General features: G+C 64.0%; 52 protein-coding genes (1 of these 52 only partly in view). 25 read left to right on the top strand and 27 right to left on the bottom strand.

All coding sequences use genetic code 11. The features are described from left to right. Positions 1-1,928, bottom strand: partial view of an EAL domain-containing protein gene (locus tag ACG97_RS10730; RefSeq protein ID WP_238377316.1) — the 5' portion only. 1,231 nt of this gene lie to the left of the window's left edge; 1,928 of the gene's 3,159 nt are visible here — the first part of the coding sequence; it begins with the start codon at positions 1,926-1,928; the stop codon falls past the left edge of the window. Positions 1,929-2,188: 260 nt separating this feature from the next. On the opposite strand from ACG97_RS10730, the gene mfd reads away from it, so the two are divergent. From mfd to ACG97_RS10715, 3 genes are all read left to right on the top strand, one after another. Next, positions 2,189-5,590: a transcription-repair coupling factor gene (gene mfd, locus ACG97_RS10725; protein ID WP_047967353.1), complete on the top strand. Its 3,402-nt coding sequence runs from the start codon at positions 2,189-2,191 to the stop codon at positions 5,588-5,590. Positions 5,591-6,080: 490 nt separating this feature from the next. Beyond that, the gene (locus tag ACG97_RS10720) at positions 6,081-6,677 is read left to right on the top strand and encodes a YSC84-related protein (protein ID WP_047967382.1); all 597 of its coding nucleotides are present in this window, start codon (positions 6,081-6,083) and stop codon (positions 6,675-6,677) included. Positions 6,678-6,993: 316 nt separating this feature from the next. Beyond that, entirely contained in the window at positions 6,994-7,770 is a 777-nt protein-coding gene (locus tag ACG97_RS10715) for an EAL domain-containing protein (protein WP_047967352.1), read from the top strand. Positions 7,771-7,836: 66 nt separating this feature from the next. Here ACG97_RS10715 and ACG97_RS10710 read toward each other — a convergent pair whose 3' ends face one another. Further along, positions 7,837-8,583: an ABC transporter substrate-binding protein gene (locus ACG97_RS10710; protein WP_047967351.1), complete on the bottom strand. Its 747-nt coding sequence runs from the start codon at positions 8,581-8,583 to the stop codon at positions 7,837-7,839. A 284-nt stretch (positions 8,584-8,867) separates the two neighbouring features. Here ACG97_RS10710 and ACG97_RS10705 point away from each other — a divergent pair, with 284 nt between their 5' ends. Then, the gene (locus ACG97_RS10705) at positions 8,868-9,503 is read left to right on the top strand and encodes an ATP-dependent Clp protease proteolytic subunit (protein ID WP_047967350.1); all 636 of its coding nucleotides are present in this window, start codon (positions 8,868-8,870) and stop codon (positions 9,501-9,503) included. Positions 9,504-9,860: 357 nt separating this feature from the next. Here the strand turns inward: ACG97_RS10705 and ACG97_RS10700 are convergent, their stop codons facing one another. From ACG97_RS10700 to ACG97_RS10690, 3 genes are all read right to left on the bottom strand, one after another. Continuing rightward, positions 9,861-10,658, bottom strand: coding sequence for a CHAD domain-containing protein (locus ACG97_RS10700; protein WP_162199008.1), 798 nt, complete (start codon positions 10,656-10,658; stop codon positions 9,861-9,863). Positions 10,659-10,815: 157 nt separating this feature from the next. After that, positions 10,816-11,721, bottom strand: coding sequence for a hypothetical protein (locus ACG97_RS16950; RefSeq protein WP_053068142.1), 906 nt, complete (start codon positions 11,719-11,721; stop codon positions 10,816-10,818). 62 nt (positions 11,722-11,783) lie between these two features. After that, positions 11,784-12,662: a DMT family transporter gene (locus ACG97_RS10690; protein WP_047967348.1), complete on the bottom strand. Its 879-nt coding sequence runs from the start codon at positions 12,660-12,662 to the stop codon at positions 11,784-11,786. 184 nt (positions 12,663-12,846) lie between these two features. On the opposite strand from ACG97_RS10690, the gene ACG97_RS10685 reads away from it, so the two are divergent. Next, positions 12,847-13,764 (top strand): LysR family transcriptional regulator, encoded by a 918-nt coding sequence (locus tag ACG97_RS10685; RefSeq protein ID WP_047967347.1) that lies wholly within the window; start codon positions 12,847-12,849, stop codon positions 13,762-13,764. A gap of 72 nt (positions 13,765-13,836) precedes the next feature. Continuing rightward, positions 13,837-15,057: an FAD-dependent monooxygenase gene (locus tag ACG97_RS10680; protein WP_047967346.1), complete on the top strand. Its 1,221-nt coding sequence runs from the start codon at positions 13,837-13,839 to the stop codon at positions 15,055-15,057. Positions 15,058-15,177: 120 nt separating this feature from the next. Here ACG97_RS10680 and rpmG read toward each other — a convergent pair whose 3' ends face one another. Together rpmG and rpmB are read right to left on the bottom strand one after the other, a co-directional pair. Next, positions 15,178-15,333, bottom strand: coding sequence for a 50S ribosomal protein L33 (rpmG, locus tag ACG97_RS10675; protein WP_047967345.1), 156 nt, complete (start codon positions 15,331-15,333; stop codon positions 15,178-15,180). Between the two features lie 37 nt (positions 15,334-15,370). Then, on the bottom strand, positions 15,371-15,604 hold the full coding sequence (gene rpmB, locus ACG97_RS10670) for a 50S ribosomal protein L28 (RefSeq protein WP_047967344.1): 234 nt from the start codon (positions 15,602-15,604) through the stop codon (positions 15,371-15,373). 347 nt (positions 15,605-15,951) lie between these two features. On the opposite strand from rpmB, the gene ACG97_RS10665 reads away from it, so the two are divergent. The 5 genes from ACG97_RS10665 to ACG97_RS10645 all read left to right on the top strand — a co-directional run bounded on the left by ACG97_RS10665 (position 15,952) and on the right by ACG97_RS10645 (position 22,042). Then, positions 15,952-17,592 (top strand): CTP synthase, encoded by a 1,641-nt coding sequence (locus ACG97_RS10665; protein WP_047967343.1) that lies wholly within the window; start codon positions 15,952-15,954, stop codon positions 17,590-17,592. A gap of 62 nt (positions 17,593-17,654) precedes the next feature. Next, positions 17,655-18,506: a 3-deoxy-8-phosphooctulonate synthase gene (gene kdsA, locus ACG97_RS10660; protein ID WP_047967342.1), complete on the top strand. Its 852-nt coding sequence runs from the start codon at positions 17,655-17,657 to the stop codon at positions 18,504-18,506. An 86-nt stretch (positions 18,507-18,592) separates the two neighbouring features. Further along, on the top strand, positions 18,593-19,876 hold the full coding sequence (eno, locus tag ACG97_RS10655; protein ID WP_047967341.1) for a phosphopyruvate hydratase: 1,284 nt from the start codon (positions 18,593-18,595) through the stop codon (positions 19,874-19,876). Positions 19,877-19,879: 3 nt separating this feature from the next. Then, complete coding sequence (ftsB, locus tag ACG97_RS10650) at positions 19,880-20,173, top strand: cell division protein FtsB (protein WP_047967340.1); 294 nt, start codon at positions 19,880-19,882, stop codon at positions 20,171-20,173. Between the two features lie 75 nt (positions 20,174-20,248). Beyond that, positions 20,249-22,042, top strand: coding sequence for a GGDEF domain-containing protein (locus ACG97_RS10645; protein WP_047967339.1), 1,794 nt, complete (start codon positions 20,249-20,251; stop codon positions 22,040-22,042). A 133-nt stretch (positions 22,043-22,175) separates the two neighbouring features. Here the strand turns inward: ACG97_RS10645 and ACG97_RS10640 are convergent, their stop codons facing one another. Then, positions 22,176-23,054, bottom strand: coding sequence for a LysR family transcriptional regulator (locus ACG97_RS10640; RefSeq protein ID WP_047967380.1), 879 nt, complete (start codon positions 23,052-23,054; stop codon positions 22,176-22,178). Between the two features lie 176 nt (positions 23,055-23,230). Between ACG97_RS10640 and aceB the strand changes: the two genes are divergently transcribed. From aceB to ACG97_RS10595, 9 genes are all read left to right on the top strand, one after another. Continuing rightward, entirely contained in the window at positions 23,231-24,826 is a 1,596-nt protein-coding gene (aceB, locus tag ACG97_RS10635) for a malate synthase A (RefSeq protein ID WP_047967338.1), read from the top strand. Positions 24,827-25,048: 222 nt separating this feature from the next. Continuing rightward, the gene (locus ACG97_RS10630) at positions 25,049-26,014 is read left to right on the top strand and encodes an ABC transporter substrate-binding protein (protein WP_156168014.1); all 966 of its coding nucleotides are present in this window, start codon (positions 25,049-25,051) and stop codon (positions 26,012-26,014) included. A gap of 108 nt (positions 26,015-26,122) precedes the next feature. Next, complete coding sequence (locus ACG97_RS10625) at positions 26,123-27,022, top strand: ABC transporter permease (protein ID WP_047967336.1); 900 nt, start codon at positions 26,123-26,125, stop codon at positions 27,020-27,022. Continuing rightward, positions 27,022-27,816: an ABC transporter ATP-binding protein gene (locus ACG97_RS10620; protein ID WP_047967335.1), complete on the top strand. Its 795-nt coding sequence runs from the start codon at positions 27,022-27,024 to the stop codon at positions 27,814-27,816. Before ACG97_RS10625 ends, ACG97_RS10620 begins: the two co-directional genes overlap by 1 nt. 168 nt (positions 27,817-27,984) lie before the next feature. Next, on the top strand, positions 27,985-28,692 hold the full coding sequence (locus ACG97_RS10615) for an SIMPL domain-containing protein (protein ID WP_047967334.1): 708 nt from the start codon (positions 27,985-27,987) through the stop codon (positions 28,690-28,692). A 105-nt stretch (positions 28,693-28,797) separates the two neighbouring features. Further along, a complete protein-coding gene (locus ACG97_RS10610; RefSeq protein WP_047967333.1) occupies positions 28,798-29,406 on the top strand; it encodes a glutathione S-transferase in 609 nt (202 codons plus the stop codon). 95 nt (positions 29,407-29,501) lie between these two features. After that, positions 29,502-29,693 (top strand): hypothetical protein, encoded by a 192-nt coding sequence (locus tag ACG97_RS10605; protein WP_047967332.1) that lies wholly within the window; start codon positions 29,502-29,504, stop codon positions 29,691-29,693. Positions 29,694-30,014: 321 nt separating this feature from the next. Continuing rightward, complete coding sequence (infA, locus tag ACG97_RS10600) at positions 30,015-30,272, top strand: translation initiation factor IF-1 (RefSeq protein WP_047967331.1); 258 nt, start codon at positions 30,015-30,017, stop codon at positions 30,270-30,272. 25 nt (positions 30,273-30,297) lie between these two features. Continuing rightward, positions 30,298-30,480: a hypothetical protein gene (locus ACG97_RS10595; protein ID WP_047967330.1), complete on the top strand. Its 183-nt coding sequence runs from the start codon at positions 30,298-30,300 to the stop codon at positions 30,478-30,480. 136 nt (positions 30,481-30,616) lie between these two features. Here ACG97_RS10595 and htpG read toward each other — a convergent pair whose 3' ends face one another. The 9 genes from htpG to ACG97_RS10550 form a co-directional block, all read right to left on the bottom strand. After that, a complete protein-coding gene (gene htpG / locus ACG97_RS10590) occupies positions 30,617-32,521 on the bottom strand; it encodes a molecular chaperone HtpG (protein WP_047967329.1) in 1,905 nt (634 codons plus the stop codon). A gap of 146 nt (positions 32,522-32,667) precedes the next feature. Then, a complete protein-coding gene (ispH, locus tag ACG97_RS10585; RefSeq protein ID WP_047967328.1) occupies positions 32,668-33,618 on the bottom strand; it encodes a 4-hydroxy-3-methylbut-2-enyl diphosphate reductase in 951 nt (316 codons plus the stop codon). A gap of 56 nt (positions 33,619-33,674) precedes the next feature. Continuing rightward, complete coding sequence (lspA, locus tag ACG97_RS10580) at positions 33,675-34,214, bottom strand: signal peptidase II (protein WP_082133727.1); 540 nt, start codon at positions 34,212-34,214, stop codon at positions 33,675-33,677. Then, positions 34,183-36,963 carry an isoleucine--tRNA ligase gene (gene ileS, locus ACG97_RS10575; RefSeq protein WP_047967327.1) on the bottom strand — a complete coding sequence of 927 codons (2,781 nt, stop codon included), beginning with the start codon at positions 36,961-36,963 and terminating at the stop codon, positions 34,183-34,185. Before ileS ends, lspA begins: the two co-directional genes overlap by 32 nt. Further along, positions 36,960-37,895 (bottom strand): bifunctional riboflavin kinase/FAD synthetase, encoded by a 936-nt coding sequence (locus ACG97_RS10570; protein WP_047967326.1) that lies wholly within the window; start codon positions 37,893-37,895, stop codon positions 36,960-36,962. The genes ileS and ACG97_RS10570 overlap by 4 nt, the downstream gene beginning before the upstream one ends. 122 nt (positions 37,896-38,017) lie before the next feature. After that, the gene (locus ACG97_RS10565) at positions 38,018-38,656 is read right to left on the bottom strand and encodes an OmpA family protein (RefSeq protein WP_047967325.1); all 639 of its coding nucleotides are present in this window, start codon (positions 38,654-38,656) and stop codon (positions 38,018-38,020) included. Between the two features lie 237 nt (positions 38,657-38,893). Beyond that, a complete protein-coding gene (locus ACG97_RS10560) occupies positions 38,894-39,385 on the bottom strand; it encodes a DUF934 domain-containing protein (protein WP_047967324.1) in 492 nt (163 codons plus the stop codon). Further along, positions 39,369-41,027, bottom strand: coding sequence for a nitrite/sulfite reductase (locus ACG97_RS10555; protein ID WP_047967323.1), 1,659 nt, complete (start codon positions 41,025-41,027; stop codon positions 39,369-39,371). Before ACG97_RS10555 ends, ACG97_RS10560 begins: the two co-directional genes overlap by 17 nt. Before the next feature lie 50 nt (positions 41,028-41,077). After that, on the bottom strand, positions 41,078-41,785 hold the full coding sequence (locus ACG97_RS10550; RefSeq protein WP_047967322.1) for a phosphoadenylyl-sulfate reductase: 708 nt from the start codon (positions 41,783-41,785) through the stop codon (positions 41,078-41,080). Positions 41,786-41,898: 113 nt separating this feature from the next. Between ACG97_RS10550 and cysB the strand changes: the two genes are divergently transcribed. Continuing rightward, a complete protein-coding gene (gene cysB / locus ACG97_RS10545) occupies positions 41,899-42,837 on the top strand; it encodes an HTH-type transcriptional regulator CysB (protein ID WP_047967321.1) in 939 nt (312 codons plus the stop codon). Positions 42,838-42,924: 87 nt separating this feature from the next. On the opposite strand, the gene ACG97_RS10540 is transcribed toward cysB, so the two are convergent. Then, positions 42,925-44,076 (bottom strand): PLP-dependent aminotransferase family protein, encoded by a 1,152-nt coding sequence (locus ACG97_RS10540; RefSeq protein WP_047967320.1) that lies wholly within the window; start codon positions 44,074-44,076, stop codon positions 42,925-42,927. Between the two features lie 61 nt (positions 44,077-44,137). On the opposite strand from ACG97_RS10540, the gene ACG97_RS10535 reads away from it, so the two are divergent. Beyond that, on the top strand, positions 44,138-44,611 hold the full coding sequence (locus tag ACG97_RS10535) for a MarR family winged helix-turn-helix transcriptional regulator (protein WP_238377314.1): 474 nt from the start codon (positions 44,138-44,140) through the stop codon (positions 44,609-44,611). Positions 44,612-44,657: 46 nt separating this feature from the next. Here the strand turns inward: ACG97_RS10535 and greB are convergent, their stop codons facing one another. The 4 genes from greB to ACG97_RS10515 form a co-directional block, all read right to left on the bottom strand. Then, positions 44,658-45,215, bottom strand: a complete 558-nt coding sequence (gene greB / locus ACG97_RS10530; RefSeq protein WP_047967319.1) for a transcription elongation factor GreB — start codon at positions 45,213-45,215, stop codon at positions 44,658-44,660. Positions 45,216-45,281: 66 nt separating this feature from the next. Further along, positions 45,282-46,514 carry a pseudouridine synthase gene (locus tag ACG97_RS17850; protein WP_369793040.1) on the bottom strand — a complete coding sequence of 411 codons (1,233 nt, stop codon included), beginning with the start codon at positions 46,512-46,514 and terminating at the stop codon, positions 45,282-45,284. A gap of 197 nt (positions 46,515-46,711) precedes the next feature. Beyond that, complete coding sequence (gene scpB / locus ACG97_RS10520; RefSeq protein ID WP_047967318.1) at positions 46,712-47,335, bottom strand: SMC-Scp complex subunit ScpB; 624 nt, start codon at positions 47,333-47,335, stop codon at positions 46,712-46,714. Positions 47,336-47,412: 77 nt separating this feature from the next. Further along, positions 47,413-47,733, bottom strand: coding sequence for a YnfA family protein (locus tag ACG97_RS10515; RefSeq protein ID WP_047967317.1), 321 nt, complete (start codon positions 47,731-47,733; stop codon positions 47,413-47,415). A gap of 416 nt (positions 47,734-48,149) precedes the next feature. Here ACG97_RS10515 and ACG97_RS17270 point away from each other — a divergent pair, with 416 nt between their 5' ends. Further along, a complete protein-coding gene (locus tag ACG97_RS17270; protein ID WP_082133726.1) occupies positions 48,150-49,718 on the top strand; it encodes a DUF262 domain-containing protein in 1,569 nt (522 codons plus the stop codon). A gap of 118 nt (positions 49,719-49,836) precedes the next feature. Here the strand turns inward: ACG97_RS17270 and ACG97_RS10510 are convergent, their stop codons facing one another. The 3 genes from ACG97_RS10510 to ACG97_RS10500 all read right to left on the bottom strand — a co-directional run bounded on the left by ACG97_RS10510 (position 49,837) and on the right by ACG97_RS10500 (position 51,822). Beyond that, complete coding sequence (locus tag ACG97_RS10510; protein WP_082133725.1) at positions 49,837-50,661, bottom strand: ScpA family protein; 825 nt, start codon at positions 50,659-50,661, stop codon at positions 49,837-49,839. Between the two features lie 235 nt (positions 50,662-50,896). Continuing rightward, positions 50,897-51,343, bottom strand: a complete 447-nt coding sequence (locus ACG97_RS10505; RefSeq protein WP_047967316.1) for a GNAT family N-acetyltransferase — start codon at positions 51,341-51,343, stop codon at positions 50,897-50,899. After that, positions 51,340-51,822, bottom strand: coding sequence for an acyl-CoA thioesterase (locus ACG97_RS10500; protein WP_047967315.1), 483 nt, complete (start codon positions 51,820-51,822; stop codon positions 51,340-51,342). The genes ACG97_RS10505 and ACG97_RS10500 overlap by 4 nt, the downstream gene beginning before the upstream one ends. A 79-nt stretch (positions 51,823-51,901) precedes the next feature. On the opposite strand from ACG97_RS10500, the gene ACG97_RS10495 reads away from it, so the two are divergent. Then, entirely contained in the window at positions 51,902-53,674 is a 1,773-nt protein-coding gene (locus ACG97_RS10495) for an ABC transporter ATP-binding protein (RefSeq protein WP_047967314.1), read from the top strand. Between the two features lie 114 nt (positions 53,675-53,788). After that, positions 53,789-54,364 (top strand): putative metalloprotease CJM1_0395 family protein, encoded by a 576-nt coding sequence (locus ACG97_RS10490; RefSeq protein WP_053068141.1) that lies wholly within the window; start codon positions 53,789-53,791, stop codon positions 54,362-54,364. Here the strand turns inward: ACG97_RS10490 and ACG97_RS10485 are convergent. Further along, positions 54,348-54,809, bottom strand: coding sequence for an isoprenylcysteine carboxylmethyltransferase family protein (locus ACG97_RS10485; protein ID WP_047967313.1), 462 nt, complete (start codon positions 54,807-54,809; stop codon positions 54,348-54,350). The genes ACG97_RS10490 and ACG97_RS10485 overlap by 17 nt on opposite strands. Beyond that, positions 54,806-56,367 (bottom strand): heavy metal translocating P-type ATPase (locus ACG97_RS10480; RefSeq protein ID WP_047967312.1); only part of this gene is annotated, 1,562 nt, incomplete at its 5' end. The genes ACG97_RS10480 and ACG97_RS10485, both read right to left, overlap by 4 nt.

Genomic DNA, 56,367 nt, shown 5'->3' with positions numbered 1-56,367 from the left:
GGGCTGGCGATGGCGCTGTCCAGCGCCTCGATCAGCGCCGAGCGGTTCGGCAGCCGCGTCAGCGGGTCGTGGCTGGCGAGGAACTGCAGCCGGTCTTCCGCCTGCTTGCGGCCGGTGATGTCGGAGAACACGCCGACGTAGTGCGACAGCGCGCCGTGACCGTCGCGCACCGCGCTGATCGACAGCTCGGCGGTGTACGGCTCGCCGCACTTGCGGCGGTCGAACATCTCGCCCTTCCAGAAGCCCTGCTGGTTGAGGGCGTCGATCAGCGGCTTGTTGCGCTCGCGGTTGGCGGTTTTCAGCATGCGCGAGGTGCGGCCGATGGCCTCGTCGGACGCAAAGCCGGTGATGCGGGTAAAGGCCTTGTTGACCATCACCACCGCGCCGTCGCCGTCGGTGACCAGGATGCCTTCGGTGGCGTTGTCGAATACCGTTGCGGCCAACCTCAGCTCGGCGCTGGCCGCCACGCGCTCGGAAATGTCCATCACCACGCCGATGATCGCCTTCTTGCCCTGGTAGTCGAACAGCCGGCTGTGGATCTCGACATCGACGATGTCGCCGCTCTGGTGCAGCAGCCGCGTGGTGTAGTGCATCACCAGGATGTTCTCGCGCATGCGGCGGCGGATCTGCTGGCGGATGCGCTCGTCCTCGCCGGCCACCAGCACCGAGGTGATCGAGCGGCCGAGCAAGTCCTCCGCCGCGTAGCCGACCAGGTCGGACAGCTTGGGATTGACGTAGACCAGGGTGTCGCCCTGCACGATGTAGATGCCGATCAGCGACTGCTCCACCACCGCGCGGTATTTCTCCATCGCCTCGTGGCGCTGGCGCTCTTCTTCCTCGCGCTGGCTGATATCGACCGAGATGCTGCCGACGCCGGCCGGCAGGCCGTCGCTGTCGAACAGCGGGAACACGCTGGACAGCATCAGGTAGTGCTTGCCGCCGCTGCTGATGCGCTGCTCGAACTGGCGCGACTCCAGGCTGTGCATCACCTGCTGATCATGACTGTTGATGCGGGCCGCCTCGTCGGCGTCGAACACGTCGCGCGAGGTCTTGCCCTTGAAGTGCTCGGCCGGCAGGCCGAACAGGCGGGCAAAGTTGAGGTTCACCAGCAGGTAGCGGCCGTTGGTGTCCTTCAGCGTCATCAGGCTGGTGCTCTGGTTGAGCAGGGATTCGAACTGCGCGCGCACGTCGCGCAGCAGGCGTTCGCGGCGACGGTAGAGATCGCCCATCACCGCCACGCCGCACAGCAGGCCGGCGCACAGCGCCATGGTCAGCGCCGCCTGGGTGTCGTGCAGCACGGCCCAACCCGGCACACCGAGGCGCAAGGGCAGCGACAGCAGCAGCAATCCCAGCGCCAGCAGCCCGCTCTGGCCGACGCTGCCGTAGCGCGGCGCGGCGAACACCAGCAGCGGCAGCAACAGGATCAGGCTGTACAGCAGCTGCGGCTGGCCAAACGGCAACCACAGCAGCGCAAAGCCGCCGGCCATCAGCGCGCCCAGCCACAGCGTGCGCAGCTGCATCGCGCTGCTCGGCGCCGGCGTGAACAGCAGACCGCAGAACAGCAGCAGCGACAGCCACGCCAGCGCAAACCAGCCCAGCCACTGCAGCGGCGGCGCCATTGACGCCACTGCCAGCGGCAGCACGATCAACAGCGCCGGCAGACACAGGCGCAGCATCAGGCGCTCAATGCCGAAGGCGCTATACAGGCGGAAATGGCGCGGTGGCAGCACCTGGCGCAACACCAGCAGCGGCAGGCACAGCGTGGCGCTCCACAGCAGCGCCGGCAGCGGCGGCAACAGCCAAAACGCGGCGGCGGCGCCCAGCGCACACCAGGCCAGCCCGGCGCGCAGGCCGGCACTGCCGGCGCGCCACGCCAGCGCCCCGTGCGACAGGAACATCGCCGGCAACAAGGGCGCGGCCAACTGCACGGGCCACGCATAAATGCCGGCCACGAAAACGGCGAACGCCAGCAAGGCGTTCCGAGTCTGTCTCTCCACTGCTCCCCTACCCTTATCAGCTGATGGCGTATAGCCTGCCCGCCCGGCAAAGGGCCGGGAAAACAGTGTTTCCTGAGTGAAAACGTACGCGGGTAATGCCCCGGACTTTATTGATATTGATTGACCGTCTTGCGCGGCCCTCATCCGGTGGCGTTGCTATAATACCCGCCTCTTTGCGAATGTATAGCGATATGACCTCCTCTTTGCGATCGTGGCCCGCCAGCGGGCAAAGAACCCGGCTGACACGGCCGGCGGGCAGTGCCGACAGCGCGCTCATTGCTGCGCTGCCACATCCGGGACAGCCGGTTTTGATCCTCACCGCCAGCGCGCAGGACGCGCAGCGGCTGCAGGCCGAGCTGCCGTTCTTCCGCCCCGAGCTGCGCATTGCCCTGCTGCCGGACTGGGAAACGCTGCCCTACGACCACTTCTCGCCGCACAGCGACCTGGTGTCGGAACGGCTGGCCACGCTGTGGCAAATCCGCAATGGCGAGTGCGACGTGGTGATCGCGCCGGTGTCCACCGTCATCACCCGCCTGTCGCCGGTCAGCTTTTTGCTGTCGCGCACCTTCTGGCTGAAGCAGAAGCAGCGGCTGGACGTGGACAAGCTGCGCGCCGACCTGGTCACCGGCGGCTACCAGCACGTGTCGCAAGTGGTCGCCCCCGGCGAGTTTTCGCTGCGCGGCGGCCTGATCGACCTGTTCCCGATGGGCAGCGCGCTGCCGTACCGCATCGACCTGTTCGATGACGAGATCGACACCCTGAAGACCTTCGATCCGGACACCCAGCGCACGCTGTACCCGGTGCCGGAGATCCGCCTGCTGCCGGCGCGCGAGTACCCCACCGACGAGGCCGGCGTCACCGCCTTCCGCCAGCACTACCGCGAGAAGATGGAGGGCGACCCGAGCAAGAGCCGCATCTACAAGGATGTCTCCGCCAACCTGTGGCCGGCCGGCATCGAGTACTACCTGCCGCTGTTCTTCGAGCACAGCGCCACGCTGTTCGACTACCTCGGCACTGCGGCCAACGTGATCGTGCACGGCGACGTGCTGGCCGAGGCGGAAGGCTTCTGGCGCGACGCGCAGAGTCGCTACAACATGGCCGGCGGCAATCCGGAACGGCCGGTGCTGCCGCCGGGCGAGCTGTTCCTGCGCCCGGACGAGCTGATGGGGGCGCTGAAGCCCTACCCGCGCATCGAGCTGGCCAACGACGGCGAGCCGCTGGGCGACTACCTGCCGCTGCCCGATCTCGGCGTCGAGCGCCGCGCCGACAACCCGCTGGCCAAGCTCGACCTGTTCCTGCGCCGCTACGGCGGCCGGGTACTGATCGCCGCCGAGAGCCTCGGCCGCCGCGAGACGCTGTTCCAGTTCCTGCGCGACAACGGCATCCAGCCGCGGGCAGTGGACAGCTGGGCTGAATTCCTGACCGGTGACGACAAGCTGGCGCTGGCCGCCACGCCGCTGTTCTCCGGCTTTGAAATCGCTGCGGCCAACCTTGCCATCGTCACCGAGGCCGAGCTGTACCAGCACATCGCACGCAGCCACGGCAAGCGCCGCAAGAGCGCGGCCAGCTCCGACGCCATGCTGCGCGACCTGGCCGAGGTCAAGGTCGGCGATCCGGTGGTGCACGAGGCGCACGGCATCGGCCGCTACATGGGACTGGTTTCGATCGATCTGGGAGAAGGCGAAACCGAGATGATGCAGCTGGAGTACGCCGAAGGCGCCACGCTGTACGTGCCGGTGGCGCAGCTGCAGCTGATCAGCCGCTACGCCGGCCGCGCCAGCGACGACGTGCAGCTGCACCGGCTGGGCAACCCGGCGTGGGAGAAGGCCAAGAAAAAGGCCGCCGAGAAGGCGCGCGACACCGCCGCCGAGCTGCTCAACCTGTACGCGCAGCGCGCCGCACGCGAGGGCCACGCCTTCACCCTCAGCCACCACGACTACGATGCCTTCGCCGCCGGCTTCGGCTTCGAGGAAACCGTCGACCAGGCCGCGGCGATCGAGGCGGTGATCGGCGACATGACCAGCGGCCGGCCGATGGACCGCCTGGTGTGCGGCGACGTCGGCTTCGGCAAGACCGAAGTCGCGCTGCGCGCCGCCTTCGTGGCGGTGATGGGCGGCAAGCAGGTGGCGGTGCTGGTGCCGACCACGCTCTTGGCCGAACAGCACTTCCAGAACTTCAGCGACCGCTTTGCCGACTGGCCGGTTCGCATCGCCGAGCTGTCGCGCTTCAAGAGCGCGAAAGAGGTGAAGCAGGCGATGGAAGGCCTGGCTGCCGGCAGCATCGACATCGTGATCGGCACCCACAAGCTGGTGCAGCCGGACGTCAGTTTCCACAACCTCGGGCTGGTGATCATCGACGAGGAGCACCGCTTCGGCGTGCGGCAGAAGGAGCAACTGAAACGGCTGCGCGCCAACGTCGACGTGCTGACGCTGACCGCGACGCCGATCCCGCGCACGCTGTCGATGGCGCTGGAAGGGCTGCGCGAGTTCTCCGCCATCACCACCGCGCCGTCGCGCCGGCTGGCGGTGAAAACCTTCGTCAGCCCGATCAGCAATGGCATCATCCGCGAGGCGATGCTGCGCGAATTCAAGCGCGGCGGGCAGGTGTTCTTCCTGCACAACGAGGTCGACACCATCGAGAACATGCGCGAGAAGCTGGCCGAGCTGGTGCCGGAGGCGCGCATCGCCGTCGCCCACGGCCAGCTGCGAGAGCGCGAGCTGGAGCAGGTGATGCGCGATTTCCTGCAGCAGCGCTTCAACGTGCTGCTGTGCTCCACCATCATCGAGACCGGTATCGACATTCCCAACGCCAACACCATCCTCATCAACCGCGCCGACAAGTTCGGCCTCGCCCAGCTGCACCAGCTGCGCGGCCGGGTTGGCCGCAGCCACCACCAGGCCTACGCCTACCTGCTGTCCGGCGACGGCATGACCCGCGACGCGCAGAAACGGCTGGAAGCGATCCAGGCCTCGGAAGAACTGGGCGCCGGCTTCTATCTGGCGATGCACGACCTGGAAATCCGCGGCGCCGGCGAGGTGCTGGGCGAGGGCCAGTCCGGCGAGATGCAGGAAGTCGGTTTCAGCCTGTTCACCGAGATGCTGAAACAGGCGGTGCGCGACCTGAAAAAGGGGCGCGAGCCGGATCTGGACGCGCCGCTGGGGGTCACCACCGAGATCAACCTGCACAGCCCGGCGCTGCTGCCGGACGAGTACTGCCCCGGCGTGCACGAGCGGCTGATCATCTACAAGCGCCTCGCCACCTGCGATGCCGACGACGAGATCGACACCATCCACGAGGAGCTGATCGACCGCTTCGGCCTGCCGCCGCAAAGCGTGAAGACGCTGATCGAAAGCCACCGCCTGCGGCTGGCGGCGAAGGTGATCGGCATCCAGAAGCTGGACGCCAGCGAGGTGGCGCTGCAGCTCACCTTCATCAAGAACCCGCCCATCGACCCGATGAAGATCATCCAGCTAATCCAGACCAAGCGTAACTACAAGCTGGCCGGCCAGGACAAGCTGCGCGTGGAAAGCAGCATCCCGGACGTGGCGATGCGCATCGTGCGGGTGAAGGAGCTGCTGAAAGAGCTGGGCTGAGCCGGCACCGGCGTGTAGCAGCCCCTTGCGGCCAACCTTGTCACCAGGGTTGGCCGCAAGGCTTTTTGGCGCCGCCACCCGCCAGCCAAGACCCAAACTGGCGCTTTTTTAGCGATAAGGCATGAAATGCAAAACAACGCACTCGCAATGAATTGTTTGCCTAATCAAAAGGCTAGCAGCTGCCAGCATCGCCTATAACGACGGAAGGAATGCACCCGTCCGACAGCACCCAGCCGCCAGCCGTGAGCCACTTCTCCCTTATGCCGCGTCATGCCGCTCGTGCTCGGGTGGCCGGGCGGGTGTCATTCCACACCCATCATGGAGAGCCGTTTACCTTTCATCCCCACGCCATCATCACCCTGTTGCCCGGCCTGATCCGCCAGCGGCACCGACCTTGCCCCGTTCCCGCAGCGCCGGCCGCCCCACGGCAACAATGCGCACCACATTGCGCGCAGCCGTGAGCCGAATGGCAAGTCAACAGGAGAACATCATGCAAGTTCGCAAACTGGGCGTCGCACTCGGCGTCGCCGTGTCGCTACTGGCCGGCTGCACCACCACCGGCGGCGGCCATCTCACCACCACGCAGGCCAACCGCGACGCCACCAGCATCGCCAACGAAAAACGCGAGATCGACAGCGCCTACGACAGCACCCTGACACGGCTGTACGGCAACGCGCGCGGCTCACAGGAGCTGGTGGCCAAGGCCAAGGGCGTGCTGGTGTTTCCGTCGGTGATCGCCGCCGGGCTGGTGGTGGGCGCCGAATACGGCAAGGGCGCACTGCGCATGGAAGGCAAACCCGCCGGCTACTACCAGACCGTCAGCGGCTCCTTCGGCTGGCAGATCGGCGCGCAATCCAAGGCGGTGATCTTCCTGTTCATGACCCAGGATGCGCTCAACAAATTCCGCACCGGCAGCGGCTGGACCGTGGGGGCCGATGCCTCCGTCGCGCTGCTCAATGTCGGCGCCAACGGCGAGATCGACCTCAATACCGCGATGCAGCCGGTGGTCGGCTTCGTGATGACCAACAGCGGGCTGATGGCCAACCTGACGCTGGAAGGCACCCGCATCACCAAGCTGGACATGTAGCCGCGCCCCATTCGACGCGGCAGCCATGCTTGCGGCCAACCTTGTTGCCAAGGTTGGCCGCAATTGTTTGGCCCATTGCCTGCCCCGCCCCGCCGCACGCCTGCGTGTTGCGCGGCAGGCATTGCTGCGGAGCTGCGGCTAGCCGCGTGCCGACGGCAAGAAACAGGCGCAATCACGGCGACGATGCGGCCCGGCTGCGGCAATCCGGAACCGGCGTTTGAAACGGTGCCATAATGTGACGCCTGCGCCGCCACCGCGCGGCCGTTTTCCCGCCAGCCGGCCCCGCCGGGCCAGCCCTTCTCCAGGAGTCCCCTACATGCAGACCGCCCCGCCCGACATCAAGCCCTGCCACGCCTGCCACGATGCACCGCCGCTGGGCTTTGACTTCACCATGGCGTTCCAGCCGATTGTCGATATGCGCGATCGCAGCGTGTTTGCCTATGAGGCTCTGGTGCGCGGGCGTGACGGTAGCGGCGCGGCCAGCATCCTGCAGCAGGTCAACGAGCACAACCGCTACGTGTTCGACCAGTCCTGCCGCGTGAAAGCGGTGGAGCTGGCGGCCCGGCTGGCGATTCCCTGTTTTGTCAGCATCAACTTCCTGCCCAATGCGGTGTATCAGGCCGCGACCTGCATCCGCACCACGCTGGCGGCGGCGCAGCGTTTCAACTTCCCCACCAACCGCCTGCTGTTCGAGATCACCGAGAGCGAGCAGCTGGTGGACAAGGCGCACCTGAAAAGCATCATGGCCGAGTACAAGCGCCAGGGTTTCCAGACCGCGATCGACGATTTTGGCGCCGGCTATTCCGGGCTCAATCTGCTGGCGGAATTCCAGCCGGACATCATCAAGCTGGACATGGCGCTGGTGCGCAACATTCACCTTGATCTGGTGCGACAGGCGATCGTGAAAGGGATTATCGGCGTGTGCCAGGCGCTGCACATCGAGATCATCGCCGAGGGCGTGGAAAGCGAGGACGAGCTGGCCTGGCTGCAGACGCAGGCGGTGCACCTGTATCAGGGCTACCTGTTCGCCAAGCCGGGCTTTGAACAGCTGCCGGCCATCAACTGGCCAGTCAGCCGCGCGCCCGTGGCCTGAACATCACGGCGGCTTGCGGCCAACCCTGGCCCAGCTTGGCCGCCACGCGAACGGCAGCGGCGCCGGCTAGCGCAGCGCCAGCCGGATCTCGGTGGCGATGGCGGCATCCAGCCGCCGCATCAGCGCATCGCCGACGCGACGGCTGCACATGATGTGGCGCGTGTCGCCGGCGCCGACGTCGGGAAACGCCAGCAGCTGCAGCGCGCCATGGCCGGATTCGCCGCTGGTGAGCAGCATTTCCGCCTCTTCGCGGGTGGCGAACATGGCATCGGCGCGGCCGGCCGCCACCATGCGCAGCAGCTGCGGCTGTTCCATGGTGCTGTAGTTGATGTCGGCCTTGGCCATGCCCAGCTTGCTCTGCACATAGCTGCCGTAGGTCAACCCGTCCTTGTACAGCAGGTGCAGGCGGTCATTGGCCAGCAGCTGTTCCAGCGTGCTGCCGGCCGGCGGCAGCCACTGGCTGCGCGCGATCAGCACCACGCCACGATCCTGGTAGATGGCGCGACTGAACAGCGCGTAGGCCTGCCGCTGCGGGGTGCGGAACCAGCCGACGGCGCAGTCGTGGCCGCCATTGGCGCGCAACAGGGCAAGCTGGCGCTTGGCCGGCGTCAGCGCCCAGCGGACCGGGATGCCGGCGCGGGCAAAGGCGCGCCGCGCGCGGTCGGCGGTCAAACCACTGGCCCCTCCGCTATCCTGCCGTACCATGAATGGCGGCCGCTCATAGTAGTGCAGCGTGATCGTCGGTTGTGCCGCCACCGGCCACGACGCCATGGCCAGCAGCAGCGGCAAGCCGTGCCGCAATGTCTGTTTCATCCCGTCCCTCATCCGCCATCCGGTCAAGCATGGTCGCATAAAATGCGGCCGACATGGTTCAGCTTACTACCTGCCGCCAGATTCGCCAGTCATTGCCGCCGCCGTACTCCAGGGTTGGCCGCAGCGCACGCTCAGCCGCAGTGTAAGCCGCAGCACCACGCCGTCGTGTGTCCGTGTTGTAACCGGCGTTGCCGCCAGCAGCACGCAGCTCGCCGACAAAAGCGCGAACCGCCGGCTACTATCCAGATAAAGCCGTCCCTGCTGCCGCACCCCAAGGAGCCGCGATGCACCAGCCACACATCATCCCAAGCGCCGCGCTGGAAGAAGACGAAGACGACGACAGCAAGAAGGTACCGCTGTTCCGTCGCTACGAAACCCAGGGCGTGATCCGCCAGATCTCGTTCTACCTGTCCGGCGAGATCGGCGCGCCGATCCACTACACCGACCTGCTGTACACGCTGCGCAGCACCAGCGAATCCGACATCATTTTCCTGCACCTCAACACCCAGGGCGGCAATTTCGATACCGGGCTGCAGATCATCAACAACATCGCCGCCAGCCCGGCGCACGTGATCACCATTCTGGAGGCGCGCGCCTACTCGATGGGCGCGCTGATCTTTCTTGCCGGCGACGAGCTGATCGTGCACGACACCTGCCAGCTGATGTTCCACAACTACTCGTCGGCGCTGATCGGCAAGGGCAACGAGCAGCAGGCGCAGGTGATGGCCAGCGGCAAGTGGTTCGAGAAGGTGATGCGCCACGTGTGCATGCCCTTCCTCAGCGCGGAGGAACTGGAGCGCATCTTCCGCGGCGAGGACATCTGGCTCGATACCGACGACATCCGTCGCCGTCTGCACCGCATCCAGCAAGGGCTGCCGACCACCGCACCACGCAAGCCGCGCACCAGGAAAAGCGAGTGACGGATCGCGGCGGAACATCGGCGGCATCCGTCGCCGCCTGCACCGCATCCAGCAAGGACTGCCGACCACCGCGCCACGCAAGCCGCGCACCAGGAAAAGCGAGTGACCGCAGCGCGGCAGAACGCCGGCAGCATGGTGCACGCCGGCTTGGGCTGGGCGCGACCGGTCGTGATCGGGTTGACCAGCGTTGGGCCGGGCTGGCCACGCAGGGAGAGCGGCGGCCAACGATGCAGTCTGATGCGTCGCCAGTTCGCCAGTTCGCCACTTCACCATCTGCCGCTGACGGCGCTGTTGGCGACGCGTGCGCAGCAAGCTTGGCCGCAAACAGTTCATCGCCGAACCGGCAAGGTCGCGCGCTCAGGACGCGCTGGCCGCCTGCAGCAGGCCGCCAAGGTTGGCGCTGGCGCCCTGCTCCAGCCAGCGCCGCGCCGCCGCCGGCAGCGGAATGCGATCGCGCGCTATGCTTTGCAGCAGCAACTGCCGGTCGCGTTCGTCGCCCAGCTGCTGCTGCCAGTCGCGGGCACGCTGCGCCCGCCGCCGCCAGCGCTGGCCCAGCAGCTTGCCGCCGGCCTCGATCTGGTAACGCAGCCGCTTGGCCAGCAGCCGTAGCCGGTGCGCCAGCAAGGCATCGCCCGGCTGCCGCTGCCAGTCACGCTGGGCGCGGCGGTAGCGGCGGCGCGTCTGCAACAGCGCCCGCCGCAGTGTGCGCCGCAGACGCCGGTTGCGGTGCGCCAGCAGCGGCGCACAGGCGCGCCGCAAGGCCGGCAGCAGCTGGTCCAGCACCATCGCCTGCTGCTGCAAATCCAGCCGCCCGGCCTGCAGCGCCATCACCTCGCGCCGGCGCCAGGCGGAAAAGGCCTTGCTGTCGGCCTCGCCGGCCGCCTGTTGCAGCAGCGCCAGTCTTACTTCACGATCGCGCCAGTCATTGCCGGCCGCGGCCAGCTGACGTAACTGTGCCGACAGCCGCAGCAGCGGCGTCGCACCGGGCAAGGTACCGAGGCTGCGCAGCAGGCTGCGCAACTGGCGCAGGCCGATGCGCAACTGGTGCAGCGCCTCGCCATTGTCGGCTGCGCTCAGCTGCTGCCGCGCCAGCAGGATGTCGCGGCGATAGCGGGCAAGGCGGCGTTTCAGGATGCGGCGGGCAGAGGCGGACATGGCGCGACTTTCGACAGGCTGTTGCTGTGTAGCGTAGTACAGCCGTGCCGTCACGGCAGGCGCGATACACGGTGGCGCAACCGCCGGCGCACACCACAAGGCATTGCGGCCAACCTTGCCCAGCAAGGTTGGCCGCAATCGTAATAGCGCAGAAGAATCAGTGACTGCTGCTGGCCAGTGGCGTACCGATGCCGGTGGCGGCATTGAACACCGCCCGCTGCCGCAGCAGGCGCGCGATGGTGGCCTTGTCGCGTTCGCCGTTGATGCTGGTCACCACCAGCTGCCCGCGTTTGCCCAGCTGGCCGGCGGCATCGTAATAGGCGCCGATCACCGACAGCCGGCCGGCCTCGACCTCGCCGCCGTAGTGCAGCACCGCCGCCTCGACCTGGTTGTCCAAGTTGTCCAGCTGCGCCGAGAGCGGCGTACCGCCCTTGTCGACATTGATGCTCAGCAGCGTGCGCTGCTCGGCCAGCGGCAGTGCCGAAAAATCGCTGCGCGCGGTGTTGACCGCCTTGCAGTCGGCACTGGCCAGCACCAGCAGCAGCGGCGTGCGCAGCTGGCGCACCGCGTGGCTGACGCCCGCCTCACCCAGCAGCAGCTGGTTGCCGGGGTTCTGCACCAGATACAGCGCGCCCTGCGCGCCGTGGCGCGGCGCACCGTCGGCGCAGGCCAGCACCGTCAGCCGCGGCGACTTGTCGCCATGCTGGCCGCGCGGCAACAGCCGGCTAGCCAGCGCGGCGGCGGCACGCAACGGCACCGCCATCGCCGGCTGCCGGTGCGCTGGTGCGTGTGGCTGCTGATGCCTGACTGCCGGCCTGGCGTAGGGCGCGGCCTGTTGCGGCAGGCGCCGCGGCGGATGATTGACCCGCACCGGCGGCGACAGCGGCCGCATCGACGGCGACAGTTTCTCGTGTGGCGCGTCGTGGGCAGTGGCGGCCGGTGTGGCTGGTGTGGCCGCTTCGGCCGCGCCATGCGCGATGGCCGGCGTCTGGGTCTGAGCCAGGGACAGCGCCGGTAGCAGCAGGCAACAAGCGGCGGCGAGTGCCGCGAGAGAAGACGTCATAAAAAGCCACCGGTGAATAATGCCAAAGCGCAAGGGTAATACACTATCGCCCGGCGGCAAACTCAAGCCGCCGTCGCAGGGCGCTTGCTCTGGCTCAGCATCACCCCGCCCAATACCAGCAGGCAGGCCAGCCATTGCCAGCCGTTGAGGCGCTCGTCCAGCAACAGGCCGGCCAGCAGCAGGGTGAACACCGGGATCAGGTTGATGAACGCCGCCGCCATCGCCACCGGCACCTTGGACACCGACCAGGTGTACAGGCCGTAGGCGCCAAGGGTGATGAAGGCGCCGAGGTACACCACCCAGAATACCGCGTCGGCCGGGAACGCCTGCGGCCAGCTGGCCCACGGCGTCAGCAGGCTGATGCCGAACCAGACACAGCCCATCACCGTCTGGATCGCGGTAATCGCCAGCGCCGAATAGCGGCTGGACAGCTTCTTCGCCATCAGCACGTAACCGGTGGCGCAGACCATGGCCAGGAATTCCAGCGTGTTGCCCAGCAGCGGATTCGGCGCCGCGGCCGAGGATTCGCTGGTCAGCGTCAGCCACGCCACGCCCAGCAGCGAGATGGCGATACCGCACCAGGCGCGCCGGCCAAGCTTCTCGCGCAGGAACAGCAACGCGCCGAGCGCGGCCAGCACCGGCAGCGTGGCGGTGATCAACCCGGCCTGCGAGGCGCTGGTGTACAGCAGCGCCTGCGCCTCGAACAGGAAATACAGGCACGGCTCGCACAGGCCGAGCAGCAGGATCCACTTCCAGTCACCGGCGCGGTAGTGCCAGCGCGAGCCCTGCCACGCCATCAGCGGCAGCAGTAGCGCGGTAGCGATCACCATGCGGCAGAACAGCACGAACAGCGGGTCAAACACCTGGAACACGATTTTCAGGGCGATGAAGGAACTGGCCCACAGCAGCATGGCCGTGGTCAAGGCGATATAGGGCAACATGATTTTCCGTCTGGCAGCCGCTGTGGCTGCAAAAAAAATGGCCGACATGGGCGGTCGGCCATAGGTCACACTGGAGTGCATCAACCGTCGCGCAGGTTGCGAAACCATGACAGCGAGGTGAACGACAGCTTAATCCCGCGTTACACTACTGAACACCACACAATGCTAAACAGATTGTTCTGCAATGAAAACAACGCCAACCCTTTCGCCTGACGCGCTACTTGCTTTCGACGCCCTCGCCCGCCACGGCAGCTTTACCGCCGCCGCCGAGGCGCTGCACTGCGCCAAGAGCCGCATCAGCCAGCTGATCAAGGAACTGGAACAGGAGCTGGGCACCGTGCTGGTGCTGCGCAATACCCGCCGCGTGGCGCTCACCGAAAGCGGGCAGCGGCTGGCCGCGCACGCCACCCGTCTGCGCGAACTGCTGGACAGCGTGCGTCACGACATCGAACAGGCGCGCGACAGCGTGGAAGGCGTGCTGCGCATCGGCTGCTCCGCCGGCCTCGCGCAACAGCTGCTGGGGCCGCTGCTGGCGGAGATGGCGATGCTGTACCCGGCGCTGCGCATCGAACTGAAAGTGGAAAACCGCATCCAGGACCCGGTCGGCGAGGGGCTGGATTTTACCCTGCGCACGCGCAATGTCCACGACGACCGGCTGGTGGCGCGCCCGGTGGGGCTGGTGTGGGAGGCGCTGTACGCCAGCCCGGCCTATCTGGCGCAGCACCCGGCGCCGGCCAGCACCGAGCAGCTGCACCAGCACCGCCTGATCAGCAACGCCTACTACGGCAAGCAGGGCAGCGAATGGCGGCTGGCCTGCGACGACACCAGTGCCACCCTCAATATCTGCCCGTCGCTGGTAGTGGACCAGTACGCGGTGGTGTCCAGCATCATCCAGGCCGGACACGGCATCGGCCTGTTGCCCAGCTACATGGCCAAGCCGCTGCTGGAAAAAGGCGACATCGTCGCGGTACTGCCGCAGTGGCGCGCCGCCGGCTGGCCGGTATTCCTGGTATTTGCCTACCACCAGCCGATGCCGCGCAAGCACCAGGCCTTCATCTCCTTCATCATCCCGCGGCTGCAGGCGGCGCTGGACGGGATTTGACCCAGACCAAGGTTGGCCGCAAGGCGTACTGCTACAGTCGGCCCCGACTTTATTCGGTACAAGAGGCTAAACATGGTCGAACAAGCTGATCTGTTCATCGTCGGTGGCGGCATGGTCGGGGCGGCACTGGCCGCAGCACTGGCCGACAGCGGTCGCCGCATCGTGGTGCTGGAACAACAGGCGCCCACCGCCTTCGATCCGGCCAGCGCGCCGGATTTGCGCGTGTCCGCCATCAGCCCGGCATCGCGGCAACTGCTGCAGCGCATCGGCGCCTGGCCATCTATCGAGGCGATGCGCAGCGCGCCGTACCAGCGCATGCTGGTGTGGGAAAACGACGAGCAGGAAGGCACGCTGTTCGACGCCGCCGAGCTGGGCGAGGCCGAACTGGGCCACATTATCGAGAACCGCATCGTGCAGCTGGCCTGCCAGCAAGCGCTGGCGCAGCATGACAATATCGAGCTGATCTGCCCCGACCTGCTGCAATCGCTGAGCGAACAGGGTGATCACTGCCTGGTGACGCTGGGCAGCGGTCGCCAGTTTGCCGCCAGGCTGGTGGTCGCCGCCGACGGCGCCCAGTCCGCCGCGCGCCGGCTGGCCGGCATCGGCATCAACAGCCACGACTACCCGATGCACGCCTTTGTCGCCACCTTCGCCATCGAGGGCGGCGAGCGCGACATCACCTGGCAGCAATTCACCGCCACCGGCCCGCAATCGCTGCTGCCGCTGCCCGGCGACTACGCCTCGCTGGTGTGGTATCACCAGCCGGCACGGGTACGCGAGCTGGAAACCCTCAGCGAAGCGGCACTGATTGCCGCCTTCCAGCGTGAATTCCCCGCCCGGCTGCCGGTGCTGCGCCAGCTGGTCAGCCGCGGCAGCTTCGCCCTCACCCGCCGCCATGCGCAGTGCTACCATCGCGGCCGCGTGGTGCTGGCCGGCGATGCCGCGCACACCATCCATCCGCTGGCTGGCCAGGGCGTCAACCTCGGTTTCCAGGATGTGCAGGCGCTATCCGCGCTGCTGCACGAGGCCTTCCGCCTGGGGCAGGACCCGGCGGCACCGGCGCTGCTGCAACGCTACCAGCGCCAGCGCATGCTGCCCAACCACGCCATGCAGCGACTGATGGATGCCTTCTGCTACGGCTTTGGCAACAGCGCCCCGCCGCTGCGCCTGCTGCGCAACCTGGCGCTGAAGCTGGCCAACCGCCCCGGCAGGCTGAAACAGGAAGTGGTGCGCTACGCACTGGGCCTGTCACCGCTGGCGCGCGGCCTGCGCATCGCCCTGCCCGGCAAATGAGCAACCCGCTGCGGCCAACCCTGGCCGCAGCGCATCAACACCACCGCACAACGGCAGCAGCCAAACAAAAAGCCCTTTGACGAATCAAAGGGCTTTTTTCAACAAGACAATCAGACTGAATTACTTCAGTTTGATTTCCTTGTACAGAACATGCTTGCGAGCAACGGGATCAAACTTTTTGATCTCCATTTTCTCAGGCATCGTACGCTTGTTCTTGGTGGTGGTGTAGAAATGACCGGTACCTGCGGTCGATTCCAGCTTGATCTTGTCGCGCATGGCTATTCCTTAATTGTCGATTTCGTCGGTCGAAAAATTACAGCTCGCCGCGAGCACGCAGGTCGGCCAAAACGACGTCAATACCAACCTTGTCGATGGTACGCAGTGCTGCGTTAGAAATACGCAGACGCACCCAACGATTTTCGCTCTCTACCCAGAACTTGCGATATTGCAGGTTAGGCAGAAAACGACGCTTAGTCTTGTTATTGGCGTGGGACACATTGTTCCCGGTCATCGGACGCTTGCCGGTGACTTTGCAAACACGCGCCATGGTTCATCACTCCCAAAAGCCGGTAAAAGGTAAACTTATACCATATTAAGAAGCCATTCGACAAGACGGTGCCCTGCCGGTTATGGAACCCGACAGTATCACCCGCCATGCTTGAGCGGCCAAAAGAATCCGCAATAATACAACAAGGCTACGGCGCGCGCACGCTTTAATTGTCATGACGCGCGGCGACGGCGGGCAACTGTGGCTTGCATCACGAAAACCCGCGCCGCCCGCCCGGCGCGGCGCCGGCAAGTAATTGCGGACAAACGGCAAACAGTCGCGCATTGCCCATTCAAAAAAGTGCGACTTTCGGTTAAAATCACAGATTCCAACAGAGTTGCATTCCCATGACCAAGTACATCTTCGTAACCGGCGGTGTGGTGTCCTCCCTCGGCAAGGGCATCGCCGCTGCGTCCATCGCCGCTATCCTTGAGTCTCGCGGGCTTAAAGTCACCATGCTGAAGCTCGACCCTTACATCAACGTCGATCCGGGCACCATGAGCCCGTTCCAGCACGGCGAAGTCTTCGTAACCGAAGACGGTGCGGAAACCGACCTGGATCTGGGTCACTACGAGCGCTTCATCAAAGCCAAGATGAAGAAAAGCAACAACTTCACCACCGGCCAGATCTACGAATCGGTGATCACCAAGGAACGCCGTGGTGACTATCTCGGTGGCACCGTGCAGGTGATTCCGCACATTACCGACGAGATCAAGCTGAAAGTACGCGAAGGCGCCGGTGACGTGGACGTGGCCATCGTGGAAATCGGCGGCACGGTCGGCGACATCGAATCGCTGCCGTTCCTGGAAGCAATCCGCCAGATGCGCTCCAACCACGGCCGCAAGAACACCCTGTTCGTGCACCTCTCCTACGTGCCTTATATCGCCACCGCCGGCGAGATCAAGACTAAGCCGACGCAGCACTCGGTGAAGGAGATGCGCGAAATCGGCATCCAGCCGGACATACTGCTGTGCCGCATGGACCGCGAACTGCCGGAAGACGAAAAGCGCAAGATCGCGCTGTTCTGCAACGTGGAAGAGAACGCGGTAATCGGCTGCTACGACGCCGACTCGATCTACAAGGTACCGGGCATGCTGCACGCGCAGGGTATCGACGACATCATCTGCGAACAGCTGCAGCTGGAGCTGCCGAAAGCGGACCTGTCGGTGTGGAACGGCATCATCGACGCCATCGAGCACCCGCAGCACGCGGTCAACATCGCCATGGTCGGCAAGTATGTCGACCTGACCGAATCGTACAAGTCGCTGACCGAGGCACTGAAACACGCCGGCGTGCACACCCGCACCAACGTCAACATCATCTACGTCGACTCGGAAGAGATCGAACGTGACGGCGCCGAATCGCTGAAGGACATGGACGCGATCCTGGTCCCGGGCGGCTTCGGCAAGCGCGGCGTGGAAGGCAAGATCAAGGCGGTGAAATTCGCCCGCGAAAACAACATCCCTTACCTCGGCATCTGCCTGGGGATGCAGATCGCGCTGATCGAGTACGCCCGTGACGTGGCCGGCATGGCCGGCGCCAACTCCACCGAATTCGACCTCGAAACCGACTACCCGGTGGTGGCACTGATCGACGAGTGGGTCAACCACGACGGCAAGATCGAAACCCGCGACGAGAACTCCAACCTCGGCGGCACCATGCGCCTGGGCAGCCAGCAGTGCGAACTGGCCACCGGTTCGCTGGCGGCACGCGTGTACGGCAACACCGAGATCACCGAGCGTCACCGTCACCGCTACGAAGTCAACAACCACTACGTTGGTCGTCTGCAGGAAGCCGGTCTGACCATCAGCGGCCTGTCTGCCGGCCACGAAAAGCTGGTGGAAACCATCGAACTGGGCAACCACCGCTGGTTCTTCGCCTGCCAGTTCCATCCGGAATTCACTTCCACCCCGCGTGACGGCCACCCGCTGTTCATCGCCTACGTCAAAGCGGCCCTCGCCTACCAGGCTGATACAGCCAAGGCTTGATGCCATCCAGGGTTGGCCGCAGCACTGCGGCCAACCCTGTTTCCAGCTGAAGGACACACACCATGAAACTCGCCGGATTCGAAGTCGGTCTTGACCACCCGCTGTTCCTGATCGCCGGTCCCTGCGTGATCGAGAGCGAACAGATGGCGCTGGATACCGCCGGTCAGCTGAAGGAAATCACCAGCGAACTGGGCATCAACTTCATCTACAAATCCAGTTTCGACAAGGCCAACCGCTCCTCCGGCAAGTCGTTCCGCGGCTTCGGCATGGAACAAGGCCTGCGCATCCTGGCCGAAGTACGCCGCCAGATCGGCGTGCCGGTGCTGACCGACGTGCACACCGAAGAACAGGTGCCGCACGTCGCCGCCGTCGTCGACGTGCTGCAGACCCCGGCCTTCCTCGCGCGCCAGACCGACTTCATCCGCGCCGTCGCCGTGTGCGGCAAGCCGGTGAACATCAAGAAGGGCCAGTTCATGGCGCCGGGCGACATGAAGCACGTGATCGACAAGGCGCGCGAAGCCGCGCTGGAAGCCGGTCTCGACCCGGACAGCTTCATGGCCTGCGAACGCGGCGCCTCCTTCGGCTACAACAATCTGGTCTCCGACATGCGCTCGCTGGCGATCATGCGCGAAACCGGCTGCCCGGTGGTGTACGACGCCACCCACTCGGTGCAGCTGCCTGGCGGCCAGGGCACCAGCTCCGGCGGCCAGCGCGAATTCGTGCCGGTACTGGCGCGCGCTGCAGTGGCCACCGGCATCGCCGGCCTGTTCATGGAGACCCATCCGGACCCGGCCAAAGCCATGTCCGACGGCCCCAACGCCTGGCCGCTGCCGCGCATGAAAGAGCTGCTGCACACGCTCAAGCAGATCGATGCGCTGGTCAAGGGCCAGCCGTTTGCCGAACAAACGCTGTAACAGGTTGATTTCACGGCCAACCTGTTGCAAGGTTGGCCGCACCGTATTCCGGTTTGACTAACCTAGACCCCTTGAAGGAAACATTCATGAGTTCGATCATCGACGTGATTGCCCGCGAAATCCTCGATTCCCGTGGCAACCCGACAGTTGAAGCCGACGTCTTGCTGGACTCCGGCGTGATGGGCCGCGCAGCCGTACCGTCCGGCGCCTCCACCGGCGAGAAGGAAGCACTGGAACTGCGCGATGGCGACAAGGGCCGCTACCTCGGCAAGGGCGTACTGAAAGCCGTTGAAAACATCAACACCGAAATCTGCGAAGCCATCATCGGCCTCGACGCTTCCGACCAGGCCTTCATCGACAAGACCCTGATCGAGCTGGACGGCACCGAAACCAAATCCCGCCTCGGCGCCAACGCCATGCTGGCCGTATCGATGGCCGTGGCCCGCGCTGCAGCCGAAGACGCCGGCCTGCCGCTGTACCGCTACCTCGGCGGTGCCGGCCCGATGGCGCTGCCAGTACCGATGATGAACGTGATCAACGGTGGCGCCCACGCCAACAACACCCTCGACATCCAGGAATTCATGATCCTGCCGGTCGGCGCCGCCACCTTCCGCGAAGCGCTGCGCTGCGGCGCCGAGATCTTCCACGCGCTGAAGAAACTGTGCGACAGCAAGGGCTACGCCACCACCGTCGGCGACGAAGGCGGCTTCGCGCCTAACCTGACCAGCCACGAAGAAGCGATCACGCTGATTCTGGAAGCCATCGATGCCGCCGGTTATGTTGCCGGCCAGGACGTGATGCTGGCACTGGACTGCGCCTCCAGCGAGTTCTACAAGGACGGCAAGTACCACCTGACCGCCGAAGGCCTGTCGCTGTCCTCCGAGCAGTTCACCGACTACCTGGAGACGCTGGCCAACAAGTACCCGATCATCTCGATCGAGGACGGCATGAGCGAGCACGACTGGAACGGCTGGAAGATCCTGACCGAGCGTCTGGGCGACCGCGTGCAGCTGGTCGGCGACGACCTGTTCGTCACCAACCCGGCGATCCTGGCCAAAGGCATCGAAGGCGGCCTCGCCAACTCGCTGCTGGTGAAGGTGAACCAGATCGGTACCCTGTCGGAAACGCTGAAAGCCGTCGACCTGGCCAAGCGCTCGCGCTACACCAGCGTGATGAGCCACCGCTCCGGCGAAACCGAAGACAGCACCATCGCCGACCTGGCCGTGGCTACCAACTGTATGCAGATCAAGACCGGCTCGCTGTCGCGCTCCGACCGCATGGCCAAGTACAACCAGCTGCTGCGTATCGAAGAAGAGCTGGGTGATGCCGCCTGGTACCCGGGCCGTGCTGCCTTCTACCACCTGAAATAAGCAATGCGCTGGCTGACCCTGACGCTGATTGTCCTGATCGCTGCCCTGCAATGGCCACTCTGGCTAGGCAAGGGCAGCTGGCTCAGGGTCTGGCAACTCGACTCCCAGGTCGAGGAACAACGTGCGGCCAACGCAGTCCTGGTTGGCCGCAACGCCGCACTCGACGCCGAAGTGCGTGACCTGAAGCAAGGTTCTGCCGCAATCGAAGAGCGTGCGCGTAATGAACTTGGTATGATCCGGAACAACGAGGTGTTTTTCCAGCTGCTGGACAATAGCACCGCCTCGGAGACTCCATAACCGCACCGGTTCTGACCTTCACTGCAGGCTCAAAAAAACATAATGGCTGCTCATAAAAGCTCCAGGGTCTGGTCCATGACGACGCACAATCCAATCGACACCGCGCGCGAGACGCTGAAACAGCTGACGCTGCGCAAACTCCTCCCGACACCGGACAATTTCGAACGCGTTTACAGCGAAATCATGGGTGTGCCCGCCGAGGCCCGCAGCAACAAGCTGGCCGACCTGCTGCTGCGCGCCTACGAGAGCCTGCCGGCGGAAGAGGCCAGCAGCAAGATTGCCATCGCCAAGCTGCGCCGTGCCATCGACGATGAAAAATGGGAGCTGGTGCCACAGCTGACGCTGGAACTGGCCGAACTCAACGGCCGCAACCGCCAGCTGGCGCAAAACTGGGGCAGCCTGATCCAGGACCTGATGAAGGCCTGGGAAATCCGCAATCCGGCCCTGAGCCAGAACTACAAGCAGTCGGCACTGGAACGGGTGCTACTGTCCTTCGGCAACACCCCGGACGAACTCAACGAAAAGCTGCACAACCTGGTGAAAAGCTGGCTGCAGCCGGCAGCCGGCCAGGCCGCGCAAGCGGACGCCGACACTGCGCTCGCCAGCAGCGCGCCGGTACCAGGCCCGACAGCCGCTGCCGACGAGGCGGACGACGGCGACCGCTGCCAGGTGTGGAAGGATGTCTTCGACTACACCCTCAAGTTCGGCATCGAGCCGCGACTGGTGCACTATCCGGAACTGTCGCAGCACTTCAGCGACACTCGCAACGCGCTGGGCAGCATCCACAACAGCCACGATGTCGACAATTTCTTCCCGCAGCTGCGCAGCTTCCTGATCCGCCTCGAGCTGCAGTCGCAGGACGACGAACGGCTGGTCACCGGCCTGTCCAACCTGATGCAGCTGATGCTGCAGAATGTCGCCGAGCTGAACCAGTCCGACAGCTATCTGGTCGGCCAGATCAGCGGCCTGCAACAGATCCTGGCGCAGCCGAACATCTCGATCCAGCACATCTACCAGCTGGAAGCCAGCCTCAAGGAAGTGATCCACAAGCAGGGCACGCTGAAACACTCGCTGGACGAGGCCACCAGCTCGCTGCGCGCGCTGCTGGACACCTTCCTCGACAAGCTGTCACTGATGAGCAGCAGCACCGGCGACTTCCAGCAACGCCTGCACAGCCACAGCGAGAGCATCCGCGGCACCCAGGACGTCAACCAGCTGAACGACATCCTGCAACTGCTGCTGAGCGATACCGCCAACATGCAGACCAATCTCAGCGAATCGCACGGCGAACTGCTGGCGGCCCGCAACGAGGTGCACAGCGCGCAGCAGCGCATCAGCGAGCTGGAACACGCGCTGGAAGCGGCCAGCGCCAAGATCAAGGAAGACCAGCTCACCGGCGCCTACAACCGCCGCGGCCTGGAAGAGCATTTCGAGCGCGAGATCAGCCGCGCCAAGCGCAGCGGCCAGCCGCTGTCGGTGGCGCTGATCGACGTCGACAACTTCAAGCAGCTGAACGACCGTTACGGCCACCTGACCGGTGACGACGTGCTGAAGTATCTGGTGGAACTGATGCACCGCTCGATGCGCAGCTCCGACATCGTCGCCCGCTTCGGCGGCGAGGAGTTCGTGGTGCTGCTGCCGGATACCGGCATCAACGAGGCGGTCGAGCTGGTGCAGCGCCTGCAGCGCGAGCTGACCAAGAACTTCTACCTCGCCAACCAGGACCGGCTGGTGGTGACCTTCAGCGCCGGTGTCGCGCTGTGGCACCTCGGCGAGTGCGATACCGACGTGATCGAACGTGCCGACAGCGCCATGTACCGCGCCAAGCTGGCCGGCAAGAACCGCACCCTGTCGGCGGAAACCCCCTAACCCTGCCTGGCGGGCGGCCACGCCAACGCGTGTCGCCCGCCTATCCATTCCCCGTCGCGCCCCAGGCGCCACCATCGAATACGCCCCGCAATCGCGGACCAGCCACCCCAAGGTTGGCCGCAAGCCGGCGCCGCTAGTCCCAGTAGCCGGGGCTGCTGTAGCAGGCCTTCAGGTGGTCGATGAACAGCCGTACCCGTCCGGGCAGGAAGCGCCGCTGCGGCACCACCGCGTACACCGGATAATCCGGCGACGAAAAGCGCTCCAGCACCGTCACCAGCCGGCCATCGGACAGGTCGTCCTTCACCTCCCACAGCGAACGCCACGCCAGCCCCAGCCCGGCCAGCGCCCAGTCGTGCAGCACCGCGCCGTCATTGCACTCTAGCACGCCGCGCACGCGCAGGTTGAGCAGCTCGCCGTCGACCTTGAAGGTCCAGCCGCGACTCTGGCTCTCACCCAGCGACAGGCAGTTGTGGCCGGCCAGATCCTCCAGCGTGCGCGGGATGCCGTGCCGCGCCAGATAGGCCGGCGCCGCCACCACCACGCGGCGGTTTTCCGCCAGCCGCACCGCCACCAGCGAGGAATCGGCGAGATCGGAAATGCGGATGGCGCAGTCGATGCGGTCGCGCGCCAGGTCCACCAGCCGGTCGGACAGGTCCAGCGTGACGCGCAGATCGGGATGCGACTGCTGGAAAGAGGCGATGTGCGGCGCGACGTGGCGGCGGCCAAAACCGGCCGGCGCCGACAGCCGCAGGTGGCCACGGGCACGGCCACTGCCGGAGGCCACCGCCGCCTCGGCCTCGGCCAGCTCGGCCAGGATGCGCTGGCAATCTTCGAAAAAGGCAGTGCCCTCCTGCGTCAGCGTCACGCTGCGTGTGGTGCGCACCAGCAGCTTGACGCCCAGCCGCTCCTCCAGCGCATCCAGCCGCCGCCCGATCATCGCCGCCACCACCCCCTCCTGTCGCGCCGCCGCCGACAGGCTGCCCAGATTGACCACCGCGACAAAGGTTTCCATCTGCTTCAGCACCGGGCATTACCTCACAAAAAGTAAAATATGTTTCGCGATATTACCGGATTTTCCCACACTGCCACATGCTAAACTGCACCGCAAAGCAAGCAGTTGCTAAGCAAGATCGCAAATAAAAACAGAAACTTGCCGTCACCACCCGACAAGCACAGGAGAGAACAGCCATGACGCAGGCACTGCCGCAAGGCGTGGACATCAACGCCCCGGTCACCAGCGCGTTTGCCAGCATCCTTACCCCCGAGGCGCTGGCCTTTGTCGCCACATTGCACCGCCGCTTCGAGCCGCAACGCCGCGAGCTGATGCAGCGCCGCCAGCAGCGCCAGGCCAGCCTCGATGCCGGCGCGCTGCCCGACTTCCTGCCGGAAACCGCCGCCATCCGCCAGGGCGAGTGGCAGATCGCGCCGCTGCCGGCCGATCTGCACGACCGCCGCGTCGAAATTACCGGCCCCGCCGAGCGCAAGGTGATGATCAATGCGCTGAACTCCGGCGCCAGCGTGTTCATGGTCGATTTCGAGGATGCGCAATGCCCGAGCTGGGACAACCAGCTGCAGGGGCAGATCAACCTGCGCGACGCCTGGCGCAGGACGCTGGCTTACCACGGCCACGACGGCCGCCACTACCGCCTCAATGACGACATCGCCACGCTGATGGTGCGCCCGCGCGGCTGGCACCTGCCGGAAAAACACCTGCTGGTCGACGGCCAGATGGTCAACGGCGGCCTGTTCGATTTTGCGCTGTCGTATTTTCATAATGCCGCCGACCTGCACAAGGTTGGCCGCGCGCCGTACTACTACCTGCCGAAGCTGGAATCGCACCTCGAGGCGCGGCTGTGGAACGACATCTTTGTCGCGGCACAGCAGCTGCTGCAGCTGCCGCGCGGCAGCATCAAGGCTACCGCGATGATCGAGAACATCCTCGCCGCCTTCGAGATGGACGAAATCCTGTACGAACTGCGAGAGCACAGCGCCGGTCTCAATGCCGGACGCTGGGACTACATTTTCAGCTGCATCAAGCACTTCCGCCACAATCGCGAGTTCTGTCTCGCCGACCGCGAGCGCATCACCATGCGCGTGCCCTTCATGCGCTCCTACACCCTGCAGCTGATCAAGACCTGCCACCAGCGCGGCGCGCCGGCCATTGGCGGCATGTCGGCGCTGATCCCGATCAAGCACGACCCCAGCAGCAACGAGCTGGCGCTGGCCGAAATCCGCGCCGAAAAGGAACGCGACGCGCGCGACGGCTACGACGGCGGCTGGGTCGCCCACCCCGCGCTGGTACCGCTGGCGCACGAGGCCTTCCGCAGCGTGCTGGGCAGTGCCGTCCACCAGTGGCAACGCCAGCGCGACGACGTGCTAATCACCGCCGCCGACCTGCTCAACTTCCAGCCGGAAACGCCGATCACCGAGCACGGCCTGCGCAACAACATCAACGTCGGCATCCAGTATCTCGGCGCCTGGTTCAGCGGCAACGGCTGCGTGCCGATCCACAACCTGCTGGAAGAGGCCGCCACCGCCGAGATCGCCCGTTCGCAGATCTGGCAGTGGATACGCAGCCCGAAAGGGGTGCTGGACGATGGCCGCAAGGTGACGCTAGGCCTGTTCCGCGACCTGGCCGCCGACGAGATCAACAAGCTGCGCGCCGAGTACGGCAGCCGCTGGCGCCGCCAGTTCGAGGACGCGGCACAGCTGTTCGACCTGCTGATCAGCAGCGACGAGTTCATCGACTTCCTGACCCTGCCCGGCAACGAATATCTGGACTGAGCCACCGCCCTGCCCATTTTGATAGCAAACAGCGCCCAGGCCCCGTTATGGGGCCTTTTCATTTCGCAATGCACCAAGTGATGGCAGATTGCTTCTCATGGATACAATATTTGAAATATTATTGCTTTGCACAAACTGAAATAAGCGGGGTTTTGCAATATCATTGCGCGAAAGCTGCATTACCAAGTCAACAATACCATCCGGAACAAAGGTATCGCCATGATGAACTTCCCTCGCCGCACCGTCCTGGCCGCGCTGCTGGCCGCCAGCCTCAGCCCGTTCGCCACTGCCGCCGACATGAAATCGGTCGCCGTCACCGCCATTGTGGATCACCCGGCGCTGGATGCCGCGCGCAAGGGCGTGGAAGACGAACTGAAGGCTGCCGGCTTCGAGGCCGGCAAGCAGATCAAGTACCAGTACCAGAGCGCGCAGGGCAACCCGGCCACCGCCGCGCAGATCGCCCGCAAGTTCATCGGTGACGCGCCGGACGTGATCGTGGCCATCGCCACGCCGAGCGCGCAGGCCGCCGTCGCCGGCACCCGCAGCATTCCGGTGGTGTTCACCGCGGTCACCGATCCGGTCGCCGCCAAGCTGGTGAAAAGCTGGAAAGCCGGCAACGGCAACGTCACCGGCGTTTCCGACATGCTGAAGCTGTCGTCGCAGGTTGACCTGATCGCCAAGGTGAAGCCGGGCGCCAAGCGCGTCGGCATGGTGTACAGCCCGGGTGAAGTCAACTCGGTGATCGTGGCCAAGGAGCTGAAGGCCGAGCTGGCCAAGCGCGGCATGACGCTGGTGGAAGCCCCGGCGGCACGCACCGTGGACGTGGCCCCGGCCGCCAAGAGCCTGATCGGCAAGGTCGACGTGATCTACACCAGCACCGACAACAACGTGGTGTCGACCTACGAGTCGCTGGTCGGCGTGGCACAGCAGGCCAAGATCCCGCTGGTGGCCGCCGATACCGATTCGGTGAAGCGTGGCGCCACCGCGGCACTGGGCCAGAACTACTACGACATCGGCCGCCAGACCGGCAAGCTGGTGGTGCGCATCCTGAAAGGCGAGAAAGCCGCCGCCATTGCGCCGCAAGTCGGCGAGAAGCTGTCGCTGACGCTGAACCAGGGCGCGGCGCAGAAACAGGGCGTCACCCTGTCGCCGGCCCTGCTGAAGGAAGCCAAGGAAATCATTAAGTAATGCCAACGTTGGCCGCAGCCACCGTTGCGGCCAACCTTGTTCACCCCGCGCTCCGCGATGCCCGATTACCGATTGGCGCACAGGAGCGCTTGTTATTGCAGGTAAGCCATGACCCCTATCGCGTTGATGGGTGCCCTGGAAATCGGTCTGATCTTTGCGCTGGTGGCGCTGGGCGTGCTGATTTCCTTCCGCATCCTTGATTTCCCCGACCTCACCGCCGACGGCAGCTTCCCGCTGGGCGGCGCCGTCGCCGCCACCCTGATCGCCGGCGGCCACGACCCGTGGCTGGCTTGCGGCTTCGGCGCGCTGGCCGGTGCCGCATCCGGCCTGGTCACCGCCTGGCTGCACGTGCGCCTCAACATCCTGCAGCTGCTGGCCAGCATCCTGGTGATGATCGCGCTGTACTCGATCAACCTGCGCATCATGGGCGCGCCCAATATGCCGCTGATCGGCTCGCCGACGGTGTTCGCCCCGTTCATCGGCGAGGCGCTGGAAAACAGCTGGCTGGTGCAGCCGGCGGTGCTGGCGGTGATCATCGTCGTCACCAAGATCGCGCTGGACCTGTTCTTTGCCTCGCAGACCGGCCTCGCGATGCGCGCCACCGGCGCCAACCCGCGCATGGCACGCGCCCAGGGCGTGGCCACCGAGCGCATGGTGCTGTCCGGCATGGCGCTGTCCAATGCGCTGATCGCGCTGGCCGGTGCGCTGTACGTGCAGACCCAGGGCGGCGCCGACGTGTCGATGGGCGTCGGCACCATCGTGGTCGGCCTCGCCGCGGTGATCATCGGCGAAACCCTGCTGCCGTCGCGCAAGCTGTGGGTGATCACGCTGGCCACCATCATCGGCGCGCTGCTGTATCGCCTGCTGATCGCGGTGGCGCTGAACGCCGACTTCATCGGTCTGCAGGCACAGGACCTGAACCTGATCACCGCGCTGCTGGTCGGCTTTGCGCTGGTATTGCCGAAACTGAAAGCGAAATTTTCCCGCAAGGCCGGAGGAAAGCACTGATGCTGCGCGCCGACAATCTGTTCAAGACCTTCAACCCCGGCACCCCGATCGAGAATCCGGTGCTGCGCGGCCTGTCGCTGACCATCGAATCCGGCCAGTTCGTGACCGTGATCGGCAGCAACGGCGCCGGCAAATCCACGCTGCTGAATGCCATCTCCGGCGACCTGTTCGTCGACCGCGGCAGCCTGCACATCGACGAGCAGGACGTCACCCGCGTGCCGGCCTGGCAACGCGCCGGCATGGTGGCGCGCGTGTTCCAGGACCCGATGGCCGGTACCTGCGAAGGGCTCAGCATCGAGGAAAACATGGCGCTGGCGTGGCACCGTGGCCGCAGCCGCGGCTTTGGCCGCGCCATCCGCGCGGAGCAGCGCGAGCTGTTCCGCGACAAGCTGGCGATGCTGAAGCTGGGGCTGGAAAACCGCCTCGCCGACCGCATCGACCTGCTCTCCGGCGGCCAGCGCCAGGCGGTCAGCCTACTGATGGCCTCACTGCAGCCGTCGCGCATCCTGCTGCTGGACGAACACACCGCCGCGCTGGACCCGAAAACCGCCGCCTTCGTGCTGGAGCTGACCGACCGCATCGTGCAGGAAAACAAGCTTACCGCGATGATGGTCACCCACTCCATGCGCCAGGCGCTGGATCATGGCCACCGCACCGTGATGCTGCATCAGGGCCGCGTGGTGCTGGATGTCAGCGGCGACGAGCGCAAGCAGATGCAGGTCAGCGACCTGCTGGCGATGTTCGAGAAAACCCGCGGCGAACAGATCGACGACGACGCGCTACTGCTGGGCTGAAACCGGCAAGCGCCCTACACACAGCACGACCCGCGGGTCGTGCTTTTTCATGTCCGCTCGCCCGCCGCACGACAGCGTTACATTCAACGGCCATAATTAGCCGGTACGATTGCAACCATCACGCATCGCCACAGTCACAGCGCTGTTTTCACCGCGAAAGGTCCCATCATGTCCCTGTTCCTGCGTTCTTCCCGTCCCTTGCTGCTCGGCGTCACCCTGCTGCTGAGCCAGCTGGCACCGGCCCAGGCGGCCGAGCCCGCCACCGTCCTCAACCTCAGCGCCAGCGCCCAGCGCGAGTTGCCCAATGACCAGCTGAACGCGACGCTCTACATCCAGGAACGGCAGCCACAGGCGGCACAGCTGGCCGACAAGTTGAACCGCGCCCTCAACCGCGCCAAGGCCGATGCCGCCGGCTACCCGAAGGTGACCATCAGCAGCGGCAACTACAATAGCTGGCCCAGCTACGACAAGAACGGCAAGATCAATGGCTGGCAGGGCCGCGCCGACATCCGCCTGCACAGCCGCGACTTTACCGCCGCCGCCGAGCTGATCGCCCAGCTGCAGAAATACATGCTGCTGGAAGGGGTGCAGTTCAGCGTCGCCGACAGCACGCGCAAGGCCACCGAGCAGACGCTGATCCCGGAAGCGATTGCCCTGCTGCAGCACCAGGCCACCGCCGCCGGCAAGGCGCTGGGCAAGCCGCAACAGCAGGTGCGCGAGCTGACCATCGGCGAAAGCCAGCCGAACATGCCGCCGCTGATGATGCGCGCCAAGGCGATGACGGCCGATGCGGTGGCCGAGGTGACCACACCGGAATGGCAACCGGGTAAAAGCACCATCCAGCTCAATGTCAGCGGCCGTATCGAGCTGCAATAAGGCCCGGCCCGGCAACGGCGCGATTGACGCTCATCCCGCCGTTGCTGATACTGCGCTTACAATATCGCACTCCCGCGAAACAAGCCGCCAAGCACACACACCATCATGAAACTGATTGCCTCACTGACCAGCCCGTTTGCCCGCAAGGTGCGCGTGGTGCTGGCCGAGAAAAAGATCGACTGCCCGCTGGAACTGGACCTGCCATGGGAGGCCGGCAGCCGGGTCGCCGAGTTCAACCCGCTGGGCAAGGTGCCGGTATTGCTGCTGGACGACGGCAGCGCGCTGTTTGATTCCCGCGTCATCGTCGAGTATCTGGACAGCATTTCCCCGGTGGCACGGCTGTTCCCGCAGGAACGCCGCCAGCTGATCGAAGCCCGCTGCTGGGAGGCGCTGGCCGATGGCATCTGCGATGCCGCCGCCAATATCGTGATCGAACAGCGCCGCCCGCCGGCACTGCAAAGCGCCGACTGGATCAACCGCCAGCACGACAAGGTCATCCGCGGCCTGGCCGCCCTGGCGCACGACCTCGGCGAGCGCAACTGGTGCTGTGCCGACAGCTACGGCATTGCCGACATCAGCGTCGGTTGCTGCCTGGGCTACCTCGACTTCCGCTTTGCCGATCTCGACTGGCGCACGCTGCATCCTAACCTGGCCGGCCTGGCGCTGCGCCTGCAGCAGCGCGCCAGCTTCAGCGACACGCTACCGCCAGCGTAAGCGGCTTGTGCCATGCAGCATGGTAATTCGGGCAATACGGTCTAAGCTTATATCAGGCATGCGCTGTCGCCTGTTATCCAGCAAGGAGAATCATCATGCGGTTGGAACAAATGAAACGCATCGCGGACATGATCGGCCTGAAGAAAAAGTCCCGTGAAGCAGTCTGCCTGATGGAGATCGACGGCATGACCGGTTATGCCGCCTCGCGCCAACTCGATATCAGTCTCTCAACCGTTTCACGCGCGCATGCGCGCTTTCGCAGTGCAATGAAGCAGCTATCCAGCTAAAGCCAGTCCGTCAAAAGCGGCCGGATGCCAGCGCGGCATCCGCCTGCTTTTTAGCTGGCCTGCGATCGCTGACTGGGGCTTGTCGTCCTGTGGCACGAAAAAACTGACAAATCATGGATTTAGCGGTATAGTACTGTCTGTTTCCGTCTTGCTGGCACAGTTTTCGTACTGCTGCCGTCTGTTTTTGCCTGCCCTGCCCTACCTCGCAGGCGACACTCCCCAACACGGTTTCACATTTCTTTCCCGTTCATGCTGCTTATGAACGGGCCTTGGTGCATGGTCTGATGACCGGGCACGGAACCAGCTACCCGAAAGAATACAATGTCTAAAGAAGATATGATCGAACTGCAAGGTGTCGTTACCGAAATGCTGCCTGAATCGCGCTTTCGTGTACTGCTGGACAACGGCGTGGAAATCCTCGCCTACGGCTCCGGCAAAATGCGCATGCACCGCATCCGCGTGCTGATGGGCGACCGCGTCACCGTAGAAATGTCACCGTATGATTTGAGCAAGGGACGGATCAACTTCCGCCACCCGACAGCGCGTCCGGAAGGCGCTCCACAGCACTACCGCCGCTGATATTGAGAATTGAACAAGGAATTTAATGAAAATCCAGGAATTGCAACCAGGTGATCGCATCACCGAACAACGTCTTGACCACACTGTTGCCTACGAAGTCATTGCCATCCGCCAGGTTGGCCGCCGCTTCATGGTGACTTTCAACTCGGCACTGGGATTGTCCAGTGCACACTATCAGGGCGATGCCTACATCGCCGCGGCCCGCTAAGCGCGCCGACTGCCACACGCTGCCAACGCAGCACCCACTACCGGATGGCCCCCCAATAAAAAACCGCCCTGCCACTGGGCAGGACGGTTTGTAACGGGTTAGCCACTGCGGCCAACGTTGGCCGCAATGCTCCGGATCAGATCGACAACTCCAGCATCAGCTTGTTGATCCGCTTCACGAAGGTGGCCGGGTCTTCCAGTTTGCCGCCTTCCGCCAGCAATGCCTGATCGTACAACACGTGCGCCAGGTCTTCGCGACGGCTGTCGTCGCTTTCCGCCGCCAGACGCTTGACCAGCACGTGTTCCGGATTGATCTCCAGTGTCGGCTTGCTGCCTTCCGGCACCGGCTGGCCGGCGGCTTTCAGCATGCGTTCCAGATGCGCGCTCATCTCGTGCTCGCCCACCACCAGGCAGGCCGGGCTGTCGGTCAGCCGCGCAGTGGCACGCACGTCTTTCACGCGCTCGCCCAGCGCCTTCTGCACCAGCTCTACTACCGGCTTGGCGGCTTCTTCCACCTGCTTCTGCGCTTCCTTGTCGGCGTCGTCTTCCAGCGCGCCCAGATCCAGTGCGCCCTTGGCGACAGACTGCAGCTGCTTGCCGTCGAACTCGGTCAGCGAACCGGTCACCCACTCGTCGACACGGTCGGTGAGCAGCAGCACTTCCACGCCCTTCTTCTTGAACACTTCCAGGTGCGGGCTGTTGCGCGCCGCGGACAGGCTGTCGGCGGTGATGAAGTAGATCTTGTCCTGGCCTTCCTTCATGCGGCCAACGTAGTCGGCCAGCGACACGTCAGGCACATCGCCTTCCGATGCGGTGGACACGAAGCGCAGCAGCTTGGCGATGCGCTCCTTGTTGGCGAAGTCCTCGCCAACACCCTCTTTCAGCACCTGGCCGAATTCCTTCCAGAACGCGGCGTACTTGTCCTGCTCGTTGGCAGCGAGGTCGTCCAGCAGGCCCAGCACCTTCTTCACGCAGCCGGCACGGATGGCGTCGATGTCCTTGGATTCCTGCAGGATCTCGCGCGACACGTTCAGCGGCAGGTCGTTGCTGTCGATCACGCCGCGCACGAAGCGCAGGTACTGCGGCATCAGCTTGTTGCTGTCTTCCATGATGAACACGCGGCGCACGTACAGTTTCACGCCCTGCTTGCGCTCGCGATCCCACATGTCGAACGGGGCGCGCGACGGGATGTACAGCAACTCGGTGTACTCCTGGCGGCCTTCGACGCGGGCATGGCTCCAGGCCAGCGGCTCGGTAAAGTCATGCGCCACGTGCTTGTAGAATTCCTGGTACTGCTCTTCGGTAATGTCGTTCTTGCTGCGCGTCCACAGCGCGGAGGCTTCGTTGACCACTTCGAAATCATCGCTGACGATCACTTCGCCGTTCTCGCCGTAGCTGTTGCCCTTCTTCATCTCGATCGGGATCGAGATGTGGTCGGAATAGGTGCGCACGATGCGCTTCAGCGACCACTCGTTGAGGAAGTCGTCGTTGCCGTCCTTCAGGTGCAGCACGATCTCGGTGCCGCGGCCAACCTTGTCCACCGGCTCGAGGGTGAAGTCGCCCTCGCCGGCCGACTCCCAGCGCACGCCTTCGCTGGCGGTGCTGCCGGCGCGACGGGTGGTCAGTGTCACCTTGTCGGCGACGATGAAGGCGGAGTAGAAGCCGACACCGAACTGGCCGATCAGGTTGGCATCCTTCTTGGCGTCGCCGGACAGCTGCTCGAAGAAGGCCTTGGTGCCGGACTTGGCGATGGTACCGATGTTGGCGATCACCTCGTCGCGGCTCATGCCGATGCCGTTGTCGGCGATGGTGATGGTCTTGGCATCCTTGTCGACGCTGATACGGATTTTCAGCTCGGGATCATTCTCGAACAGGGCGGCATTGTTCAGCCCCTCGAAACGCAGCTTGTCGGCCGCATCGCTGGCGTTGGACACCAGCTCACGCAGGAAGATTTCCTTGTTGGAGTACAAGGAATGGATCATCAGTTTCAGCAGCTGTTTGACTTCGGTCTGAAAACCCAGGGTTTCTTTCTGTGCGCTCATGGCTATGTCTGAATGAAGAGTTGATAACAGAGGACAAGATGGCGGCAGGCGCAGATTCTTCAAGAGCCGGCCGGCGCCGCCAGCCGCGGCCATGAAAAAACCCGGCACCTGTCGGTAGCCGGGTTGAGGATGGGCGAACGCGCGTGTCAGGCGCCGGCGCCGTCCTTTTTCTCGCGCAGGCCGGGCGGCAGCGCGAACACGATGCTCTCTTCCACCCCGTTCAGCTCGCTGACGCTGGTGGCGCCAAACAGGCGGATCTGCTCGATCACCGCCTGCACCAGCACCTCCGGCGCGCTGGCGCCGGCGGTGACGCCGACACGCTGCTTGCCGTCGAACCATGCCGGCTGCAGCAGGGTGGCGTTGTCGACCATGTAGGCGGTCACGCCGCGCAAGGCCGCCACTTCGCGCAGGCGATTGGAGTTGGAGCTGTTCGGCGAGCCGACCACGATCACGATGTCGCACTCGTCGGACAAGACCTTCACCGCATCCTGGCGATTCTGCGTGGCGTAGCAGATGTCGTCCTTCTTCGGACTGATGATCTGCGGAAAGCGCGCCTTCAGCGCATTGATGATGTCGCGGGTCTCGTCCACCGACAGCGTGGTCTGGCTGACATAGGACAGCCGCGACTCGTCCGGCAGCTGCAGCGTGGCGACATCGTCGACGGTCTCCACCAGGTACATGCCGTGCTCGACCTGGCCCATGGTGCCTTCCACCTCGGGGTGGCCCTTGTGGCCGATCATGATGATGCTCATGCCGGCCTGGTGCATCCGCTTGACCTCGACATGCACCTTGGTCACCAGCGGACAGGTGGCGTCGTACACCGTCAGGCCACGCGCTTCCGCTTCCTGGCGTACCGATTGCGGCACTCCGTGCGCGGAGTAGATCAGGGTGGCGCCGGGCGGCACGTCCTGCAACTCCTCGATGAAAATGGCGCCCTTGTCGCGCAGGTTGTCGACCACGAAGCGGTTATGCACCACCTCGTGGCGGACATAGATCGGGGCGCCGTAGATTTCCAGCGCGCGCTCGACGATGGCGATGGCACGGTCGACGCCGGCGCAGAAACCGCGCGGGTTGGCCAGCATGATGGTCTTCGTCATCGGGATATCCTTCAGTAGCTAAAAGGTTGGCCGCAAGGCTGCGGCCAACGTTGTCGTCATGGTTGCGGGTGGCGGAAGCTGTCGATCACCATCAGCACGGCACCGACACAGATGAAGCTGTCAGCGAGGTTGAAGGCCGGGTAGTACCAGCTGTTGTAGTAGTGCACCTGGATGAAATCGATGACGTGGCCGTGCAGCAGGCGGTCGATCACATTGCCCAGCGCACCACCGATGATGAACGACGCCGCCAGGCTCATCACCGTGCTGAAGCGCCCTTTCACCATCTGCCAGCCCAGCCAGCCGGAGACGGCGAAGGCCAGCGCGGTGAAGAAGAACTTCTGCCAGCCGCCGGCATCGGCGAGGAAGCTGAACGCCGCCCCCGGGTTGTACAGCAGGGTGAAGCCGAAATAACCCGGGATCACCGCGCGGTACTCGCCGAACTGGTAGGTGGTATTGAAATGGATCTTGCTGAGCTGGTCGATCACGATGATCAGCAGCGCCAGCAGGAACCATTTCAGGCTGTCACGCAGGGCCGTGGCCGGCCCTGCCGTTTGCAGTTCGACATCAGGCGTGGACACGGGCCTCACCTTTACCATCAATGTTGTCGACGCAGCGGCCGCAGACATTGCCATGACCGGCATGGCTGCCGACGTCGCTGCGGTAGTGCCAGCAACGATCACACTTGGCATGTGCCGACGGCGTGACCGTGATGCTCAGCGCGGTGCCTTCGCTGACGCTGATGCGCGATACCATCAGCACGAACTTGAGATCGTCGCCGAGGCTGGCCAAGAGCGGGAACAGCACTTCGTCGGCCACGACATCGACCTCGGCCTGCAGTGCGGAACCGAGCTGCTCGGCACTGCGCAGTGCCTCGATATCCTTGTTCAGCTGTGCGCGGAAGGCGCGAATGGCCTGCCACTTGCCGACCAGGTCCGCTTCCTGCTGTTCGCCGGTGAGCGGGAACTCGTGCCACACGTGGAACAGCGGCGATTCCTCGTCGCTGCCGACCAGCACTTCCCACGCCTCGTCGGCGGTGAAGCACAGGATAGGCGACACCAGCAGCAGCAGGCTGCGGGTGATGTGGTACAGCGCGGTCTGCGCACTGCGGCGCGCGTGGCTGCCCGCCTGGGTGGTGTACAGGCGGTCCTTGAGGATGTCGAGGTAGAAGGCGCCCAGATCCTCGGAGCAGTAGTTGACGATTTCCTGCACCGCGTGGTGGAAAGCGTAGCGCGGATACAGCTCGCCGGTCACCTTTTCCTGCATTTCCTTGGCCATCAGCAGCGCGTAGCGATCGATCTCCAGCAGGCTACCGAACGGCACCGCGTGCTCCATCGGATCGAAGTCCGACAGGTTGGCCAGCAGGAAACGGAAGGTATTGCGCAGACGGCGGTAGCTCTCGGTGACGCGCTTGAGGATCTCGTCGGAGATCGCCAGCTCGCCGGAGTAGTCGGTGGAGGCCACCCACAGGCGCAGGATGTCGGCGCCCAGGCTGTCGTTGACCTTCTGCGGTGCCACCACGTTGCCCTTGGACTTGGACATCTTCAGGCCCTTGCCGTCCACCACGAAGCCGTGGGTCAGCAATTGCTGGTACGGCGCGCGACCGATGGTGGCGCAGCCGGTGAGCAAGGACGACTGGAACCAGCCGCGATGCTGGTCGGAGCCTTCCAGGTACAGGTCGGCCGGCCACGCCAGCTCCGGACGCTGTTTCAGCACCGCGAAGTGGGTGGAGCCGGAGTCGAACCACACGTCGAGGGTGTCGCTCAGCTTGCGGTAGTTGGCCGCATCGTCGCCCAGCAGTTCGGCAGCGTCGAGGCTGAACCAGCCTTCGATACCCTGCTGCTCGATGCGCAGCGCCACCTGTTCCAGCAGCGCGGCGGAATCCGGATGCAGCTCGCCGCTTTCCTTGTGCACGAAGAAGGTCATCGGCACGCCCCAGTTACGCTGGCGCGACACGCACCAGTCCGGGCGGTTGCTGATCATCGCTTCCAGACGGGCACGACCCCAGGCCGGGAAGAATTCGGTGCTGTCCACCGCGTGCTTGGCGCGCTCGCGCAGCACTTCGCTGTCCTTGCCGGACTTGTCCATGCCGATGAACCACTGCGCGGTGGCGCGGAAGATGATCGGCGTCTTGTGACGCCAGCAGTGCGGGTAGCTGTGCAGCAGTTTTTCCTGGTGGATCAGCGCGCCCTGCTCGACCAGTGTCTCGATCACTTTCGGATTGGCTTCCCACACCGACAGGCCGGCGTACAGCTCGGTGGTGGACTTGTAGCGGCCGTTGTCGGCCACCGGGTTGTCCACCGGAATGCCGTACTGCTGGCCGACCTGGAAGTCTTCCAGACCGTGCGCCGGTGCGGTGTGCACGAGGCCGGTACCGGCGTCGGTGGTGACGTGCTCGCCGCAGATGATCGGCACCTGACGGTCGTAGAACGGGTGCTGCAAACGGATCAGCTCCAGCTTGTCGCCGCTGGTTTCCGCCAGCACGGTGCCGTCCACGCCGTAGCGTTTGAGGGTCACTTCGGCCAGGTCCTTGGCCAGGATCAGCTTGCCCTTGGCGGTGTCCAGCAGCTGGTACACCAGCTTGGCATTGACCGATACCGCCTGGTTGGCCGGCAGCGTCCACGGCGTGGTGGTCCAGATCACGGCACGGGCATCGTCAACGTTGGCGGCAAGACCAAACGCTGCGGCCAACTTGTCGCCTTCCAGCACCTTGAAGCCGACGTCGATCGCCGGCGAGGTCTTGTCTTCGTATTCGACTTCCGCCTCGGCCAGCGCCGAGCCGCACTCGATGCACCAGTGCACCGGCTTCTCGCCCTTGAACAGGTAGCCGTTCTCGTAAATCTTGCCGAGGGTGCGCACGATGTCGGCCTCGGTTTTGAAATCCATGGTCAGGTACGGGTTGTCCCAGTCACCCAGCACGCCCAGACGGATGAAGTCCTTCTTCTGGCGCGCGATCTGCTCGTGCGCGTATTCGCGGCACAGTTCGCGGAACTTGGCGGCCGGAATGTCCTTGCCGTGCAGTTTTTCTACCATCAGCTCGATCGGCAGGCCGTGGCAATCCCAGCCCGGCACGTACGGCGCGTCGAAGCCGGACAGCGTCTTGGAACGGACGATGATGTCCTTCAGCACCTTGTTGACGGCATGGCCGATATGGATATCGCCGTTGGCATAGGGCGGGCCGTCGTGCAGGATGAACTTGGGACGGCCGGCAGCGACTTTACGCAGTTTCTGGTAGCGCTGCTGTTCGGTCCAGCGCTTGAGCCAAGCGGGTTCACGTTTGGCCAGATCACCCCGCATCGGGAACGGGGTATCCAGCAGGTTTACGGTCTTGCGATAGTCGATGCTCATGCCTGATCTCGTTGCAAACTGGTCAAATAGGTCTTGGCGCTGGCGGCGTCGCGTTCAATCTGCGCCACCAGCTCGTTCAAATCATCATAACGCGCTTCATCGCGCAATTTTTTCAGAAAGTGCACCGAAACACGCTGGCCATACAGATCACCGTGAAAATCGAACAAATGCACTTCCAGCTTGTAGTGCTGGCTGTCGGTGACCGTCGGGTTCTTGCCGAGGCTGGCCACACCGCCGAGACGCCCCTGCGGCGTATCGACTTCCACCACGAACACCCCCTGCAGCGCCGGTCGCAGATGCGGCAGATGCACGTTGGCGGTCGGGAAGCCGATGGTGCGCCCCAGCTTCTGGCCGTGCATCACCTTGCCACTGATCTGGTACGGCCGCCCCAGCAAGGTGGCCGCGCGTTGCAGGTCGCCGGCGGCCAGGGTATCGCGCACCAGGGTGCTGGAAGCGCGCTCACCGGCCACCAGCACCGACGGCATCGCTTCGGTGACAAAATCGGGACAGGCGCTGAGCAGCTCGAAATTGCCCTTGCGGTCGGCTCCAAACTGGAAATCATCGCCGATCAGCAGATAACGGGTCTGCAATTGCTGCAGCAACACCTCGCGCATGAACAACTCGGCCGGCATGCGCGAAAAGGCGTGGTTGAAACGGTAGACAAACACATAGTCGACCCGTTCTTCTTCCGCCAGGAATTGCAGCTTGTCGCGCAGCACGGACAACCGTGCCGGTGGCTGGCTGCGGGCAAAGAACTCGCGCGGGTGCGGCTCGAAAGTCAGCAGCGCGGTAGGCAGGCCACGGGCGGCAGCCTCGTGCCGCAAGCGGGCCAGCATCTTCTGATGACCGAGGTGGACACCGTCGAAATTACCGATGGTCAGCGCACAGGGCAACAAATCATGGCGACGCGGGTCGCCCAGAAACGCTCGCATGGGCAGTCGTGCTCGAAAAGAAACAAACAGTGATTTTAACCAGCCACCCTGAGCCGCGCCAGCCCAAAGCCAAAAAACAAAAGCCCCGGCAGGAGCCGGGGCTTTCTGGCAAGAAGCGAGACTTACATCTTCACTTCTTTGGCAGTTTCTACAGTCACTTCGAAGCGACGATCCGGCTCCAGGCAGGCGATACGCTGGGTACGAGCCTTGATCTTCGAGCACTGCTCGGTCAGCTTGGCTTGCGATTCGCCAGCGCCGGAAGCAGTGATCTTCTCGGCAGGGATGCCGCCAGCAACCAAGTAGTCCTTCACGGCGTTGGCACGACGCTCGGACAGTTTCTGGTTGTAGGCTTCGGCGCCCATGTAGTCAGTGTGACCAACGATGGCAACCGACTTCAGGTACTTGTCGCCCTTCAGTTCCGCAACCACGCCGTCCAGCGCTGCGTTGCCGGAAGTGATCACGGTCTTGTCGAAGGCGAACAGGCCGGCAGCCGACAGGGTGAAGGACTTGATCTGGGAAACCACGGCAGGAGCCGGAGCAACTGGCGCTACAGCAACCGGCTTCGGAGCTTCCTTGTCGCCGCACTCAACCAGGCCGTCAGTTGCCTTGTTGAAGTAGCCGTCTTTCCAGCATTCGCCGTAGGCGTTGCGAGCCACGTTGTCCAGCGCGCCGTCAGTCGCGTAGCCGGCCTTGGCAGCGAAAGCGCCGCTGGACAGCATCATGGCAACAACCAGTGCGCTCAGTTTGATCGATTTATTCATAGCATTTCCTCTTTGTTGGATAAGTCTACCAGCTTCGCAAAACTGCTCATGACAAGCACAGCACGTCAAGCTTTAAGACAAACGCGAAATTCATCCGTTGCCAGATAGTTGGAGTGACTATAGGTAGTCGATCACCACCATGTCAACTTTAGCTCAATGGAATGCGACAAAAAAAGCAACACAAAAGCGGACCATTCTATCGAAACACCACACTTTCAGTTGCTAACAAGCAACAATTTAGCGCTGAGTGCGTCTTTTAAACAACGGCTCCGGCTGCAGTACGGTGGCCTGATACTGGTCGCTGAAATCGCGCAGCCCATCCAGTGCCGCCTCGGCCGGACGGTCGTCGCGAATCGCGAACACGGTGAAACCGACCCGTGCCAGATACGCCAGCTGATCGCGCTGCACGTCGCCAATGGCACGCAACTCTCCCTGATAACCGTAGCGCTCGCGCAGCAATCGGGCAAGGCTATAGCCGCGGCCATCGGTAAAGGCAGGGAAATCAATGGCGATCAGCGGCAACTGCGCCAGCGCCGGCCGCAGCACGGTCAGGTCGGCATCCGGTGCCAGCCATACCGCGCTCTGGCCGCTGCGGGCGGCAGGGTCAAGCGCCAGCCAGGCGGCCAGCGGCAGGATGACATCCTCCGCCGCGTCATAGCTTTCGTCGTCGCTGCGGATCAGGCGCCATGCATCTTCCGTGACCGCGTCGTTCTTAATGAGATTTTGCATAAACGCGCTCCTTGAATGGCTCCAGCCCGATACGGCGTACGGTCTCGATAAAGCGTTCGCCAGCCAGGCGTTGTTCCACATACAGGTTCATGATCTTCTCGAACGCCAGCGGCACATCGGCCTGAGCAAACGACGGCCCGATCACCTTGCCGATGGCGGTGTGGTTGCCCTGGCTGCCGCCGAGGGTGATCTGGTACCACTCTTCGCCATTTTTATCAACGCCAAGAATACCGATGTTGCCGATGTGATGGTGACCACAGGCATTCATGCAGCCGGAGAAGTTGCAGTCAATGTCGCCGAGGTCGAACAGGTAGTCGAGGTTGTCGAACTTCAGCTGGATCGCTTCCGCCACCGGAATGGAACGGGCATTGGCCAGCGAGCAGAAATCACCACCCGGACAGCAGATGATGTCGGTCAGCAGGCCAACGTTCGGGGTAGCGAAACCGTGCTGGCGTGCCAGCTGCCACACCTCGTACAGGTCGCTTTCCTTCACGTCCGGCAGGATCAGGTTCTGTTCGTGCGCCACGCGCAGCTCGCCAAAGCCGAAACGGTCGGCCCAGTCGGCAGCGGCGTCCATCTGTTCGGCCGTGATGTCACCCGGCGGCACGCCGGTCTTCTTCAGCGACAGCACCACCGAGCGGTAGCCGGTCTGCTTGTGGCTGCGGGTATTGCGCGCCACCCACTTGGCGAACGCGGCATCGCTGACCAGCGGCACGGTGAACGCTTCCGGGTTGGCGGCCAGCGGTTCATAGGCCGGATCGGTAAAGAAGCTGGCGTAGTGCGCCACGTCCTCGTCACGCAGCGTCGCCGCGCCGTCTTTCAGGTGCGCCCACTCGTCTTCCACCTTGGCGGCGAAGGCTTCCGGCGTCATCGCCTGTACCAGGATCTTGATGCGCGCCTTGTACTTGTTGTCGCGACGGCCGAAGCGGTTATACACGCGCAGCACGGCGTCGAGGTAGGTCAGCAGGTGGCGGGTCGGCAGGAACTCGCGGATGGTCTTGCCAACCAGCGGGGTGCGGCCGAGGCCGCCGCCGACGATCACCTTGAAGCCGACTTCACCGGCGTCGTTCTTCACCACGTGCAGGCCGATGTCGTGCACCTGGGTGGCGGCACGGTCGTCGGCGCTGCCGGAGACGGCGATCTTGAATTTGCGCGGCAGGTAGGCGAATTCCGGGTGCAGCGTGCTCCACTGGCGGATGATTTCGCAGTAGGCGCGGCCATCCAGATACTCGTCGGCGGCGACACCGGCAAAGGCATCGGTGGTGGTGTTGCGCACACAGTTGCCGGAGGTCTGGATCGCGTGCATCTCGACCTCGGCCAGCTCGGCGAGGATGTCGGGCACCCGCTCCAGCGCCGGCCAGTTGAACTGGATGTTCTGGCGCGTGGTCAGGTGGCCATAGCCGCGATCGTAGGTACGGGCGATGTGGGACAGCTTGCGCAGCTGGGTGCTGGACAGGTGGCCATAGGGAATGGCGACGCGCAGCATCGGCGCGTGGCGTTGCACATAGAGGCCATTCATCAGCCGCAGCGGGCGAAATTCGTCTTCCGACAGCTCACCGGCCAGGTAGCGGCGGGTCTGGTCGCGGAACTGCTCGACGCGCTCGCGCACCAGGCGGTGATCCACTTCATCGTACTTGTACATGCTTCTGTTTCCTCAAGCGGTATTGGCCGCACTGGCTGCGGCCAACCTTGTCAGGCATTCGGGCGTTTCAGCGGACTGGCCTTCACGTGCAGGCCACATTCCTTGGATTCCGGGTTTTCCCACCACCAGCGACCGGCACGGATGTCCTCGCCGACGGAAATCGGCCGGGTACAGGGCGCACAGCCGATGGACGGCACATGCTTGTCGTGCAGGCTGTTGTAGGGCACGTCGTTGGCGCGGATATATTCCCACACCTCTTTCTCGGTCCACTCGATCAGCGGGTTGAACTTCATCAGGCCGTTGTCGGCGTCGAACTCGCGATCGGTGAGATCCTGCCGCGTCGGCGACTGTTCGCGGCGCAGGCCGGTGATCCACGCCGACAGGCCGCCCAGCGCGCGTTTCAGCGGCTCGATCTTGCGGATATGGCAACAGGACTTGCGCAGCTCCACGCTCTGGTAGAAGGCATTGATACCATTGCTGTTGACGTAGGCTTCCAGCGCCGTCGCATCCGGATAGTAAACACGGATCGGATGGCCGGGATAGCGTTCGCCGACCTGCTGCATCAGGGTGTAGGTTTCCACCGGCAGGCGCCCGGTATCGAGGCTGAAAATGCCGATCGGCAGGTTGCGGCTGGCGATCAGGTGCATCAGCACCATGTCTTCCGCACCAAAGCTGTTGGCCAGCGCAACAGGCGCGTGGTCGCGGGCGATGGTATCGAGCAGGGCTTCGGTATGCGCTAGCTTGTCGGCAAGGCTCATCGTGGGGCCTCCATGGGCGTTCGGTCTGAAGTCTGCCATGGTAGCGAAAGCCTTTAAAGCCGAAAAGAATATTGTGTTAGTATTTAATTACTTTAGGTTTTAAGGAGCGCACGATGAAACTCCAGCAGTTACGCTATCTGGTCGAAGTCGCCAAGCAGGGCCTGAACGTGTCCGAGGCGGCCGAAAAGCTGCACACCTCGCAGCCGGGCATCTCCAAGCAGATCCGCCTGCTGGAAGACGAACTCGGCATCCAGGTGTTCATCCGCAACGGCAAGCGCGTGGTCGCGGTGTCGGAGCCGGGCAAGGAAGTGCTGCGCATCTCGGAGCGCATCCTGCGCGAGGCACAGAACCTCAAGCGTGTCGGCGACGAATTCTCCAAGGAAGCGGAAGGTGCGCTCACCATCGCTACCACCCACACCCAAGCCCGCTACGCGCTGCCCAAGGTGATCGCCGAATTCGTGCAGCGCTACCCGAAAGTGCGGCTGTCGATCAAGCAAGGCAGCCCGACGCAGATCTGCGACATGGTGGTGTCCGGCGAGGCCGACCTTGCCATCGCCACCGAAGGCATCTCGCTGTACAAGGAACTGGCGATGCTGCCCTGCTACGAGTGGAACCGCAGCATCGTGGCGCCGGACGGCCACCCGCTGCTGGCGCTGCAGCGGCCGCTAACGCTGGACGATATCGTCGCCCACCCGATCATCACCTACGATTTCGCCTTTGCCGGCCGCTCCAAGATCAACCAGGCCTTCACCAGCATCGGCAAGACGCCGAACGTGGTGCTGACCGCGATCGACACCGACGTGATCAAGACCTACGTCAAGCTTGGCCTCGGTATCGGCATCATCGCCAGCATGGCGTTCGAGGCCGAACGCGACATCGGGCTGCAGGCGCGCGACGCCAGCCACCTGTTCGACGCCTCGGTGACCAAGATCGGCCTGCGCAAGGATGCCTACCTGCGCGGCTACGCCTACACCTTCATCGAGCTGTTCGCGCCGCACCTGCACCGCAAGGAAGTGGACGCCGCGCTGCACCACGGCGACGACGAGGAATAAGCCGCCAGCGACAAAAGGTTGGCCGCAACGAAAAAGGCACCCTGAGGGTGCCTTTTTTGCTGGCCGCCGTGGCGGCGAGGCTAACGATTATTGCGTGTCGCGAATCAGCTTGGCGAGACGGGCGACGCCTTCCTCGATGCGATCCGGCGTGGCGTGGCTGAAGTTCAGTCGCAGGCGGCCGATGCCGTCGGCCTGGTTGGCGTAGAACGGCTCGCCGGGCATGAACGCCACGTTGTGCTCGCCCAGCGCCACCTTCAGCAGCTCGCGAGTGTCGCGCGTGGTTTTCAGCTTCAGCCAGAAGAACAGGCCACCCTGCGGCACCTGCCAGTCGGCCAGATCGGCAAAGTGCTTTTCCAGCGCGGCCTGCATCGCGTCGCGGCCAACCTTGTACTTGGCCTGCAGCCCGGCCAGATGTGCCGGGTAGTTGCCACTCTTCAGCCACTCGCTGATGAACCACTGCCCCAGACGGTTGGAGTGCAGATCGACCGCCTGCTTCAGCTTCAGCAGGTAAGGCATCAGGTCCGGCGAGGCGATCAGGTAGCCGATGCGCAGGCCCGGTGCCAGTGTCTTGGAGAAGGAGCCGCAGTAGATCCACGACGCCGACTTCAGGTGCGTCACCATGGGCGCCGGCGCGTCGCCGTCGTAGGACAGCGCGCGGTACGGGTCATCCTCGATCAGCACGGTGCCGGCGGCGTCGATGACCTCGGCCAGCGCCTGACGTGTCTCCACGCTGTAACAGGCGCCGGACGGGTTCTGGAAGGTCGGGATCAGGTAGGCAAGGCGTGCCTTGCTGCTGTCCAGTGCCGCGGCCAGCGTGGCCGCCGGCAGCTGGCCGTCTACTTGCTGCACGGTGGTGATGTCGGCACCGAACAGCTTGAATACCTGCAGCGCCGCGAGATAGGTCGGGCCTTCGGTGATCACCGGTGTGCCCGGATCGATGAACAGCTTGGCGGCGAGGTCCAGCGCCTGCTGCGAGCCGGACAGCACCAGCACCTGCGACGGGTCGCACTGCAGGCCGATACGGGCCGCTTCACGGGTGATCTGCTCGCGCAGTTCCGGTTCGCCTTCGCTGGTGCCGTACTGCGCCAGTGCTGGCGGTACGCCCTTGAAATCCAGTGCCGGCAGGCAATCCGCGGCCGGCAGGCCGCCGGCAAACGAGATCACTTCCGGGCGTTGTGCCGCAGCCAGGATCTCGCGGATCAGTGAACCGGACAGGCGTTCGACGCGCTCTGAAAACATGTTACTCTCCTCTGGAAGACAGGTTTTTATTAGTCAAATTGTTTGACCAACTTAACGCTTAATGACCTTTACGTCAACCATGATTTCCTTGCCAGATTCCTTTGTTTTGCGCGACGCCATGAAGGCGTTTTTTCATGCCTACCAGGCCTTTACCGACAAGCCGGACGAAATGCTGGCGCGGCGCGGCCTGGCGCGGGTGCATCACCGCATCCTGTTCTTCGTGGCACTGTATCCCGCGCTGTCGATCAAGGACCTGCTGGCCTGTCTCGATGTCACCAAACAGGCGATCAACATCCCGCTGCGGCAGCTGATCGAGATGGGGCTGATCGCCACCGACACCGCCAGCCACGACAAGCGGGTGAAGGAGCTGCGCCTGACCGAGGAAGGCCGCAAGCTGGAAGAGGCGCTGCACCGCGAACAGGCGCGCCTGCTGATGCAGGCGTTTGCCGAGGCCGGCCAGGACGCCACCGAAGGCTGGCTCAAGGTCAACCAGGCGATGAGCCTGCTCAGCAAGTCCGACATTCCGCGCAGCTAACTCGCCATGCGGCCAACGTTGGCCGCAACGGTGCCCTCCCCGATACTCAGGCTATGCGCTCGTAGCGCACCTCCAGAATCTCGATTTCCTCCTCGCCGTCCGGGCCACGGAAGAACACCGTGTCGCCCTCGCGCGCCTTGATCAGCGTGCGCGCAATCGGCGAAATCCAGCTGATGTGGCCGCGCGCCAGATCAATCTCGTCGACGCCGACGATGCGCAGCAACTGCTCTTTGCCGTCACCGCGCTGGATCAGCACCGTGGCCGAGAAGAACACCTGGTCGGTGGCCTCGCGCAGCTCCGGATCGACCACCTCGGCGATTTCCAGCCGCTTGGTAAGGAAACGGATGCGGCGGTCGATCTCGCGCAGGCGGCGCTTGCCGTACAGGTAGTCGCCGTTCTCCGAGCGGTCGCCGTTGCTGGCCGCCCAGTTCACCACCTGCGTCATGTGCGGACGCTCGTGCTTCACCAGCTGGTTCAGCTCCTCGCGCAGGCGGTACCAGCCGGCCGGCGTGATGTAGTTCTTGCTCGCGACCGGCAGCCGCTGTTCCGCCGGCAGCTCGTCGTCGTGCTCGTCGTCCTGCTCGCGGGTAAAGGCTTTGCTCATGATGGAGATCCCGGAATAAAAAACGCCCCCGGCCGGAGCAGGAGGCGTTGATGGTCGACAACAGGCTTACTTGGCCGCGTCGCCGCCGCGTACCTTGATCTGACCGGTGGAGGTCAGCCCGGCCCACTTCATCACCGCCGCCACTTCGGCTTCGTTCAGCTCGTAATACTGACCGCGCTTGAGGCGTGGTGGCAAGCCGATATTGCCGAAACGGACACGGATCAGGCGGCTGACGGTAATGCCGAAGTGCTCGAACATGCGGCGCACTTCGCGGTTACGGCCTTCGCGGATCACCACCTTGTACCAGCGGTTGGCACCCTCGTCGGCACCGCCCTGCTCGCTGATGCGCTGGAAGTGGGCGGTGCCGTCTTCCAGTTCGATGCCGGCGGTCATTTCCTTCATCTGCTCGCGGGTCAGCTCGCCCAGCACGCGCACCGCGTACTCACGGTCGAACTCGAAGCTCGGGTGCATCATGCGGTTGGCCAGCTCGCCACTGGTGGTCACCAGCAGCAGACCGGAAGTGTTGACGTCGAGACGGCCGATCGCCACCCAGCGGCTGGACTTGGCCTGCGGCAGGCGGTCGAACACGGTGACACGGCCACCCGGATCGTCACGCGACACGATCTCACCTTCCTGCTTGTGGTACATGATCACGCGCGGCAGGCGGTCGGCCCACTTCAGCTTGATCGGGTTGCCCTTGGCGGTCACGCGGTCCTGCGGACCGACCTTGTCGCCCAGCGCCGCCTTCTTGCCGTTGACGGTGATGAAACCGGCCTCGATCCACTCTTCCATCTCGCGACGCGAACCGACGCCGGAGGCGGCCAGCGCCTTCTGCAGCCGCACCGGCTCGATATTGCTGTAGTCGACGCGGGTTTCGCGCAGGCGGGCAGAACGCTCGGCGATTTCCTGCTTCGGCGCGCGCAGCGCCAGTTTCTTGGCGCGCGGTACCTTCACCGCCGGCGCCTCGCGGCGCGCCTTGCCGAATTCGTTGCTGCCACGGCCATCCGGCGACGGTGCGCCGCCCGGAACCGCGAAATTCTTGTTGCCGAACTGGCGCTCGTGCTTGAACGCGGCTTCGCCACGGCCGGCATTGCGGCGGTCATCCTGGTGGAAGGCCTGGCCATCGCGGCGGGTGGCCGGACGGGTATCCGGATCCAGCGGCTTGCCGTCACGACGGCTGGTAGCCGGTGCGCGGCGGCCATCGGGATTGGATGCGGTTGTGTCACGGCGGCTCTGCGCGGCCGGTGCCACGTTGCGGGCATCAGCCGGGTAAGTGCTACCGTCACGACGGGTTTTCATCACGGTTTTCGGCAGCGGCTTGCCGCTTGGTGCCGCAGCAGGCGTGCTGCGCGGGTTGAAGCTGGCCGGGGCCTTGGGCTGCAGCGGTTTGCCGCCGAAGGCCGGGCGATCGCTGGACGGGTTGCGGGATTGGCCGGATTCCTGGCCACGGACGCGGGCGACGGGTTGGCGCGCGTGATTGCGTTGTCCTTTAGACATCATGATTCCTGTTCAGTATTTTGGGGCGCCTCATCAGCGAGGGGCACTTCACCGTCCTCATCCACGTTCGCCGCAAGCTGCTCCGGCAACACCAGCGTGCCCAGCTCCGCCAGCGGCGGCAGGTCACGCAGGGTGTTGAAACCCAGATCATCGAGAAACTTGTGGGTGCTGGCGTACAGCCCAGGACGGCCGGGCACGTCTTTATGCCCGATCACTTCGATCCAGCCCCGCTCCAGCAGGGTCTGCATCACACTGGTCGACACCGACACGCCGCGGATGGATTCGATATCCCCGCGGGTGACCGGCTGTTTATAGGCAATGATGGCCAGTGTTTCCATCACGGCACGCGAATAACGCGGCGGTTTTTCCGGCGTCAGTCGCGCAAGGTAGGGGGTGAACTCGGCGCGCGCCCGAAAGCGCCAGCCGGAGGCGAGCTTGACCAGCTCCACGCCCCTGCCCTTCCAGTTCTGCCGGATCTCGTCGAGGATGTCATTGATCAGCGCCGCCTTCACCTCTTCGGTGAACAGCTTTTTCAGCTGGCCGACGGTGAGCGGCTCCTGCGCCGTCAACAGCGCGGTTTCCAGCACGATCTTGAGATAATTAAGGTCGGTAATGGTCGACATGACAGCCCCGGAACAACGGGCACAACAGAACGGAAGGTGCGGATTTTACACGATTTTTTGCCAAACCGCGCATTTATTCACGAGCGCGGCGCCAGCATGATCACCGCCATGCCGGCCAGACACAGCCCGACACCGGCCACATCCCACAAGCTTGGCCGCACGCCATCCACCGCCCACAGCCACACCAGCGCCACGCTGACATACACCCCGCCGTAGGCGGCGTAGATACGCCCCGACGCGTCCGGATGCAGCGTCAGCAACCAGGCGAACAGCGCGAGACTGACCGCCGCCGGCAGCAGCAGCCACGGCGAGCCACCTTTTTTCAGCCACAGCCACGGCAGATAGCAGCCGACGATCTCGGCCAGCGCCGTCAGCACGAACAGGCCGAAAGTGTGCATGGGGTTTCCTTTACTGATGGGGTGTTTATTTCGGGTGCGATGGCCGGCATGGCGCTGGGGCTTGCGGCCAACCTTGCTTGCCGGCGAACGTCGCTTGCGGGGGCTGGCATGATGCCACAGCGTATGGGTGGATGGCGTGTCGGGCTGCTCGAATGCCAAAAGGTTGGCCGCAAGGCTTGATGCCAGACAAACCAGCCGGTCAAATTATTTTGCCCATATGGCATTTGCCAGTACCATCGTCTGCACACTAGGCATGTGGATGGTACGGTCAGGTGGTAGCCCCCTTTGCACTTGAGGGGGAGGCTACGCCCTACCGTCTTAATAAAGCGGGGAAATCCGCATGATGATGCGCCATTAGACGAACTTGGCGTGTGTACATTTCACCCTTCGTACTCATATTTTCCTGAAGATAATATATGGCCCTCAGATCAAATCTTGTAAATCTAGATGCAATGATAAAAAGAGAGGATTTTGCAACTTCAGATGCAGAACCATCGTCTTTTGAGAATGTATCGACAATATCACTTAGAGACTTCACGAAGGGAGGTTTGATTGGGCCAAGTCTACGAAAGCCAGATTTCCAAAGGGAAACAAATCACTGGTCTCCCGAACAAGTTGTTTCCCTGCTGGAGTGCTTCGTAAACGGCGACCTAATTCCATCGGTGATTCTATGGCAATCACCCACTTACCTTTTCGTAATTGATGGCGGCCACCGTCTAAGTGCTCTAAAAGCATGGATAGATGATGACTATGGTGACGGCCCAACCTCACAGCCCTTCTTCGGTTACCAAATTTCTGACGAGCAAAAGAGAAATGCTGAAAAAGTACGTACCTTAGTCAACAAAAGAATAGGTAGTTGGCAGCACTATCTCGCGAAAACAGAAGATGAGAATTTAGACCCAAACGAACGCAAAAAAATCAATGCACTTATTACCCGTGGACTACCCATTCAATGGGTAAAAGGTGACGCTGACAAAGCAGAAAGCTCATTCTTCAAAATAAACACAAAAGGAACGCCCCTAGATGACATCGAAGAATTGTTACTCAAAAGCAGAAAGAAGCCAATTTCTATTGCTGCCCGTGCGATAATTAGAGCAGGAAAAGGACATAGATATTGGTCTTCATTTGAGAAAAATGTCGCATCTCAAATTGAAGAGTACGCAAAGGCACTTCATTCAGTTTTATTCGACCCAGAAATAAAACGACCAATCAAGACCCTAGATCTTCCGCTTGGTGGACCTAAAGGTGTGAGAACTGCTCTCCAAGCTTTGATCGATTTAGCCCTAATTGCCACTAGGAACCAACAAGGCATTCCAAAAGGCATATATGATACCGACGACGATACCGATGGTACAGAAACAATCGCCGTATTGAGAAAAACATTAGCCCTCGTTAAAAGAGTAACAGGCAATGATAACGGAAGCTTAGGCCTCCATCCCGCCGTATATTTTTATGGCCCTACTGGACGTCACTCAGGTCCTATGTTCATGGGAACAATGACTCTTATCGGGCGTAAACTAGCCAATAACGACCCAACGTTTTTTCAGAAATTTACAGAAATTCGATCAAAACTTGAAGAAATTCTTGCAAACAAAAAGGATTTAGTTGCAACAATTTTACAAAAACATGTAAGCCCCAAAAGGGTTGACAAACACGCTGACTTCCTGGACAAGCTCATCAAAAATCTTAGCGATGGAAAAACCCCATCTGATTTAGAGCTTGTCGCGATATCAGGGCTAGAAGGAAAAATTATTGTCGGAAGCAGTTTTGATTCATCAAAGAATTTTTCTGACGATGTGAAAAGTGAGGCATTCATCAATACAGCACTCAGCTCAGCGATTAAGTGTCCAATTTGCAATGGTTATTTAGATACCGAGAAATCAGTTTCTTACGACCATATTGTGCGTGCACGTGAAGGTGGTCTTGGCCATGCCACAAATTGCCACCTAACACACCCATACTGTAACCAGTCAGTGAAAAACTAATACATAACGTGGCGCCCAGCCTCGCTTCTTTCGGCTGCTGGGCGCTGCGCGATAATGCCGCACAGCTTGGGTGAGCTTTACGTTAGTCAATCACCGACAGTATCGTCCCCCACATCCCCTACACCAACGCCAACCGCACATAGATAGGCTGGTACGGCTCGTCCTGGCTGACCCTGACCATGCCCTCCTTCACCAGCTCCAGCACGGCGATGAAGTTGACCACCAGGTGGGCGACACCCTTGCCGATGTCGAACAGCTCCTCGAACGCCACATAATCGCGGCCGTCGAGGTAGCGCACGATCCAGCTCATCTGCTCGCGCACCGACAGCTCGTCCTGCTTCACCTTGTGGTGGCGGTTGTGTTTGGCGCGCGACAGGATGGACAACCACGCCTGGCGCAGGTCCAGTGCGCTGACTTCCGGCAGCCGCTGCTCGGCCGACTGTTCCACCAGCACCGCCAGCCAGGCGAAGTCGCGGTCGGCCTGCGGCAGCTTGTCCAGCGCCAGCGCCGCCAGCTTCATCTGTTCGTACTCCAGCAGCCGGCGCACCAGCTCGGCGCGCGGGTCGTCCGGATCGTCCTCGCCTTCCACCGGCGGCCGCGGCAACAGCAGCCGCGACTTGATCTCGATCAGCAGCGCCGCCATCAGCAGGTATTCCGCCGCCAGCTCGAACTGGCCGGCCTTCATCACCTCGACATAGCCCATGTACTGCGCGGTGACGTCGGCCATCGGGATGTTGAGCACGTCGAGGTTCTGCTTGCGGATCAGATACAGCAGCAGGTCAAGCGGGCCTTCGAAGCTGTCCAGGATCACCTGCAGCGCGTCGGGCGGGATGAACAGGTCCTGCGGGATTTCCAGTACCGGCTGGCCGAACACGTGCGCAATCGGCAGGGCCGGCGGCAGTTCGGGCGCGGAAAGCTGGAAGTCGGCAAGCGGTTCGGTCATGGTCGGGGGAAACGGGTGGGCGGCAAGGGGGGCATTGTACGGCCAGCGGCGTGCGAGCGGAACAAGGTTGGCCGCAACGGTTCAGAACCGGTTCAATGTCTGCTGCGACTGATCTCAATGGGGCGATACGGAGTTGAAAACGGCTTCGGCATGCTTGTTTATATCCAGCTCAACGCCGCTTCCTCAGCCATTTTCGCCTTGTCTCGCGTGAGCGCGCGAGACTTTGAACAGGTTCTCAGGCCGGAGCCTGCCACACCAGTTCGAGGAAATCGGCGCCGGCGTGCTCGATGCGGTAGCCGAGCGCGGCATAGAAGGCGCGCACGCGGCGGTCGCGGCGCAGGCAGCTCAGCCGCACCTGCTCGCCGGGGTGGCACAGTGCCTGCACCAGTCGCATCGCACGCCGGCCGCAACCGCTGCGCTGCTGCGCCGGCGGCACCACCAGCAGGTCCACGATCAGGCCGGCATCGTCACGGCGCAGGCTGAGCAGCGCGCGGTTGGCGCCGCCTTCCTGGAACCAGAACAGCGACGCCGCCTGATGGCTGGCGGCGAAGCGCTGCCGTTGCAGCGCCTCGTCCCAGCGTGCGATGCGGCGCAGCCCGGCCATCATCGCGTCGCGGTACAGCGCGTAGGCGGCCTGCTGCTCGCCGGCCAGCAAGGGCTGCAGCGCGCCGCCGTGAGTCACTGCGCGGCGGCCTGCATGTGCTGTTCCGCTTCCATGCGCATCTTCTTGCGGATTTCCGCCTCGCGGAAGCGCTTCTTGTGGGTATCGCTGTCCAGCGACAGCGCCGGCACCGGCATCGCCTTGCCGTTGTCGAACGCCACCATGGTGAAGTAGCAGCTGTTGGTGTGGCGCACGCTGCGCTTCTGGATGTCCTCGGCGATCACCTTGATGCCGACCTCCATCGAGGTGCGGCCAACGTGGTTGACGCTGGCGAGGAAGGTCACCATCTCGCCGACGTGGATAGGCTGCTTGAACAGCACCTGGTCGACCGACAGCGTGACCACGTAGCAGCCGGCGTAGCGGCTGGCACAGGCGTAGGCGACCTGGTCCAGCAGTTTCAGCAGCACGCCGCCGTGCACGTTGCCGGAAAAATTGGCCATATCCGGCGTCATCAGCACCGACATGGTGAGTTCGCGCTGGTTTACAGTGTGTTCAAGCATTGCTTCCTATCCTTTATGCATTTTTGTGGCACGGCAGCGTACAATCGTTGCCCGCCCTCTTGTTTGTGCTGTCGCCATCATGTCATCCCTGTCCCGATTGTTCCAGTACGCGCGGCGATATCGCCGCGACGTCTACCTGGCCAGCAGTTTTTCCGTGGTCAACAAGTTCTTCGACATCCTGCCCGAGGTGCTGATCGGCGTAGCGGTGGACGTGGTGGTCAACCGCGACGCGTCGTTCCTGGCGGCGCTGGGGGTGACCGATGCCTTCACCCAGCTGCTGTGGCTGGGCCTGCTAACGGTGCTGATCTGGGGCGGCGAATCGCTGTTCGAGTACCTGTACCAGCTGCGCTGGCGCAATCTGGCGCAGAACCTGCAGCACGACCTGCGGCTGGATGCCTACCAGCACGTGCAGAAGCTGCCGCTGTCCTACTTCGAGGACAAGAGCACCGGCAAGCTGATGTCGGTGCTCAACGACGACATCAACCAGCTGGAACGCTTCCTCAACGGCGGCGCCAACAGCATCATCCAGGTGCTGTGCTCGACGGTGATGGTCAGCGCGGTGTTCTTCTATCTGGCGCCGACGCTGGCGGTGATCGCGCTGGCGCCGATCCCGCTGATCCTGTACGGCACCTTCTGGTTCCAGAAGCGCATCGCGCCGCGCTACGCCGCGGTGCGCGAGGCGGCGGCGGTGATCAGCGGCCGTCTCAACAACAACCTGCTCGGCGTCGCCACCATCAAGGCGTTTACCGCCGAGGCGTTCGAGGCGGCGCACATCCGCGACGCCAGCGAGCACTACCGCGCCACCAACGCCGCCGCCATCCGCCTGTCGTCGGCCATCATCCCGGTGATCCGCATGGCGATCCTGTCCGGCTTCGTGGTGACGCTGGTGTACGGCGGCCACCTGGCGCTCACCGGCGCCATCGGCGTCGGCAGCTATTCGGTGCTGGTCTTCCTGACCCAGCGCCTGCTATGGCCGCTGACCGGCCTCGCCGACATCGCCGACCTGTACCAGCGCTCGATGACCGCCATCGACCGCGTGCTGGACATCCTGCAGGCGCCGCTGTCCATCGACTACCACGGCCGTGCGCTGCCGCACGACAGCGTCAGCGGCCAGCTCAGCTTCAGCCACCTGTCGTTCGGCTATGGTGATCTCACCGTGCTGCACGACATCTCGCTGACCATCCCGCCGGGGCGCACGGTGGCCTTTGTCGGCGCCACCGGCTCCGGCAAGAGCACGCTGGTCAAGCTGCTGCTGCGCTTCTACGACGCGCAGCACGGCGAGATCCGCCTCGACGGCCAGGACATCCGCCAGCTGGCGCTGACCGACCTGCGCCGCGCCATCGGCTACGTCAGCCAGGACGTGTTCCTCACCGACGGCAGCGTGGCGGACAACATCTCCTACGGCATGCCCGAAGTTGGCCGCGACGCCATCGTCGCCGCCGCGCGCGCCGCCGAGGCGCACGAGTTCATCGCGCGCCTGCCCCAGGGCTACGACACCCCGATCGGCGAACGCGGCCAGAAGCTGTCCGGCGGCCAGCGCCAGCGGCTGGCGCTGGCGCGCGCGATCCTGAAAGACCCAAAGATCCTGATCCTCGACGAGGCCACCAGCGCGGTGGACAACGAGACCGAAGCCGCCATCCAGCGCTCGCTGGACGTGGTGTCGCGCGGCCGCACCACGGTGGTGATCGCGCATCGCCTGTCCACCGTGCGCCACGCGCACTGCATCCACGTGATGGAGCACGGCCGCCTGATCGAATCCGGCACCCACGACACGCTGCTGGCGCAGGATGGCAGCTACGCCGCGCTGTGGCGGCTGCAGACCGGCGAGCGCAGCGCCGACAAGGTTGCGTAAGCCGCCGTGCACGGCAAGCCATTGATCCGGCAGCCATTTCCATGACAACAGCCCGGCATGTCGCCGGGCTGTTTTCTATACTGCAAGCCGGTATCCGTCTGGCGGGCAGCGCTCATGGACATCTCCGGCTCCGGCACCCCTTACGCGGCAAGCAGCCTCTCCCGCCACGCGGCGGGTTGCCCGTGCCCGGCCTGCCAGCGCCAGACTGCGACCGTTGCGGCCAACGTTGGCCGCAACCGCGCCGGCGAGTCCTTAAGCCGCGCCGAACAGCAGCAGCTCAGCCGGCTGCAACAGCGCGACGACGAGGTCCGCCGCCACGAGCAGGCGCATCTGGCCGCCAGCGGCGGGCTGGCGCGCGGCGGCGCCAGCTACCAGTACCAGACCGGGCCGGACGGCCAGCGCTACGCCGTCGCTGGCGAAGTCAGCATCGAGGTCAGCCCCGGGCGCACCCCGCAGCAGACGCTGGACAAGGCGCGCACCATCCGCAACGCGGCACTGGCACCGGCGCAGCCGTCGGCACAGGATCTCGCCGTCGCACAGCAGGCCGCCCGCATGGCGCAGCAGGCCGAGCAGCAACTGCGGGCAAGCGATGCCGCCAGCAGTGGCAGTGTGCAACAGGCCCGGCTGCAACGCGCCTACCGTGCCGACGAGCCACTGCCCAGCGGGCTGCTGCTCAGCACCAGCGCCTGACGCGGCGGCAATAGGCGGCATAGTCCTCGCCAAAGCGGGTTGCCAGCGCCCGCTCCTCCGGCGCGATCTGGAAACGGTTCAGCCACAGCACGAACAGCAGCGGCCCCAGCAGCGCCGGCCACTGCTGCAGCCACCACGCCCAGGCCAGCAACAGGCACAGCATGCCCAGATACATCGGATTGCGGCTGACACGATAGAAACCGCTGACCACCAGCGCCGAGCTGTTTTGCGGCGTTAGCGGATTGACGGTGGTGTGCTGGCGCACGAAAGCCAGCACCGCGCTGCCTTCCAGCAGCACGGCCAGCGCCAGCAACAGCCAGAGCGGCCACGACACCGCCGCCGCCGGCGGCCAGCCACCACGCCACCACGTCAGCGCCGCCATCAGCGCGGCACACGCAAGCCCCACCAGCGGCGGCGGGATACGGCACTCCAGCCAGCGCATCATGTTGTCTCCTTTCCCTGTTCATCGCCCAGCCGCGCCCGCGCCAGGCGCAGGCCGTTGCCGATCACCAGCAGGCTGGCGCCGACATCGGCGAACACCGCCATCCACAGCGTGGCGACCCCGGCCAGCGCCAGCACGAAGAACAGCAGCTTGATAGCCAGCGCGATCACGATATTGGCGCGCAGCACCGCCATGCTGCGCCGCGCGTGGGCAAACAGCAGCGGCAGCTTGTCGAGGCGGTCGTCCATCAGCGCCACCTGCGCCGTCTCCAGCGCAGTGTCGGAACCGGCCGCGCCCATCGCGATGCCGAGATCCGCCTGCGCCAGCGCCGGCGCATCGTTGACGCCATCGCCGACCATCGCCACCGCGTCCTCGCGCTGCGCTGCGGCCAAGCTTTGCAGCTTGTCATCCGGCAACAGGCCGCCGTGCGCCTCGTCCAGCTTCAACTCGGCAGCGACGCGGCGCACCACCGCCGGCTGGTCGCCGGACAGCATCAGCACGCGCAGCCCCTGCGCCTGCAGCGCAGCAATGGTGGGTTCTGCCTGCGGCCGCAGCGTGTCGTTGACGTGCAGCAGCGCCAGCAGCGCACCATCGGCCAGCAACAGCAGATAGCCCTCGCCCTGTGCTTCCAGCGGCGCCAGCAGCGCGTCCAGTTGCGCCGCCGCCACGCCCTGCGCCAGCGCCAGCCGGCGATTGCCCAGTGCCAGTTGCCGGCCGCCGGCACGGCCCAGCATGCCCTGCCCCGGCAGTTCCGTCACCGCGCCGTGCAGCGCGGCGGCATCAACGTTGGCCGCAGTCGCACGCCGGCACACCGCGCGCGCCAGCGGATGGGTGGAGTGCTGCTCCAGTGCCGCCGCCAGCGCCAGCACCGTCGCCTCGTCGTGGCCGTCGGCCAGCGGCTCGACACGCGTCACCGCCACCGTGCCGCTGGTGAGGGTGCCGGTCTTGTCCAGTGCCACGGTGCGGATGCGCGCGGCGGCTTCCAGCGCGGCGCCGCCCTTGATCAGCATGCCGTGGCGCGCGGCGGCGGCCAGTGCCGACACCAGCGTCACCGGGGTGGCGATCACCAGCGCGCAGGGGCAGGCGATCACCAGCAGCACCAGCGCCTTGTACAGCGCCGCCTGCCAGCCCAGCAGCCCCAGCATCGGCAGCGCCACCGCCAGCAGCACGGCCAGCGCCACCACCAGCGGCGTGTAGCGCGCGGCAAAGCGGTCGATAAAGCGCTGCGTCGGCGCCTTGCCGGCCTGCGCCTCGCGCACGCTGCGGATGATGCGCGCCAGCACGCTGCCGTCGGCCGGCGCGGTGACGCGCAGCTGCACCAGCGCGCCGCCGTTGATGGCGCCGGCAAACACCGCGTCGCCCGGCCCCTTGTCCAGCGGCAGGCTCTCGCCGGTGATCGGCGCCTCGTTGAACTGACTGTGGCCGGCGCTGATCTCGCCGTCCAGCGGCACCCGCTCGCCGGGGCGCACGCGCACGATGCGGCCAACCTTGACCGCCGCCACCGGCACTTCCTGCCAGCTGTCACCGTGCTCAACCCAGGCGGTTTCCGGCCGCAGCGCCA

Origin of the sequence: Vogesella sp. EB (assembly GCF_001037925.1) — a bacterium.
Taxonomy (GTDB): Bacteria; Pseudomonadota; Gammaproteobacteria; order Burkholderiales; family Chromobacteriaceae; genus Vogesella; species Vogesella indigofera.
The sequence above is the reverse complement of the archived record's forward strand: the minus strand, read 5'-3'. Positions and strand labels throughout refer to the sequence as shown.

Bases quoted from the DNA above. Each gene is read 5' to 3' on its own strand.
- rpmB (WP_047967344.1), bottom strand. From the start codon at position 15,604: ATGGCGCGTGTTTGCAAAGTCACCGGCAAGCGTCCGATGACCGGGAAC.
- ftsB (WP_047967340.1), top strand. From the start codon at position 19,880: ATGCGCTGGCTGACCCTGACGCTGATTGTCCTGATCGCTGCCCTGCAA.
- ACG97_RS16950 (WP_053068142.1), bottom strand. From the start codon at position 11,721: ATGACGTCTTCTCTCGCGGCACTCGCCGCCGCTTGTTGCCTGCTGCTA.
- ACG97_RS10485 (WP_047967313.1), bottom strand. From the start codon at position 54,809: ATGATGCGCTGGCTGGAGTGCCGTATCCCGCCGCCGCTGGTGGGGCTT.
- eno (WP_047967341.1), top strand. From the start codon at position 18,593: ATGAGTTCGATCATCGACGTGATTGCCCGCGAAATCCTCGATTCCCGT.
- ACG97_RS10510 (WP_082133725.1), bottom strand. From the start codon at position 50,661: ATGACCGAACCGCTTGCCGACTTCCAGCTTTCCGCGCCCGAACTGCCG.
- ispH (WP_047967328.1), bottom strand. From the start codon at position 33,618: ATGACGAAGACCATCATGCTGGCCAACCCGCGCGGTTTCTGCGCCGGC.
- ACG97_RS10605 (WP_047967332.1), top strand. From the start codon at position 29,502: ATGCGGTTGGAACAAATGAAACGCATCGCGGACATGATCGGCCTGAAG.
- ACG97_RS10710 (WP_047967351.1), bottom strand. From the start codon at position 8,583: ATGAAACAGACATTGCGGCACGGCTTGCCGCTGCTGCTGGCCATGGCG.
- ACG97_RS10720 (WP_047967382.1), top strand. From the start codon at position 6,081: ATGCAAGTTCGCAAACTGGGCGTCGCACTCGGCGTCGCCGTGTCGCTA.
- htpG (WP_047967329.1), bottom strand. From the start codon at position 32,521: ATGAGCGCACAGAAAGAAACCCTGGGTTTTCAGACCGAAGTCAAACAG.
- ACG97_RS10535 (WP_238377314.1), top strand. From the start codon at position 44,138: ATGACCTTTACGTCAACCATGATTTCCTTGCCAGATTCCTTTGTTTTG.
- ACG97_RS10625 (WP_047967336.1), top strand. From the start codon at position 26,123: ATGACCCCTATCGCGTTGATGGGTGCCCTGGAAATCGGTCTGATCTTT.
- lspA (WP_082133727.1), bottom strand. From the start codon at position 34,214: ATGGTAAAGGTGAGGCCCGTGTCCACGCCTGATGTCGAACTGCAAACG.
- ACG97_RS10615 (WP_047967334.1), top strand. From the start codon at position 27,985: ATGTCCCTGTTCCTGCGTTCTTCCCGTCCCTTGCTGCTCGGCGTCACC.
- ACG97_RS10680 (WP_047967346.1), top strand. From the start codon at position 13,837: ATGGTCGAACAAGCTGATCTGTTCATCGTCGGTGGCGGCATGGTCGGG.
- ACG97_RS10620 (WP_047967335.1), top strand. From the start codon at position 27,022: ATGCTGCGCGCCGACAATCTGTTCAAGACCTTCAACCCCGGCACCCCG.
- ACG97_RS10555 (WP_047967323.1), bottom strand. From the start codon at position 41,027: ATGTACAAGTACGATGAAGTGGATCACCGCCTGGTGCGCGAGCGCGTC.
- ACG97_RS10500 (WP_047967315.1), bottom strand. From the start codon at position 51,822: ATGCTTGAACACACTGTAAACCAGCGCGAACTCACCATGTCGGTGCTG.
- ACG97_RS17850 (WP_369793040.1), bottom strand. From the start codon at position 46,514: ATGAAAACCCGTCGTGACGGTAGCACTTACCCGGCTGATGCCCGCAAC.
- greB (WP_047967319.1), bottom strand. From the start codon at position 45,215: ATGAGCAAAGCCTTTACCCGCGAGCAGGACGACGAGCACGACGACGAG.
- ACG97_RS10665 (WP_047967343.1), top strand. From the start codon at position 15,952: ATGACCAAGTACATCTTCGTAACCGGCGGTGTGGTGTCCTCCCTCGGC.
- scpB (WP_047967318.1), bottom strand. From the start codon at position 47,335: ATGTCGACCATTACCGACCTTAATTATCTCAAGATCGTGCTGGAAACC.
- ACG97_RS10550 (WP_047967322.1), bottom strand. From the start codon at position 41,785: ATGAGCCTTGCCGACAAGCTAGCGCATACCGAAGCCCTGCTCGATACC.
- aceB (WP_047967338.1), top strand. From the start codon at position 23,231: ATGACGCAGGCACTGCCGCAAGGCGTGGACATCAACGCCCCGGTCACC.
- ACG97_RS10570 (WP_047967326.1), bottom strand. From the start codon at position 37,895: ATGCGAGCGTTTCTGGGCGACCCGCGTCGCCATGATTTGTTGCCCTGT.
- infA (WP_047967331.1), top strand. From the start codon at position 30,015: ATGTCTAAAGAAGATATGATCGAACTGCAAGGTGTCGTTACCGAAATG.
- kdsA (WP_047967342.1), top strand. From the start codon at position 17,655: ATGAAACTCGCCGGATTCGAAGTCGGTCTTGACCACCCGCTGTTCCTG.
- ACG97_RS10595 (WP_047967330.1), top strand. From the start codon at position 30,298: ATGAAAATCCAGGAATTGCAACCAGGTGATCGCATCACCGAACAACGT.
- ACG97_RS10515 (WP_047967317.1), bottom strand. From the start codon at position 47,733: ATGCACACTTTCGGCCTGTTCGTGCTGACGGCGCTGGCCGAGATCGTC.
- ACG97_RS10540 (WP_047967320.1), bottom strand. From the start codon at position 44,076: ATGTTTTCAGAGCGCGTCGAACGCCTGTCCGGTTCACTGATCCGCGAG.
- ACG97_RS10685 (WP_047967347.1), top strand. From the start codon at position 12,847: ATGAAAACAACGCCAACCCTTTCGCCTGACGCGCTACTTGCTTTCGAC.
- ACG97_RS10560 (WP_047967324.1), bottom strand. From the start codon at position 39,385: ATGCAAAATCTCATTAAGAACGACGCGGTCACGGAAGATGCATGGCGC.
- ACG97_RS17270 (WP_082133726.1), top strand. From the start codon at position 48,150: ATGGCCCTCAGATCAAATCTTGTAAATCTAGATGCAATGATAAAAAGA.
- cysB (WP_047967321.1), top strand. From the start codon at position 41,899: ATGAAACTCCAGCAGTTACGCTATCTGGTCGAAGTCGCCAAGCAGGGC.
- ACG97_RS10565 (WP_047967325.1), bottom strand. From the start codon at position 38,656: ATGAATAAATCGATCAAACTGAGCGCACTGGTTGTTGCCATGATGCTG.
- ACG97_RS10645 (WP_047967339.1), top strand. From the start codon at position 20,249: ATGACGACGCACAATCCAATCGACACCGCGCGCGAGACGCTGAAACAG.
- mfd (WP_047967353.1), top strand. From the start codon at position 2,189: ATGACCTCCTCTTTGCGATCGTGGCCCGCCAGCGGGCAAAGAACCCGG.
- ACG97_RS10705 (WP_047967350.1), top strand. From the start codon at position 8,868: ATGCACCAGCCACACATCATCCCAAGCGCCGCGCTGGAAGAAGACGAA.
- ACG97_RS10690 (WP_047967348.1), bottom strand. From the start codon at position 12,662: ATGTTGCCCTATATCGCCTTGACCACGGCCATGCTGCTGTGGGCCAGT.
- rpmG (WP_047967345.1), bottom strand. From the start codon at position 15,333: ATGCGCGACAAGATCAAGCTGGAATCGACCGCAGGTACCGGTCATTTC.
- ACG97_RS10640 (WP_047967380.1), bottom strand. From the start codon at position 23,054: ATGGAAACCTTTGTCGCGGTGGTCAATCTGGGCAGCCTGTCGGCGGCG.
- ACG97_RS10495 (WP_047967314.1), top strand. From the start codon at position 51,902: ATGTCATCCCTGTCCCGATTGTTCCAGTACGCGCGGCGATATCGCCGC.
- ACG97_RS10490 (WP_053068141.1), top strand. From the start codon at position 53,789: ATGGACATCTCCGGCTCCGGCACCCCTTACGCGGCAAGCAGCCTCTCC.
- ACG97_RS10715 (WP_047967352.1), top strand. From the start codon at position 6,994: ATGCAGACCGCCCCGCCCGACATCAAGCCCTGCCACGCCTGCCACGAT.
- ACG97_RS10610 (WP_047967333.1), top strand. From the start codon at position 28,798: ATGAAACTGATTGCCTCACTGACCAGCCCGTTTGCCCGCAAGGTGCGC.
- ACG97_RS10700 (WP_162199008.1), bottom strand. From the start codon at position 10,658: ATGTCCGCCTCTGCCCGCCGCATCCTGAAACGCCGCCTTGCCCGCTAT.
- ileS (WP_047967327.1), bottom strand. From the start codon at position 36,963: ATGAGCATCGACTATCGCAAGACCGTAAACCTGCTGGATACCCCGTTC.
- ACG97_RS10630 (WP_156168014.1), top strand. From the start codon at position 25,049: ATGAACTTCCCTCGCCGCACCGTCCTGGCCGCGCTGCTGGCCGCCAGC.